This window comes from Kitasatospora misakiensis (assembly GCF_042656005.1).
GTDB lineage: Bacteria > Actinomycetota > Actinomycetes > Streptomycetales > Streptomycetaceae > Kitasatospora > Kitasatospora misakiensis.
Map to the genome: position 1 here is coordinate 68,335 of NZ_JBHSOF010000003.1, position 47,172 is coordinate 115,506.

A 47,172-nucleotide genomic window follows, 5' to 3' on the forward strand; every position below is an offset into this window, starting at 1 on the left:
GCGCGGGCGGCGAAGGTGTGGGGCATGGTCGAGGCGCTCTCGGGCGCGTACGAGATGCCGGCGTAGTCTCCGCACCCGGAGTGGACCCGGGGGTACCGGTCGTGGGACCGGCACCCCCGGAGTCGTTTCACTGACGATGCGTCAGAAGGTGAGCTTCCAGCTGTCGATGTAGCCGGTGTCCTGGCGTCCCGTGTCCTGGACCTTGAGCTTCCAGGTGCCGTTGGCCGGCACGGCGGAGGCGTTCACGGTGTACGTGGTCTGCACGTTGGCCGCGGAGTCGTTGCCGCTGGCGTCCTTCAGGCGGAAGGCGGTGCCGTTCGGCGCGACCAGGTCGATGACGAGGTCGCCGCGGTAGGTGTGCTTGATGTCCACGCCGACCTGGAGCGCGGACGGGGCGTTGCCGGTGCGGCCGGTGACGGCGAGGTCGGAGGTCACGGCCGAGCCGGCGTCCGGGATCTGCACATCGGCGGTGCTCTCGAAGACGGTGCCGGTGGGCGGGGTGGTGCTGCCGGCGGAGAGGGTCCAGATCGCGTACGCGATGGCGTCGCTCATCCGGTCCAGCGCGGTGTCGTTGATGTTGGCGGTGGTGTCGCAGGAGGAGTGGTAGCAGCGGTCGAACGGCTGGCCCGCCGTTCCGCCCCACTTCGCCGCCTGGGCACTGGTCTTGGTGTAGTCGGCGCCGCTGAACAGGCCGCCGACCCGGATGCCGGCGTTCTGGAACGGGGCGTGGTCGGAGCGGCCGTCGCCCTCGAAGTCCTGCTCGGTGGTGATGCCGAGGCCCGCGAAGTAGTCGCGGAACAGGGCGTCGAGCGCGCTGTCGTAGCGGTACGTGAAGTAGCCGGGGTTGGGCGAGCCGATCATGTCGAAGTTGAGGTAGGTGTCGATCTTCGAACGACCGGTGGCGCCAAGGCCGTTGACGTAGTTCTTGGAGCCGATCATGCCGTACTCCTCGGCGCCCCACCAGCCGAACCGCAGGTGCTTGGTGGGCTTGAGGCCGGCCCGGGACACGGCGAGCGCGGTCTCCAGGACGCCGGCGGAGCCGGAGCCGTTGTCGTTGATGCCCGGCCCGCCGGTGACGGAGTCCAGGTGGGCGCCGGCCATGACGACGTGCGAGGTGTCGCCGCCGGGCCAGTCGGCGATGAGGTTGTAGCCGGTCGAGCCGTTGTAGCTGAAGGTCAGCAGCGTCGTGGTGTAGCCCGCGGCGTCCAACTTGGCCTTCACGTAGTCGATCGAGGCCTTGTAGCCGGCCCGGCCGTGGGCGCGGTTGCCGCCGTTGGCGGTGGCTATCGACTGGAGTTGGGCGAGGTGCGCCTTGACGTTGGCCACCGGGATGTCGGGGGCGGCGGCGACCGGCGAGGGAGCCTGGACGGCGGGGGCCGCGGGGGCGGGCGCCGTCGGAGCCGCGGCGGCGGCCGGGGCGAGGAAGGCGGCCGCGAGGGTGACGGCGGCAGCGGCGGACAGGGCGGATCGGCGCAGGCGGGATCGCCGCGGGGCGCGCTCGGTCAATGGAGGCTCCGGTATCTGGTGGGGCAGAACGGAAGCGCGCCACTTCACGGACGACGTAAGGGTGCTGAGGGGGCGTGGGGCCGACCGCACCGTAAAGTTGACGCGACCATGATGATTGAGCGAACCTGCGATCCCGTCAAGAGGGAGGGGGGTCGGCGGGGGCGCGGCGGAGGCGCCGAGTGGGCCGACAGCTGACAGATTTCAAAATCTGTTATCTGTTATCTGATATCTGATATCTGTCATCTGTTAGTTGTCAGCAGTCGGCCGACGACTGCTCCGGAGTCCGGGGCAGGACCGCGCGGACGACCGCCCCGCCGTCGTGGTTGCCCGTCGTGAACCGGCCGCCCAGTTCCTCGGCCCGCTCGGCCATCGAGCGGAGCCCAAGCCCCGAACCGGCTCGCCGACGGTCACCGGCCCCGTCGCCCTCCCTCGGATCCACCGGGCCGGTCCGGTCCGCCGCGCCCGCCGCGCCCGAGGCGTCCGACACATCTGACGCGTCCGGCGGAAACCCGCGGCCGTCGTCCCAGACCTCGACCACCACCGCCTCCGGTCGCACCCGCAGCGTCAACCGGGCCTGGCCGGCCGCCGAGTGGCGCAGCACGTTGTGCAGCGCCTCGCCGCTGATCCGCAGCGCCGCCACCTCCACCGCGGCCGGCAGCGCGGGCGGCGGGTCCGGGTCGAGCACCAGCGCGATCCGCACCCGCGGCCCGTCCAACTCCGCGACCAGCCGCCGCAGCGCCACCGCGAGCCCCTCCCCCGCGAGTGCGGCGGGCGCCAGCCCTTCGGTGATCCGCCGCAGTTCGTCGATCGCCTGCCCGATCCCGGCCGACACCGCCCGCAGCGAGCGGGCCGCCGGGGAGCCCTCCGGGACGGCGGCCCGCGCGGTGTCGACGCCCAGCCGCAGCCCCGAGAGCGTGGGCCCAAGACCGTCGTGCAGGTCGTGCCGCAGCCGGCGGCGCTCCTCCTCGCGGGCGAGCACGATCTGCCGCCGCCCGCGCTGCAGTTCCTCGTACATCCGCAGCGAGGCGATCGCGGGCGCGGCCTGGTCGGCGAGGAAGCGGAGCACCTCGTGGTCCTGCGCGTCCAGTTCCGGCTGTCCGACGCGCGGGGGCGCGTAGAGGTCGCCGATCACCGCCCCCTCGTAACTGAGCGGGAACACCTGGCTGTTCTGCCCGATCGCGCCGACGGAGGCGAGTTCGTGCGGTCCGGTGCGGGTGTGCAGGACGACCCGGGCGCCGGGCAGGCCGAGGGCGGTGACCACGGTGTCGCACAGCAGCGGGGGCGCGTCGGCCGGGCTGACGGCGCGGCTCAGCCGTTCGGCGAGGGCCCGCACCACCTGGTAGGGGCGGGCCCTCTCACCGTAGTAGAAGCGGTCGACGGCCCGCACGACCCAGCGGGTGGTGGGTCCGAGCAGTCCGCCGATGGCCAGGGCGCCGGCCGCCAGCAGTTGCGCGCTCGCGCTGCTGGCCTCCGGCAGGGCGCGGCGCAGCAGCAGCGCGATGCCCAGGTAGCCGGCGATCAGCAGGGCGGTGAGGGCGAGGACGCTGAGCATCCGGCGGGTGGCCCGGTCGAGGTAGCGGGAGCGGTCGCGGGTGAACGCGTAGCCGACCGCGCCGAGCATCCAGAGCGCCGACCCGGCGAAGTAGGCGACCGCCGCGACGCTCTCCGAACTCCCCATCCGAAGCGCGATGTTGGTCGTGACCAGCCAGACGAGGTAGGGCACCAGGACGGCGGTGACGCTGCGGTGGGGCCGCGCGGAGCGGCGCCAGCGGACGGCGGCCACGATCAGGCTGGTGATGACGATGGCCCAGGCGACCCGGGTCGCGTGCCACTCGTCGAGCGGCAGCTTCTCCGGGGGGACGAGAACGTCGCCGAAGTACGGCAGGTGGCTGCCGAGGCGCACGGCGCAGGCGTGCAGGGCGCTCCAGACGGCGACGGCGACGACGAACGCGCGGCCCGGTCCGCCGGGCAGCCGTCCCTCGGGCAGCCAGAGCGGGAGGGCGAGGGAGACGAAGATGAACAGGGTGACGGAGGCGAGCAGCAGCGCGGCTCCGAGGGCCTGCACCGCCTCTCCGGCGTCGGCGGCGGCGCCCGCGAGGAGGGCGAAGCGGGAGAGGCAGCCGCCGAGGCCGGCGGCCAGCAGGCAGCGGCCGAGGCTGCGGCCGACCGGGGGCTCGGCGGTGGCCGGGACGGCGGGGCCAGCGGGGCCAGCGGTGGCGGACGCGGCGGCGGGAGGCGGGTCGTCGGAACCCGGTCCCGCGCGGTGGGCGAGGATGAGCAGCCCGGAGAGCGCGAAGGCGAAGCCGAGGAGGACGGTCTCGCCGTCGTGGAGGTAGAACGGGGTGGCCCAGGCGGCGTCCTGGTGGGTGACGGCGAGCAGCACCCAGCCGAGTCCGCTGAGCAGGGTCGCTCCGCAGGCCCAGGCGGCCGGGGTGAGACCGGTCCGCCCGGGTGCGACCGGGGGTCCCGGCAGGTTGGCCCGGGCCGGCGGGCGCACGGCCTCCGGGGGTGCGGTGACCTGCCGGGTCGTGGTGGTGGCCGGGGTCGCGGCCGGTTCGCTCATGTGGGCCTCCTCCCCCGCATCCTCCGTGTCCTGGCGTCCCGGAGGCGCGGGACGGCGGTCCGGTCCCGGCCCCGAATGTGCACCGGGATGCCCACCCGGGTGCGGCGCGACCGCGTCGTCGGGGCGCGGCCCCGGGCGGGTGCGGGTGTCCGGACCGGGGCGGATGCGGGTGGATACCCCGGCCGGGGCGGGTGCGGATGCGGGCGGGTGCCCGGGCGCGCGCGGGCGTCGGCGGGTCCGCGGGTCCGCGGGTCAGCTGTCGCCGAGGCCCATGTCCCTGGCCCGGGCCACGGCCTCCGCCCGGGTGGCGACGTGCAGCTTCTCGAAGATGTGGGTGACGTGGTTGCGCACCGTCTTCTCCGCGACCACCAGCTCGCGGGCGATCCTGCGGTTGTCCAGCCCACGGGCCACCAGGTCCAGGACCTCCGCCTCGCGGGCGGTGAGCGCCGGGAAGAGCTGTCCGGCCTCCCGCACCCGCGCACCGGCCAGCAGGGTGGTGATCCGCTCGGCCACGTCCGCGCCGAACACCGCGCCCCCGGCCGCCACCGTCCGGACCGCGTGCAGCACCTCCTCGCGGCCCGCGCCCTTCACCAGGTAGCCGCGGGCCCCCGCCTGGAGCGCGGCGAGCAGGCTGCCGTCGTCGTCCGCCATGGTGAGCATCAGCACCGGCGGGGCCGGCTGGTCGGCGGAGAGCCGGCGGGTGGCCTCCAGCCCGGAGCCGTCCGGCAACGAGAGGTCCATGACGACCATGTCGGGGCGGTGGCGGGCGACGGCCTCCGGTACGTCGCCCGCGCGCTCGGCCTCGGCGACCACGACGATGCCCTCGGCGCTGTCGAGGGCGGCCTTCAACCCCTCCCGGAACAGCGGGTGGTCGTCGACGATCAGGACCCGGACGGGCGCGGCCTCCGGCTCCTCGTCCGGCTGCGGTACGCGTGCCTGGGGGTCTTCGGCGGGCTGCTCTTCATCCACCTGGCCGACACTACCAGCGATGCCAAGGTGACCTTCCGTGACAGGTGCGGCGGGGACGAGACCGCTGCCCCATGCGCCCGGGACGGCGGGCGGCCGAAACTGGTGGCAGCACGCCCGGCCCGGCGACCGGCCGTCGGTGGACCCCATCCCCACCCGTCCCTAGGCGGTGCCATGATCACGGTGATCCCTCCTCGCCCCCTGCCGCGCACGCCGGCCGGGGCCCTGCCGCGCCGGACGCCCGCCCAACGCCGGCTCACCGCCGCCGCGGCGCTCACCGTGCTCTGCCTGGCGGTCGCCACCCTCTGGGTCTGCTACGTGCTGGTCCACCTCGGCGCGCCCGGCGTCGAGGGTCCCCGGGACCAGCTCGCCATCCTGCTCTACGCGCTGCCCACCGCCGGAGCGGGGATGCTGCTGCACGCCCACCGTCCGGGAAATCCACTCGGTTGGGTGATGCTCGTCTACGCGCTGACGTCGATGCTGCCGAGCGCCGCCGCCGCACCCGTCTGGGTGGAGGTCACCGACCCCGGGCTCGTGGGCACCGCGGCCGTGGTGCGCGCGGTGTGCGACACCGTCAGCCAGACGCTGTTCTACGTGCTGCCGCTCTGGCTGCCCGCCGCACGGCTCACCACCCGCCGATGGTGGTGGTACATCGGCGCCGTCACCCTCTGGGTGCTCCCGGACTGCATGTCCTTCCTGGACCGCGCGACCGTGTTCGGCCGCCCCAATCCCCTCGCCGACAGCGCGGTCGCGAACGCCTTCGGCTCCGTGTCCGACCACCTCGACCGCCTCTACGACCCGGTCAACTACCTGCTGATCGGCGTCGCGGCCACCGTGCTGCTGGTCCGGCTGCTCCGCCGCACCGCGCCCAAGCACCGCGCGCCCCGGCACCGCGCGCACCTCGCCGGGATGCTCGGCGCCTACCTGCTCTGGGCGGGGATGCAGGACTACTACACACGGCGGTTCTCCTACGAGTACTGGCTGAGCTATTCGCTGTTCACGGCGGCGGGCGCGGTGTGGGCGGTGGCGGTGGCGTTCCTGGTGGTGCGCGACGGCGGGTGGCGGCTCGACCGGGCGGCCCGGTCCGTCCTCACCGGACTGCTGCTCGCCACCGGGCTCACCGTGGCGTTCGTGGCCTGCGCGGCGGTGCTCTCGGGGTGGCTGGTGCCCGGTCGCGGCGCCGCCGCCCTCCTGCTGATCGCCCTGGTCTTCGGGCTGGGCACGGGTCTGCCACGGGCCGCCCGCTGGGCCGTGGGCCTGGTGGACCGGCTCTACTACGGCGAACGCGCCCAGCCCTATCAGGTACTGCGGACGCTGGCCGGACAGGTCCGGCAGGTCGTCGATCCGGAGCTGCTGCCGTCCGCGCTCTGCGGCACGGTCGCGAAGGAACTGCGGCTGCCGGGCGTGGCGCTGGCCGTCACCACCCGGGCCGGGCGCCGGCCCCTGGCCGCGGTGGGGCGGCTGGACGGACCGGTCCAGGACTTCCCGCTGGTCCACCACGGCACGGCGATCGGGGTGTTGACGGTCGGGCTGCGGCCGGGCGAGGTCCTCCTGGAACCGAGCGACGTCGACATCCTCCGCTCGCTGGCCGACCAGGCCTCGCCGGCCGTCGCCTCACTGCGGCTCCAGGAGGACCTCCGGGCCAGCCGGGAACAGATCGTCGCGGCGCGCGAGGAGGAGCGGCGGTGGCTGCGCCGGGACATCCACGACGGGCTCGGACCGGCGCTGGCCGGGCTCCGGCTGCGGGTCGACAACGCGGCCTCGACGGCCTCCGCGCTCCCGGCCTCCGCGCCCACCGGGGCGCCGGGAGGCGGTGGGCGGGTCGAGGCGCTCGCGCAGACCCTGCAGGGCATCTCCGGCGATCTGGCGATGACGATCAAGGAGGTGCGGCGGATCACCGACCGGCTCGGGCCCGCACCGCTCGGCGAGTTCGGTCTCACCCGGGCCGTTCAGCACCTGGCGGCCTCGTTCAGCGGCGACGGCCTCACCGTCAGCACCGCGCTGCAGCCCGACCCGCTGCCGGAGCTGCCCGCCGCCGTCGAGGTGGCCGCGTACCGGATCACCGCCGAGGCGCTGAACAACGTGCTCCGGCACGCCCGCGCCAACCACGCCCAGGTGGCGCTGCGGGTGGACGAGGCGAACCTGACGCTGACCGTCCAGGACGACGGGATCGGCCTCGGCGACCTCACACCCGCCGAGGTCCCGGACGGCGGCCCGGAGGGCACGGATTCGACGGACGGGGTCGGGCTGCGGTCGATGTCGGACCGGGCGGCCGAGATCGGCGGCCGCTGTACCGTGGGCCGTCTCCCGCAGACGAACGGGACACGGGTGCTGGCCGTCCTGCCCAGGCACCCCTCGCAGGAGCGGGGAGCGAGCGGCTGAGGAGCCGCGGGCTGACAACTGACAACTGACAGATTTCAGATAACAGCTGACAGATAACAGATTTCAGATTCTGTCATCTGTTATCTGTCAGTCGTCAGCTGTCACTTTGTCAGCCGGTCTGGTGGAGAACCGCCGCCCACCCGCACCGCCCGGGCCCCGATGCCGCCGGCGGCATCGGGGCCCGGATGAGGGGACGGGGGGATCGGGGAGGGTTCCTGGGGAGGGCGGGGGCCACGGAGGACGATCAGCCCTTGCAGTCCTTCTCCCCCGGCTTGCAGCGGCGCTCGTTGTTCGCGGTCTCGCTCGCGGGCGCCGCCTTGGCCACCGCGCCGACGACGGCGCTCCTGATGACCACGGTGGCTGCGGCGACGCCGGCGAGTACGGACGCGACGCCGAGCGTCTTCGATGTCGTGTTCGTTGCCATGGGTGGTGCTCCAGACTCTGTCTTCCGAGCGGTCCAGGCGATCGACCGCTCTGCCCTCCACTCTGGTCGGCGCAGCGCCCCGGGCGCATGGGCCCGCCGTCCCGTTCCGGTCCCAGAACGGGATGGCGAACGGGACGGCGAACGCGACGGCGGGCCATCGGTAGAGGTCAGGTTGGCTCAGGGCGGATCGGGCAGGACCAGCACCGGCTTCACGACCTCCCCCGCCTCCGCCGCCGCGACCGCCTCCTCGATCGCCGCGAACGGGAAGGTCCGCACCAGCCGGTCCACCGGCAGCCGTCCCGCGCGGAAGAGGTCCACCAGCGCCGGCAGGAACCGTCCCGGCACGCTCGCCCCCTGGTTCACCCCGACGATCCGGGGCGCCCGGGCGAGCAGTCCGGGGACGTCCAGGCCCACCTCGCTGCCCGCCGGCGGCGCGCCGACCACCCCGCACGTCCCCCCGACGGCCAGCGCCTCCACGGCCTGGCGCAGCGCGCGGACGCTGCCGCTGGTCTCCAGCGTGTGCTCCGCCCCGCGCCCGCCGGTGAGCGCGCGGACCGCCGCGACCGGGTCCTCGCTCCCCGCGTCGACGACGTCGGTGGCGCCGAGTTCCAGGGCCAGCGCGAGCCGGGCCGGGCGGAGGTCGACCGCGACGATCCGCGCGACGGGCGTCAACCGCGCCGCCAGGACGGCGGCCAGGCCGACCGCGCCGGCGCCGAACACGGCCAGCGTGTCGCCCGGCCGGGGCCGCAGCACGTTGAGGACCGCGCCCGCGCCGGTCTGCACGCCGCAGCCGAACGGGGCCAGCAGCTCGAACGGCACCGGCGGGCCGGGGACGGGCACGGCGTTGCGCTCGTCCGCCAACGCGTGGGCGGCGAACGAGGACTGTCCGAAGAAGTGCCCGTGCAGGGCGGTGTCGCGATGGCGGCCGGTCCCCCGCAGGGTGGCGCTGCCGTCCAGCCTTCGGCCGCCGAACAGGTTGAGGGCCGCCCAGTGGTCGCAGCGCACCGGGCGGCCGGCCAGGCAGGACGGGCAGGCGCCGCAGGAGTCGAAGGTCAGGACGACGGTGTCGCCGGGCCGTACCCGGGTGACGGCGCGGCCGACCGCCGTCACGGTGCCCGCGCCCTCGTGGCCGAGGACGGCAGGCAGCGGCGCGGGCGTGCGGCCGGCCCGGACGCTCAGGTCGGTGTGGCAGATCCCCACGGCCCTGATCCGGACCAGGACTTCGTCCTCGCGCGGTCCGTCCAGCCGCACGGTCTCCGGCCGGAACGGCCCGCCGGTCTCCCGCACCACGGCGGCGGTGGTCTCGATCATGTCGGACCGGCCCCGTGCCGCGACATGTCCGCGTCCCCATCGGCGCCGTTGCGGGCAGTCCACGGGCCGGAGGGCGCGAACAGCCGCTCGGCGGTGGCCCGTTCGTAGGGCATGCCGGCGGGCATCGCGAGCACCTCCAACTGGAGCCCCCAGGGCGTGCGGAAGTACACCCAGCGGTCGCCGTCGATCGGTCCGCCGTCGGCGATCGTCTGCGGTTCGCCCAGGACCTCGACGCCGGGCTGTCGGCGCAGGTAGGCGACGGCGAGGTCGACGTCGTCGACGGCGATCGCCAGATGGTGGCCGCCCCAGTCGCTGTTGGCGGGCGGCTCGCGGCGCTGGTCCGGGGCGGTGTACTGGAACAGTTCCAGGTTGCTGACCGGCCCGAGCCGCAGCATCGCGATATGGGCCACCGCCTCGCGGTGGACGCCGAGTTGGCGGGTCATCCAGGCCGCGTCCCCGGGCGGCGCGGCGACCGGCCCGAGGCGGTAGAGCAGTCGCGCGCCGAGGACGTTCGTGAAGAACGCCACCGCCTGGTCGAGGTCGGGGACGGTGTAGGCGACGTGGTGGACGGCGCGCGCACCGGGGATCCCGGGCCGGTCGGGGACACGGGGGACGGGGGAGGTGCGGGGGACGTCGGTCATCGTGCGCTCCTTCCGGAAGCCTCCGAGGCGTCGGGCGCCGCAGGGGCCACGGGGGCCACCGTCCACGCGTGGGCCTCGTGGGCGGCGTCGCGCTGGTTGGCGACGGCGCCCATCAGGCTGAGGCCGCCGTCGACGGTGAGCGACACCCCGGTGGTGTAGGCGGCGTCCGGCCCGGTGAGGTGGACGATCGCGGCGGCGACCTCCGCCGCCCGGCCGGGCCGGCCCACCGGGATGGCGGGCCGGGCGAGGCCGGTGAGGTCCCGGTCGTCGAGGACGCCGTTCATCCGGGTGGCCGTCTCGCCGGGGCTGACGGCGTTCACGGTGATGCCGTACGGCGCCAGCTCCAGGGCCATCACCTTGGTGAGTTCGCCCAGTCCGCCCTTGGCGGCGCAGTAGGCGGCGCCGCCCGGGATCGGGACGAACTCGTGGACGGATGTGACGTTGACGATCCGCCCACCGCGGCCCTGCGCCACCATCCGGCGGGCGGCCGCCTGGGCGCAGGCGAACGGCCCGGTGAGGTCCACCGCCAGGATCCGCTGCCAGTCGTCCAGGGTCTCGTCGAGAACCGGTGAACGCCGGTTGATTCCGGCGCAGTTGACCAGGATGTCGAGTCCGCCGAGCTGTTCGGCGGCCCCGTGCACGGCCCGCGCGGCGGCGGCCGGGTCGGACAGGTCGAGCGGCAGCAGCAGCGTCCGCCCGCCGGCCAGCGCGGCCGTCCGACGGGCGGCGGCGCGGTCGGTGCGGTAGCCCACGGCCACCGCGTGCCCGGCCCGGGCCAGGGCCACGGCGGTGGCCCTGCCGATGCCGGAACTGGCCCCGGTGACGATCGCCACCGAGGCCGACTGCCCTTCCCTGGCGGGCTGTTGGCGGTTCGAGGTCTCGGTCGTCACCCGGTCACCTCCGGGACGGTCGCCGGGCGGACTTGGTAGCCGGCCCGGGCGAGGCTCGGCGCCCCGAGGTAGCCGTAGAGGGCGGTGGTCGGACCGGCCGGACCGGTCCGGAAGCCGTGCCACTCACCGGCCGGGACGAACACCAGGTCACCGGCCAGGAGTCGGACCTCCGTGGTCGCCGTGAGATGGGTGCCACCGCCCGAGAGGACCAGGAAGAACTCGTCCGCGTACGGGTGCCGGTGCAGCTCGTGACCGCCGCCGGCGCCGAAGGTCGAGGCGGCGACGGTGAGCCGGCGGGCGCCGACCGTCTCGTCGGTCGCCAGCCAGCGCACCGCCATGTCGACCGACCCGGCGAGCGGCACGTCGGGCGGCGCGCCGACGGGGCCGCTGCCACGCGCGGCGGGCACGGTCGGGCCGTGGGTCGGCGGCGTGGCAGCGGCGGGACGGTCTTTAGCGTCGTCGCCGTGGGACCGGGCGGGCCACCTCGGCGGGGCGAGCGGGACGGGGTAGGGGCTCAGCGCGGACCGGTCACCGGGCACCGCCACGGGCCGTACGGTCAGCACGGCGGCGGGCGCACCGGGCAGCGCGGTGAGTCCGCAGGAGCTGCCGGGCGGGTGGTAGAGACCCTCGCCCGGACCGAGCACGCGCCCGGCCGAGCGGATGCCGCCGGAGAGCACCAGGGTCACCGATTCGCCTACCCGGGACGGGTGTTGTTCGACGCGTACGCCGGGCGGCAGGGTCTCGACGGTCAGCCCGCCGTGCGCGGACGGCAGGTGCTGGGGGTCGATCAGCCGGCGGAACGCGGGGGCCGTCCGGGGAACGGCGGCGGGTACGAGGATCACGCGAGGCCTCCTTCGGCGGTGGGGTTCGGAATGACAGGGGCCTGGGGGACGGAGGATCCCGGGGCCGGTGGGGCCGGAGGGGTTAGCGGAGCCGGTGGGCCGTCGGCCTGCCCGAAGTCGAGGAGGACCTTCGGTGGACCGCTGCGCCCTCCGGCCAGCATCCGGAACGCCTCCGGCGCGGCGGACGGCGGCAGGACGGCGGCGATCAGCGACTCGGCCGCCAGCACCCCGTCCCGGAACAGCCGGAGCGCGCGGTCGTAGTGGTCCAGGCCGTGCCGGACGCCGATCACCTCCAGCCCGCGCAGGGCGAGTTGGCCAGGGACGAAGTCCGGGCACGGGCGGCCGGCCACCCCGATCACGGCGAGCCGTCCGCCCGGTTCGAGCAGGTCGAGGCCGAGCGTGAAGGCCTCTGCCGCGCCTGCGGCCTCGACCGCGAGGGAGTACGCGGCGGACCGGGTGGCCCGCGCCTGTTCCGGGCTCAGCGCCCGCCGCGCGCCGCACCGCACGGCGAGCCGCCGCCCGGCCGGGTCGATGCCCACCGCGTCCACCGATGCGCCCATGCGGGCGGCGAGTTGGACGGCGAGCAGGCCGATCGTGCCGGTGCCGAGGACGACCACCCGGTCGCCGATCCGGCAGCGGGCCCGTTCGAGCCCCGCCACCACGGTGACCGCCGGCTCGGTCAACACCGCTGCGAGATCGGGTACTTGGTCGGGGATCCGGGACAACGAGCGCTCCGGCAGCACCACATACTGGGCGGCCGCGCCGGGCCGGCCGTAGAGACCGACCTCGGTGAGGCGTTCGCAGAGCGGGCGGCGGCCACGCCGGCACATCCGGCAGAGGCCGCAGTGGACCATGGTGTGGCCCACCACCCGGTCACCTGCGGTGAACTCGGTGACTGCGCCGCCGACTTCGACGACGGTGCCGCACCATTCGTGTCCCGGGACGAGCGGGTAGCCGGCCCGTCCGTCGCGCAGGTAGGCGGCGGTGCCGTGGAGCAGTTCCAGGTCGGTGCCGCAGAGGCCGACCAGGGACGTGCGCACGGTGACCTCGTCCGGCCCGGGCGGCGCAGGCCGGGGCACCCTGGCGAGGACGATCCGGTGCGGCGCCTCGAAGCGCAGCGCCGTCATCGTGTCGTGCGCGGTAGTCGTGTCGTGAGCCACCGTCGTGCCGCGCGGCGGCGTCCGGTCGGCCCCCGCCGGGGTGGCGGGGGCCTGGGCGACGGACTCGGCGGGGCCTGTCATGGCCGACTCCGCCGTTCGGCGCGCCGCCGGGCCAGGGACTGCCTGGTCGCGGCGGTGCGGCGCGGCGCGTCCAGGGCGAGGCAGAGCACCTCGGCACCGAGCGGACCGGCCTCCAGTCGCAGCGAACGGCCCCGGGTCGCCAGCAGCAGATCGCCGTCGACGGCCAAGTGGTCCGGCTCGTCGGCGGTTTGGCCGACGAGCAGCGAGCCGCGCACCACGAAGAGCACGGTCTCGCCGTCGGGTCGCCCCGGCAGCGCGTGGTGGGCGCCGGGGCTGAGCCGCAGGTGGTCGAAGGTCTCGCAGGCGCTGGCGAGCATGGAGCGGCGCGCCAGGCAACGCAGGCGGACGCGCTCGCCGTTCGGGCCGATGATGACGGCGGCCGAGGCCGAGGCGGTGGTGACGATCACTTCGGCTCGCCTCCCTTCGGGCTCGGAGGGGTGTCGGGGTGGTCCGGGTGCTCGGCGGCGCGGCGGTCGGCGGCCGGGCGCTCCTGGGTGGGGAGCTCGCGGGGCTGGCGGTCGGCGGGCGGGCCTTCGACGGTCGGGCGTTCCGACGCCGGATGGGCGATGGCGCCGCCCGGGTGGCCGGCCACGGCGAGGATCGCGTGGAAGTACTCAAGACCGGCGGTGCCGGCGGTGAGCACGGTGCGTGCGCCGAGCGGCAGGGTCAGGGCAGTGCCCTCGACCAGCGGGATTCCGGAGTCGGGGACCGTCGACGCCTCGGCCTCGGCCTCGGGCACCGTGGCGGTGCCCGAACCGGCCGTGATGTAGAGGGCGCGCTCGACGCCCTCCGCGACGACCTCGACGCTGCGGCCCGGATCGAGCCACTGCAGTCCGACGGCGCGGAGCGGTCCGGTCAGTACCCGGCTGGGGTCGACGGCGCCGCGTCGGCGGAGGTCGGTGATGACGGTGCCCGTCATGACGGGAACTCCTTCTGCTGTCCTGCGGTCCGTGTGGGCCGCTTCTGTTCTCCACGGTGTGCCGCCTGCCGTCCCGGTCGCACGGGAGCCCGGTCCTGTCCTGCTCCCGGCCGACGGGCGGGCCCTCGCCCTCCCGGGTCGGCGGGCCGCTCGGGCCGGTCCCGGTGACCGGCGGCCCAGGGCCCGGACGCCCGGTTCACGCCGGTTCCGGCGCCAGTGCCGGTGCCAGTGCCGGTGCCGTTTCCGGCGACGGTGCGGCCTCGGGCGCCGCGTCCCGGACGGAGGGGCGCGCGGTGGTCGCCGCCCGGCTGTGCGGGACGGCCGCCCGCCCGGCCAGCCCCTCCACGGCGGCCCGCAGCACGGCACGGTCCACCGGGGTCTGCAGCCGACCGCCGCTGCAGTACGGGCGGCCCAGGTCCGCGAGGAGCAGCAGACCGGGCCGGGCGGCGACGACGGCCGCCGCTACGAGCCTCTCGACGTCCACTCCGCGGGGCAGCGTGGTCGCCGAGCCGTTCAGGGCGAGCAGTTCGCGGTGGGCCCAGCCGGTGGCACGGTCGGCCAGGCCGAGCCGGGCCGCCACCTCGGCGGCGAGCAGCAGGCCCAGGGCGTCCGCGTCGCCCGGCGCGAGGGCCGGGCCGGCGACGGACCGCACGGCGGCGGCGAGGCTCCGGCCGTATCCGAGGGCGAGCGCGGGGCCGGTCTCGTCCGGGTCGAAGCAGACCAGGGCGGCGCGGGCGTCGGCGCACAGGGCGAGCAGTGCGGTGACGGTCCGCGCGTCGTGGCGCGCCTCGGCGGCGAGGAGGCGGGCGACCGTCCGGTAGTGGGCCGGACAGACGGCGAGGACGTGCCGGACGACGGCGACGAGGCCGGCCCGGGTCCGTGCGGCGGGGCCGGCGGCGAGTTGGTCGGCCCGGACCCAGACAAGAGCCGCGGCGGGTGCCGGACGGCGCAGGGCCAGGGCGGGACCGCAGGCCGCGGCGAGGTCGGTCGGCACCCGGACGTCGGCCGGAACGGCGCAGGCCCGCTCGCCTCCGACGGCGATGACTGTGGTGACGGCGGTGGCGGTGGAAGCGGGGGCGCCGGGCAGCGCGGGGGCGTTCGGGAGCGGCCCGTCACGCAGGTCGTGCAGGGTGGTGGGCGCCTGGGCGGCGGCGAGTGCGCGCACGCGGGCCAGGTGGTCGCCAGGCGCCGTTCCGTCGGTCACGAGCAGGAACCGCTCGGCCGCGAATTCGGCCAGCCGGACACGGAGTTCACCCCAGGACGGCTCGCCGCTGCGAACGGCGAGCGTGATGTGCGCGGCACCGATCTGGATCCGCCGGTCCAGTTGGACCGGCTGGGCGCTGCGACGCATGGGGAGCCTCCTCCGGGTCCGGATTCGAGCTCCACGTTGCGCCGCCCGCCGCCCCGGACGCCTGAGCCCCCGGGCCTGTCCACGCCCCGCCCCACCGCCCGGGACGCTCCGCGCGCGCCGGGCCGTCGACGATCACCGACTGACGAATGACAGCTGACAGAATCTGATATCTGAAATCTGTTATCTGTCAGTTGTCATCTGTCAGCCGTCAGGTGTCAGGTGTCAGCACGCGCGCGCTCGCCTCCGGCCGGCGCTCCGGGAGCGCCGCGCTCACCTGCCCGGGCAGGACGGTCAGGCAGAGCAGTTCCGCGCCGAGCGGTCCGCCGTGCAGGTGCACGGACTCGCCGCGCGGGGCGAGCAACAAGGTGCCGCGGTCGAGCAGGCGCAGCGGGTGAGCGGGGCAGTCGAGCAGCGCGACCGGGCCGCGCAGCACGTACCAGGCCGCCTCGGTGGACTCGCGCCCGGTGAGGTCGCAGCAGGCACCCGGGCCAAGTTGAACATGTTCAAACGCCTCGCACTCGCTGTGCAGCATGCCCCGGCGGGCCAGGCAGCGGGTGCGGACCCGTTGGGCGCCGGGGCCGAGCAGCAGCCGGGATCCGCCCGGACCGGCGACGATCATCGCCGCCCACCGCCCCGCACCGCGAGTTCCGCGTGCACGCACGCGAGCCCGCCCTGACCGGCGGTCAGGGTGACCGCAGTCCCGAGCGGCAGGGTGAGCGCCGTCCCGGGGCGCAGCGGCACCCGCACGTCCCCGATGGCCGCCCGGCCACCCCCGTCGACGACGAACACCGTGTGATCGACACCGTCCGCCATCATGAACTCCCGTTCTCCCGACGCGAGTTCGACGTGCCGCAGCACACGCAGCGGACCGCCGATCACGGCGGACGGGTCCAGCGGGCCGGCCCGCCGCAGATCGCGGACCACCGTGCTGCCGACCGCGCCGTCCGGCTCCCCATCCGCCGGGTCGGCGGGCAGTTCGATCACCAGCCACTCCAGCGGCCCGGACCCGGTGTTGCGCAGCCCGTGCCGGGTGCCGACCGCCGTCAGCACGGCGTCGCCCGCCCGGATCGGGTACCGGCGGCCGTCGAGGGTGACCTCCCCCTCCCCCGCCAGCAGCACGTACACCTCGCGGGTGCGGGTGTGCAGGTGTTCGCCGCTGACCCCGCCGGGCGGGATCCGCGCCCACTCGACGGCCTCCCAGTCCCCGGCCAGCCCGGCGCGGCGGGCCAGGCAGGCCCACTGGGTGACCCCGGCCGCGCCGTGCACCCCGTGGACGTCCGCCGGCGCGCCGGTGTCCGCGACCACGACCGCGCTACGCACGCTCCCCACTCCCCCGGACCTGCGTCCCCGCTCCCCATGCCGTCCCCACCGCGACCGACCCCGACCGATCCACCGCCGACCAGCCGCGCAACCACCCGGCCGCGTCGGCGAGTTCACGCCCGCTCAGGTCGTCCACGAAGACCCCCGAGCCGATCCCGGACGGCAGCGGCAGCCGTTGCCGCCCGTCGCGGTGGCGGACGGTGTCGGCGAGCGCCTCGGCGAGGGTGACCGGCTCCATCAGCGGGTGCCAGACCGGCAGTTCGAGCCGGCGCATCAGCCGCAGGACCCGTTCGGCCTGCTCCCCGTCGAGCAGGCCGCGCCGCCGGGCGACGACCGTGGTGAGCGCCATGTCGACGCAGACCGCCTCGCCGTGCAGGAGTTCGGGCAGGGCGCGCATCTCCACCGTCGGGCTGAACGAGTGCCCGTAGTCCATCAGGCGTTCCAGGCGGTGCTCCCAGAGGTTGGGCTGGAGTTCCTGGAGCATGCCGTGGACGGCGCGGCCGAGGACGGCGGCGCCCGCGCCGGGGCTCTGGAAGCGGGTGTCGAGCAGGTCCCGGCCGTGCCGCTCCAGCAGCACGAACAGCTCCGCGTCCTTGATCAGCGCGACCTTGAGGATCTCGGCGAGCCCGTTGCCGACGTGGCGGCGCTCCAGGGTGGCGAGGAAGGCCGGGTCGAGCAGGGTCTCGACGGCGGGGTGGTAGGTGCCGAGCCGGTTCTTGTGCCGGCCGTGGTTGACCCCGGTCTTGGCGCCGACGCCCGCGTCGACCAGGCCGATCAGGGTGGTCGGGACCCGCACGAACGGCGTCGAGCGGCGGTAGAGGCTGCAGGCGAGGCCGACGACGTCGGTGAGCACGCCGCCGCCGACCGCGAGCACCGGTTCGCCGCGCCGGGAGATCCCGAAGGAGTCCATCCGGTCGGCGACCTGGAACACCGCGTCCATGGTCTTCACCTGTTCATGGGCGAGCAGGACCAGCGTCTCGTACTCGACGCCCTGGGCGGTCAGGTAGCGGCGGAGGCGGTGGCCGTGCAGCTCGTGCACCCGGGCGTCGACCACGACGAGCCGGCGTCCGGGCGGGCCGCCGGCCCGGGCGAGCGCCGGATTGCCCGGGTCCAGGACACCGGGGGCGAAGCGGACCCGGTAGCTGACGGGGAGGGCGGTGGCCACCGTCCAACCGGTGGCCGGGGCCCCGTTGACCGGGTCGCCGTTCGCCTGGTCGCCGCCGACGGGGTCGCCGCCGCCCGGACCACCGGTGGCGTACAGGCCCGGGGCATGCCGGCGCAAGGAATGGGACTGCGGCTGGGGCTGCGGCTGGGGTTCGGGATGAGGACGGGGGATCGTCACGGGTCGGCTCTCCTTCAAGCGGACGGAGGTGGACGGCCCGGCGGGCGAGGGACAGGCCCGCCGGGTCGCTGTCCACCACGCTGATGCGCCCGTCGTCCCGGACGCACGGGCGGCCGGCCCCATCCGCGTCCCGCCCGCGCCCGGGACCGTCCCGACCACGGGCCACCGAACCCCCAGAGCCCTACGCACAGCCCGCCGCACCGGCCCCCGCACAGCCGCCCCGGCGACGTACGGTGGAACGGAGAGGCCGCAACCATGCACGCCACCGGTACCCACTTCACCGACCGCACCGACGCCGGACGCCGACTGGCCGACCGGCTCGGCCACCTGCGCGGCCCCGGCACCGTGGTGGTCGCACTGCCGCGCGGCGGCGTCCCGGTGGCCGCCGAGGTGGCGGTCGCACTCGGCGCGCCGCTGGACATCTGCGTGATCCGCAAGCTGGGCGTCCCCTACCAGCCGGAGCTCGGGATGGGGGCGATCGGGGAGGACGGCGTGCGGGTGATCAACAACCAGGTGCTGCGGCCCGCCGGGGTCACCCCGGAGCAGTTGGCCGCCGTGGAGGCCCACGAGCGGACGGAGTTGGAGCGCCGGGCCCGCCGCTACCGGGGCGGCCGGCCGCCGGTCGACCTGCGGGGGCGGACGGTGGTCGTGGTGGACGACGGCGTCGCCACCGGTTCGACCGCGCGGGCCGCCTGCCTGATCGTGCGGGCACGCGGCGCGCGGCGGGTGGTGCTCGCCGTTCCGGTGGCGCCGCGGGACTGGACGGAGCGGCTCGGCGATGTCGCCGACGAGCTGGTCTGCGTCGGCACGCCGTCACCGTTCTTCGCGATCGGCGAGTTCTACGCCGACTTCGCGCAGACCGAGGACGCCGAGGTCCTGCGCCACCTCGCCGCGGCCGCAGCCCACGCCGCCACCGCGTCCGCCACCACCCCCGCCTCCGACCGCGAGCTGACGCTCCCCGCCGCCGGCGTCCGCCTGACCGGCCGGCTGACCGTCCCCGGCGGCGCCCGCGGCCTCGTGGTGTTCGCGCACGGCAGCGGCAGCAGCCGCCACAGCCCGCGCAACCGCCACGTCGCCACCGGACTGAACGCCGCCGGCCTGGCCACCTTCCTGTTCGACCTGCTCACCGAGGACGAGGAACCGGACCGGCGGAACGTCTTCGACGTCGCCCTGCTCGGCGCCCGGCTGACCGACGTCGCCGGGGCCCTCCCCGCCGAGCAGTCCCGGGCGTCCGGGGCCCCGCCGCTGCCGCTGGCCCTGTTCGGCGCGAGCACCGGCGCCGCCGCCGCGCTGTGGACGGCCGCCCGGCTCGGCGACGGCGTGGCCGCCGTGGTCTCCCGGGGCGGGCGGCCGGACCTCGCCGGGGCGGCGGTGCTGGCCGCCGTGACCGCGCCGACGCTGCTGATCGTCGGCGGCCGGGACGACGTGGTGATCGACCTGAACCGGCAGGCGCGCGCGCAGCTGCGCTGCGAGAGTGAGCTGGCGGTGGTCCCGCGCGCCGGCCACCTCTTCGAGGAGCCCGGGACGCTGGACCGGGTCACCGAGCTGGCCCGGGACTGGTTCCGCGACCACCTCGGCCCTACCCCGGCCAGCGGCGATCCACCGTCCTGACCGGCGCACCGGCCCACCGGCGGTACCGACGACGCCGACGCCACACCCGCCCCTCCAGGACCGTTACGCAGAACTCGCGCAACACCCCCCACCGACCGAGCATTCTGCCCAGCCCGCTCAGCGATTTCCTGATCACCTTGTACACATTGAACAGTGAAAACCCGACCTGTTGCCCAACCACCCCGACTGGAGCAAGCTCAGCGCTCAGCCGCCCGCACGCACGTCCGCCCACCCCCAGCGGCGCGGCCGCCACCAGCGGATGCCACCAGCGGATGCCTCGACGCCGAGGCCTCAATGTGGAGGAACGACCGATGACCCCGCAGTCCCCCGCCCTTGAGCTGACCCCCGAGGAGCGCGAGGCCGGTCTCGACGCCGAGCAGCTGCGCCGCCTCGTCGGCCTCGTCGAGCACGACCCCGCCAGCGACCCGTTCCCGGTCACCGCGCAGGACGCGGTCGTGTTCGTGGTCGGCAACGCCACTCAGACGGCCCAGTTCTACCAGGTCGTCTTCGGCATGGAGCTGGTCGCCTACTCCGGCCCGGAGACCGGCCGCCGCGACCGCAAGGCCTATGTGCTGCGCTCCGGCTCCTGCCGCTTCGTGATCAAGGGCGGCGTCGCCCCGGACAGCCCGCTGCTGGACCACCACCGCCGCCACGGCGACGGCGTCGTCGACCTGGCGATGGAGGTGCCGGACGTCGACAAGTGCATCGAGCACGCCCGCGCCCAGGGTGCCACCATCCTGGAGGAGCCGAACGACGTCTCCGACGAGCACGGCACCGTCCGCCGGGCCGCGATCGCCACCTACGGCGAGACGCGCCACACCCTGGTCGACCGCTCCCGCTACACCGGGCCGTACCTGCCGGGCTACATCGTCGCCGAGAGCCGGGTGAAGCACCCGGAGGGTTCGCCGCGCCGGCTGTTCCAGGCCCTGGACCACGCGGTCGGCAACGTCGAGCTCGGCAAGATGGACGAGTGGGTCACCTTCTACAACAAGGTCATGGGCTTCGTGAACATGGCCGAGTTCGTGGGCGACGACATCGCCACCGACTACTCCGCGCTGATGTCCAAGGTGGTCGCCAGCGGCAACCACCGGGTGAAGTTCCCGCTCAACGAGCCGGCGATCGCCAAGAAGAAGTCGCAGATCGACGAGTACCTGGAGTTCTACACCGGCCCGGGCTGCCAGCACATGGCGCTGGCCACCAACGACATCCTCACCACCGTCGACGTGCTGCGGGCCCGCGGCGTCGAGTTCCTCAACACCCCCGACTCGTACTACGACGACCCCGAGCTGCGCGAGCGGATCGGCAAGGTCCGGGTGCCGATCGAGGAGCTGAAGAAGCGCGGCATCCTGGTCGACCGCGACGAGGACGGCTACCTGCTGCAGATCTTCACCAAGCCGATCGGCGACCGCCCCACCGTCTTCTACGAGTTCATCGAGCGGCATGGTTCGCTGGGCTTCGGGAAGGGCAACTTCAAGGCGCTCTTCGAGGCCATCGAGCGCGAGCAGGACGCCCGCGGCAACCTCTGAGAAGGCTGGAGCCGTACGAGAGGCTGGAGCCGTACAGAAGGTCTGGGCCTCGGAAAGGGCCCGGGAGGAGCAGGGACGATGGCGTACTACCGGCAGCTGGGCAGCATCCCGCCCAAGCGTCACACGCAGCACCGCACACCCGAAGGCGGGCTGTACTACGAGGAGTTGATGGGCGAGGAGGGGTTCTCCTCGGACTCCTCGCTGCTCTACCACCGGGGCATCCCCTCGGCCGTCGTGAACGCGGTGCCGTGGGAGCTGCCCGACCAGTCGACGGTGGCCAACCATCCCCTGCTCCCCCGCCACCTCAAGCTGCACGAGCTGTTCGCGGGCCAGGAGTGGAAGGCCGCGGACGTCGTCAGCAGCCGCCGGCTCGTCCTCGGCAACGGCGACGTGCGGATCTCCTACGTCGCCGCCGGGGCCCCGAGCGAGCTGTACCGCAACGGGCTCGGCGACGAGTGCGTGTACGTGGAGTCCGGCACCGGCACCCTGGAGACGGTGTTCGGCACACTGGAGGTCGGTCAGGGCGACTACGTGATCATCCCCCGGGCGACCACCCACCGCTGGGTGCCGACCGGCGACGAGCCGCTGCGCGCCTACTGCATCGAGGCGAACAGCCACATCACCCCGGTCAAGCGCTTCCTCTCCAAGTACGGGCAGCTGCTGGAGCACGCGCCGTACTGCGAGCGGGACCTGCGCGCCCCGGTCGGCCCGCTGCTGGTGGACGACGCCGGCGACGTCGACATCCTGGTCAAGCACCGCGGCCCGAACGGTGTTTCGGGCACCCGGTACACCGTGCCGCACCACCCGTTCGACGTGGTCGGCTGGGACGGCTGCCTGTACCCGTACGCGTTCAACGTCCGGGACTACGAGCCGATCACCGGGCGGATCCACCAACCGCCGCCGGCCCACCAGGTGTTCGAGGGCAACGGGTTCGTGATCTGCAACTTCGTACCCCGCAAGGTCGATTACCACCCGCTGTCGATCCCGGTGCCCTACTACCACTCCAACGTGGACAGCGACGAGGTCATGTTCTACTGCGGGGGCGACTACGCGGCGCGCAAGGGCTCGGGCATCGGCCAGGGTTCGATCTCGCTGCACCCGGGCGGCCACACCCACGGCCCGCAGCCGGGCGCGTACGAGCGGTCGATCGGCGCGGAGTTCTTCGACGAGCTCGCGGTGATGGTGGACACCTTCCGTCCGCTGGAGCTGGGCGAGGGCGGCCGGGCGAGCGAGGACTCCGACTACGCCTGGACGTGGTCCGGCCGGGGGCCGCAGTCGTGAGCACCACACCCGACTCCCCCGCCTCGACCCGGGTAACCGTCCCCGAGCTGTTCCGGGGCCTGTTCGACGACGCGGCGGTGTTCCCGCCCGGGAACCTGCCGGTCGCCGAAGCCGTGCCCGCACACCGCGCGCACCGGGCCGCCTGGTACGCCGACGCCGTCGGCCCCCTCCTCTGCGGAGCGGGCCGGCTGGCCGAGTTGGCGACCGCGGTGGAGGCGGCCACCGGACCTCGACTCCGGGTCGGGCTCGTGCTGCCGGGGGGCAGCACCGAACTCGGCCCGGCCCTGACCGCCGCCGCGCCGTTCGAGGTGGCCGGTGTCGAACTGGCCACCCGGGACGTCGGCGAGGCCGTCGCCGCGCTCGACCTGCTGCTGCCGCCGGACGTCCCCGCCGCCGTCGAGCTGCCGCGCGAACTGCTCCGCGGCGACGGCCTGGACGAGGTGCTGGACGCCCTGGTCGACAGCCCGTACCGGGCCAAGTTCCGCACCGGCGGCGTGGTCGCCGACGCCTTCCCGGACGAGGCGGAGCTGGCCGGCTTCCTCACCGGGTGCGCGCAGCGCGGTCTGCCGTACAAGTGCACCGCCGGGCTGCACCACGCCGTCCGGCACACCGACCCGGTGACCGGCTTCGAGCACCACGGCTTCCTGAACGTCCTGCTGGCGGCTGCGGAGACCGATCCGAAGGCGGCGGCCGAGGTGCTGGCCGAGCGTTCCGGCGCGGCGCTCGCCGAGGCCGTCCGAGCGCTGACGGATCGTCAGGTGACGGTGATCCGCAACTCGTTCACCGCGTTCGGCACCTGTAGCATCGCCGAACCCCTGGACGACCTGGCCGCCCTCGGCCTGCTGTAGCCCCGATCCGACGCCCGACCCGACGCCCGACCCGACGCCCGATCTGTCGCCCGACCCGACGCCCGATCCGAAGCCCCAGGAGGACCGTTGACCACCCCCCGCAGCTGGCTCGCCCCTGCGAACGACTCGCCGTTCGGCGTGCACAACCTGCCGTACGGCGTCTTCACGGCGGCCGACCGGCCGGGGCGACGGCGGATCGGCGTGCGGATCGGCGACTCCGTCCTCGACGCGGGCGCCGCCGCCCGGGCCGCCGGGGCGCCGTCCGTGCTGCTCGACGCGGACTCGCTCAACCCCCTGCTGGCGGCGGGCCGTCCGGTGTGGACCGAGGTCCGCGCCTCGCTCACCCGCTGGCTGACCGAGGAGTCCTACCGGGACGCGCTCGCGCCGCTGCTGCTGCCGCTCGCCGAGGTGGAGCTGCACCTGCCGTTCGAGGTGGCCGACTACGTCGACTTCTACGCCTCCGAGCACCACGCCACCAACCTGGGGAAGATGTTCCGCCCCGGCACGGAGCCGCTGACGCCCAACTGGAAGCACCTGCCGATCGGTTACCACGGCCGCTCCGGCACCGTGGTGGTCTCCGGCACCCCGGTGAGCCGTCCGCAGGGGCAGCGCAAGGCGCCGACCGACGCCGCGCCGTCCTTCGGGCCGACCCGCCGGCTGGACATCGAGGCCGAGGTCGGCTTCGTCGTCGGCACGCCCAGCACGATGGGCACGCCGGTCACCCTGGCCGGCTTCCGCGAGCACGTCTTCGGCGTCTGCCTGGTCAACGACTGGTCCGCGCGGGACATCCAGGCCTGGGAGTACGTGCCGCTCGGCCCGTTCCTGGGCAAGTCCTTCGCCACCTCCGTCTCGCCGTGGATCGTGCCGCTGGACGCCCTGGAGCACGCCCGGGTCGCCCCGCCGGCCCGCGACGTCGAGCCGCTCCCCTACCTGGACGACCGCTCGGGCGAGGAGCCGTGGGGCCTGGACCTCGCCCTGGAGGTCCGGCTGAACGGCCACCCGGTCTCCCGCCCGCCGTTCGCCTCGATGTACTGGACGGCCGCCCAGCAGCTCGCCCACATGACGGTCAACGGCGCCTCGCTGCGCACCGGCGACCTCTTCGCCTCCGGCACCGTCAGCGGACCGGAGCCGGAGACCCGCGGCGCCCTGATCGAGCTGACCTGGAACGGCGAGAACCCGCTCAAGCTCCCCGACGGCTCGACCCGCACCTTCCTGGAGGACGGCGACGAGGTCACCATCACCGCCACCGCCCCCGGCCCGGACGGCACCGTCATCGGCCTCGGCGAGGTCACCGGCCGCATCACCCCCTGACCCGCCGGGCCCCATCGGCGCTACAGGCACCACGGAGGGCGGCACCGGCGATGACCGGTGCCGCCCTCCGTGCTTGCGGAACGGCCCGGCCCCGAAGGTACGGTGGCGGGACGGATCTTGACCGCACGGGCCGGTCGACCGACGGACGGGAGTGGGGACGATGGGCGACGAGGTGCGGGTCCGGCGGGACGGCGGGGTGGGGCGGATCGTGCTCGACCGGCCGCGGGCGCTCAACTCGCTGACGCACGGCATGATCCTGGACGTCCGGGCGGCCCTGGACGCCTGGGCCGGGGACGACGCGGTGCGGGTCGTGGTGCTGACCGGTGCCGGGGAGCGCGGGCTGTGCGCGGGCGGCGACATCCGGGCGTTCCACGACGACGCCAAGACGGGCGGGGCCGGGACGCGGGCGTTCCTCCGCGACGAGTACCGGCTGAACGAGCTGATCTCGCGCTACCCGAAGCCGTACGTGGCGGTGATGGACGGCATCACCATGGGCGGCGGCGTCGGCGTCTCCGCCCACGGTTCGGTGCGGATCGTCACCGAGCGTTCGGTGGTGGCCCTGCCGGAGACCCGGATCGGCCTGGTGCCGGACGTCGGCGGCAGCCGGCTGCTGTCGCGTGCGCCGGGCGAGTTGGGCACCCACCTGGGGCTGACCGCGTCCTCGATGACCCCTGGCGACGCGCTGCTGTGCGGGTTCGCCGACCACTTCGTGCCCTCGGCGAGGCTGCCGGAGCTGCTGGCCGACCTCGACGGCCCGCCGGTGGCGGAGGTGGTCGCCCGGTACGCGGAGCCCGCCCCGGCCGCGCCGCTCGCCGAGCAGCGCGAGTGGATCGACGCCTGCTACGCGGCCGACAGCGTGGAGGAGATCGTGGCCCGGCTGCGGGCCAGTGGCGTCCCGGAGGCCAAGCAGGCCACCGAGGAGCTCGCCGAGCGCTCGCCGACGATGCTCAAGGTGACGCTGAGCGCGCTGCGCCGGGCCCGGGCGCACGGCTCGCTCGCGCAGAGCCTGGAGCAGGAGTACCGGGTCTCCTGCGCCGCGCTCGCCCATCACGACCTGGTCGAGGGCATCCGCGCCCAGGTGGTCGACAAGGACCGCGACCCGCGCTGGTCGCCGGCGACGCTCGCCGAGGTGGACGAGCGGACGGTGGCCGCCTTCTTCGAGCCGCCGGCCGACGGCGACCTGCGGATCGGGTGACCGGGTGGCCCGATCATCGGGTGACGACCGTCTCGCGGATCGAGACTGGCGCGAGGCGGGCCGGTTCGGAGATCGTTGGGTGGTCCTTTCGCGCCCCGAGCGGGGCCGAGCAGTGGAATGGGAGTCAACGGCGATGACCGAGACCGAGACCAAGACGTACGAGACGATCCTGGTCGAGCGCAAGGGCCGGGTCGGGCTGATCACGCTCAACCGGCCGAAGGCGCTCAACGCGCTCAACACCACGCTGATGAACGAGGTCGTGGCCGCTGCCACCGCGTTCGACCGGGACCCGGAGATCGGCTGTCTGGTGATCACCGGCTCGGAGAAGGCGTTCGCGGCGGGCGCGGACATCAAGGAGATGCAGGGCAACCGCTTCCCGGACGTCTACCTGGACGACTGGCTCGGCCCGTGGGACCGGCTCGGCGAGCTGCGCAAGCCGGTCGTCGCGGCGGTGGCCGGCTTCGCGCTGGGCGGCGGCTGCGAGCTGGCGATGCTCTGCGACATCCTCCTCGCGGCGGACACCGCGAAGTTCGGCCAGCCGGAGATCAAGCTCGGCGTGATCCCGGGCATCGGCGGCTCACAGCGGCTCACCCGCGCGGTCGGCAAGGCCAAGGCGATGGAGCTGTGCCTGACCGGCCGGATGATGGGCGCCGAGGAGGCCGAGCGGGCCGGCCTGGTGTCCCGCATCGTCCCGGCCGACCAGCTCCTCGCCGAGGCTCTCGCCACCGCCGAGAAGGTCGCCGAGATGTCCGCCCCGGCGAGCATCATGCTGAAGGAGGCGGTCAACCGCGCCTTCGAAACCACCCTCGCCGAGGGCGTCCGCTTCGAACGCCGCCTCTTCCACGCCGCCTTCGCCACCGCCGACCAGAAGGAAGGCATGACCGCCTTCGCCGAAAAGCGCCCGGCGGAGTTCAAGCACCGCTGACCCGGCTCGGGTGGGCCCTTTCGTCCCTCCGACGAAGGGGCCTCCGGCTCCTCAATCCCACCACCGGTAGACCCCGGACGATTTCGGTACGCCGCCCGTGCCGCCGGCACGGGCGCCGCTCAGCGGACATGGTTGATCGGCACCAGGACGGCGGAATCGACATGGAAGGCTGCCGCCACCGACACCCCGTACGCGGCCCAGATCGCCGAGCCAGCGGGTCGCCGACGGACGAAACGCCTGACAAAGCAGCCCTGGACGTCTGATGCTGGTGGTCGCGTCAACTCCGAGCACATGAATGCGCGAAGTGTGCGGAAGGATGAGTGCCATGGGTCTGGAGTTCCACGGAATCGATCCTGAGACCAACGAGGAAGGCTCACCCACCGTCTGGGTGGACGTGGATCGGCGTCGGCTGGTGTTCCAGGGCGACACCGTCACCGGGGCCGAGTCGGCCGTGCATCTGGAGATGCGTGATCAGTACAGCGTCACCGACGAGGCCGACCAGTTCGCCGCATGGAAGGCTGGGCACCGGTACTCCATGGACGACCGGGCCGAGTGGTGGCACCCGTTCCATGATTTCGTGGTGGAGACCATTGCCCGTGGCGTGACCATCCGGCGCGCCCGCATCGTGTCGGAGCCCGTCACCGAGTACATCCGCTACGAGCACTCCCACACCTTCACCAACATCGCGGCCGGTGAGCAGATCCGATGGCTTCCCCGGAGCCGGACGCTGGACCTCGCGCTGCCGGGGGCCGACTTCTGGTTGTTCGACAGCCGGATCGTGCGGTTCAACCTGTTCACCGGCGATGGCGAGTGGGCTGATCTCCGGAACGTGATGACGGAGGAGCCGGCGACCGTGGAGCTCTGCGCAAAGGCTTTCGAGGCGGTGTGGGAACGCGCGGTACCCCACGGCGACTTCAAGGTCTGAGTCACGCCCCGGCCAGTCAGTGGGACAACACATGCCATCGTCGCCTTCGTCAAGCGTTGCCGCGGTTCGGAAGGCTATCGCCGGCCGGCTGGTCGAGATCCGCAAGGACGCCGGTCTCAGCGGGGCCGAGCTGTCCGCCCTGTGTGATTGGCACCCGGCCAAGACCTCCCGTATCCAGTCAGGCAGGTCCGCCGCGTCGGAGGACGACATCAGGGTCTGGTGCACTGTCTGCGGGGCCAGCGACCGGATCCCCGACCTGATCGCGGCATCGCGGGCCGCCGACTCGATGTACCAGGAATGGAGGCGCCGGAACAGCTCCGGCTTGAGGCTCGCCCAAGAGAAGGTCATCGGTGACTACGAGCACACAAGGCTCTTCCGGATCTACGTCTCGAACGTGCTCCCCGGCTTCTTCCAAACCGCCGAGTACGCGACGGCGCTCATGCAGTCCATCACGGACTTCCAGGGCACTCCGAACGACGTCGCGGCGGCTGTACCGGCGCGTCTGGCGCGAGCACAGCTCATGTACACGGGGGCGCACAGGTTCGTGGTTCTGATCGAGGAGTGGGTGCTGCGCACCAGGATCGGAAGCCCCGAGGACATGGCCGCTCAGCTCCGCCACCTGATCACCTTGATGTCGCTGCCGTCCGTCGCCATCGGGATCATCCCCGCCGGATGCCCCCGCGCCGTCTGGCCGCTCGAAGCCTTCTACCTGTTCGACGATCAACGGGTGGTCGTGGAGACCCTGACGGCGAAAGTCACCGTGCTCCAGCCCAGAGAGATCACGGACTACATGCGGGCCTTCGCCGGACTGTCCGAAATGGCCGTGTACGGGGCGAAAGCCAGGGCGTTGGTCGCCGCAGCAATTGCCTCGATCGAGTGATGCTCCGCAATAAGGCGCAAGTTCATTGAGCCCACTGCGTGGGGGTTTCTACGGTCTATCACGTACCCGCCACCTCGGCTGGTCATGCAAGGCAGTGCGCCGACGAAGAGAGAGGGACGAACCATGACCGTTGCGCTGGAAGCGCCTGCGGAGACCGAGTTCCGTGACCCCCGCGCGCTCCTCAATGCGGTTCGGCCGTACGTCAAGGAGCTGACGTACAACGTGTTCGAGGGCCCCGGTAGCACCGGCGACCTGTACGACCGGGAGATCGCACTCCTGCTCCGTGACAACACCATGGTCCGCAACATGGCGGAGCGGATCCTGGACAACGCCATCGCGTACACGATCACCGCCATGGAACACCCGGAGGTGCACTTGGGTGTCGGCAAGGTCGTGGACATCGGGGTACACCAGCTCCTGCTGGACACGCCGGTGTACTTCGCCATCTGCGAGGCGTACAACGCCGGTCGGTACAAGCACCACGCCCCGCTGATCCAGCGGCGTGGCGACGGCATCGTCATCCGCACCGCCGAGTTCCTGCGCGGCAACGGGTTCGACGCCGACGAGGAGCTGTGGGCCATCGACGGGGCCGACTGTTCCCCGTGCGACTCCAAGGTCCCCGACAGTCACTGATCGGACAACCGGGTGCTCCTGCCCCGCGCCTCGGGGCAGGTGCACCCGCCTGTCGACTCATCTCCAAGGAAGTCCGTTGCCTGCACAGCACGACATCGAATCCGAGCGCGAACTCTGGGACACGTACGCGGCCGGAATCAAGGACGACGTGTTCGACGCCGGGCCCGTCTTCCGCTGGACCCAGTACGCCGACCACGGGCCCGGCCCCGAACTACTCGGGTCACCGGCCAGCGCGCTGGAGATCGGGTGCGGCACCGGCCGCGCGCTGGCCACGCTGGCCGAGCGGGGCGTGAAGACCACAGGCGTGGACCTCTCGCCCATCATGGTCGAGAAGGTCACCGAGCGCTGCGGGCCCTCCGGCGTCCAGATCCACTGCGCCGAGGTCCTGGACTACCTGCGCAGCACTGACGAGACATGGGACGCGGTCTACTCGGTGTTCGGAGCGGTCTGGTTCACGGACCCGCTGAAGCTGCTCCCCCTCATCGCCTCCCACCTGAACCCCGGCGGCATCCTGGCCTTCTCACAGCCCCCCGCCATCCCCGGCGCCTACGGTCCGCAGGGCATGTACAAGGGCGGATTCGCCGGGAGGGCGCTGTACACGTACCGCTACTCCTACACACCCCGCAGGTGGGTCGGCCTGCTCCTGCGGAGCGGATTCGAATCGGCGGACGCGGCGGTCCTCGACGCCCCGACCGAGGGGCACATCGGAACGCTGATCGTCACGGCCAGGACCCCGAGGGCCTGAGCACGGCCATCCGTCAGCCGTCAGCTGTTATCTGTGAGCGCCGTGTTGAGGCGGGCGAGGCCGCTGCGGGTGGTGGCTACCACTACGCGGTCGCCGGGTTCGAGGGGGCGGGTGCGGTCGGCGTAGTTCCAGTGGTGGAGGTGGGGGGTGCGGGCCAGGCGGACGGCTAGGACGCGGACGCCGCCGGGGTCTTCCAGGTCGTGGCGGGTGAGGCCGATCAGGCCGCTGCCCAGGTCGGCGGGGAGTTCGGCGATCAGGAGGACGTGGCGGAAGACCGAGAGGGTGCCGAGCACCTCGCGGCCCATCAGGGCGGCGGCGAAGGCCGGGGCGGCGAGGTAGGAGGTGGAGCGGGAGGCGACGTTGTCGAGGGTGGCGTAGACGTGGCTCGCGAAGGAGTCGTCGAAGAGGCGCAGCACCACGCGGACGTCGGGTCGGACGGCGCGGGCCTCCAGGGCCGCCTCCAGGTTGGTGGCGTCGTCGCCGCTGACGGCGACGACGGCGCGGCTGTGTTTGAGGCGGGCGCGGCGCAGTTGTTCGGCGAGGGGTCCGTCGTCGACGACGACGGGGACGCCGAGTGCGCGGACGGCGGAGATGCCGCGGGCCTGGGGGTCGCTCTCCAGGCCGACCACCGGGACGCCGAGGTCGTGCAGTTGGGCGACCACGCGGGTGCCGACGTTGCCGAGGCCGACCACGACGACGTGGTCGCGGGTGCCGGCGCCGGGGGTCCGGTGCTGGCCGCGGCGGCCGGAGGCCAGCACCTCGACCATGATGGCGGTGGCGACCGGGGCGAAGGTGATGCCGCAGAAGGTGATGACCACCTGGGCGACGCGCTGCCAGGTGCCGCCGGTGCCGTTGTCGCCCGTGCCGGGCTGGTCGGGCTGGGCGGCGCCGGCGAGGTCGAGCAGGGAGGTGTAGAACGTCCAGGCGAAGTCCCCGTTGAGGTACCAGAGCACGCCGAACGAGAACAGCACCGCGGCCAGGGCGGTGATCAGCACCACGCGGAGCCGGGCGCTGGTGAAGTAGCGCAGGGTGTCGAGGAGCCGCCAGCGCAGCCGTTGCCGCCAGGGGATCCGGACGGCGGGTTCGCTGCGCAGGGCCTGGAGGGCGGCGATGCCGTTGGCGCCGGCGGGAGCGGGTTCGGCGGGTTCAGCGGGTTCGGTGGCACGGCGGGCCTCGGCGCCGGAGCGGATCGGCCCGCCGTCGCCGAACTCGCCGGCCAGCCGGACGAAGGAGGCGGAGTCGCCCTCCTGTTCGGGCAGCAGGCGGATCCGGCCGAGGTCCTGGCGGTCGATCCGGTCGGCGACGACGCAGATCCGGTCGGCGGCGATGTCGTCGTCGTAGGCGATGTGCAGGAAGCGGTCGCCGACCTGGACGGAGTTGGGCCGGGACAGCGCGGCGTCGGCGAAGGCCGGGGCGGCGGTGGCGGAGCCGGACAGCGCGGTGCCGTTCCTGAGCAGCCGTTCGATGTTGGAGCCGAGCCGCTGGTTGAACATCCGCAGCACGATGCGGATGCCGGGATTGTGGCCCTGGGCGGAGAGCGCGGCGTGGATGTTCTCCTGGTCGCTGCCCTCGACGAGGGCGATGCCGCGCGCGGTCTCCACCCGGACGGCCCGCAGCGCCTCCTCGGTGACGCTGCTGTACTCGACGACGGCGGCGACGCCGTCCAGCTGCTCGATCCGGGGCGCGTGGTCGCGGGTGCGGTCCGGGACGAGGACGACGACCGGCACTTCGTAGTGTTCGACGAGTTCGAGCACGAGGCGGTGGGCGAGCGCGTTGCCGCCGCAGACGATGTAGTGCTGGCTGATCGGCTCGACCGGAGGGGTCCCCCACCCTTCAGAAGTCATATCGACAGATCTTATCGACGGCGGGTGAGGGTGAGGTGGCGTTCGGGCAACCCCGGGGGAAAACCCGTTCGATCGCCCGAACGGGTGCGCCCCGCGAGCGCGGTCCGGCGCGGGCGGTGATCGTGAGGAACGCCGTCCGCTGCCCGTACCCCAGGCTGCCCGCACCCCAGGAGGATGCCCCGTGGTCTCCCCGATCATCACTCCCGACGGTTCCCCGGTCCGAGGTCCGCTAGGGATGCTCGCCAGGGCCGCCTGGCAAGTGCTGCTGCTCGCCGGGCTGGTCTCGCTCGCGCTCGGGATCGTCGTGTTCGTCTGGCCGAAGCAGACGCTGATGGTGGTCGGCGTGCTGTTCGGCCTCTATCTGCTGGTCATCGGCATCGTCCAGCTGGTCGCCGCGTTCGGCACCCACGCCACCACCGCGATGCGGGTGCTGGCCTTCATCAGCGGGGCCATCTGCGTGCTGCTCGGCCTGCTGTGCTTCCGCAGCGCGGTGCAGTCGCTGCTGCTGCTGGCGATCTGGATCGGCATCGGCTGGCTGTTCCGCGGCATCACGCAGCTGGTCGCCGCGATCTCGGACGAGACGATGCCGGCCCGCGGCTGGCAGGCCTTCGCGGGTGCGGCGAACACCCTGGCCGGTGTGCTGCTGATGGTCTGGCCGGTCGGCTCGATCAAAGCGCTGACGGTCCTGGCCGGGTGCTGGCTGCTCTTCCTCGGGCTGATCGAGATCGTGACGGCCTTCCAGGTGCGCAGTTCGGCGAAGCAGATCCCGTCCGGCGTCTGACGCGGCGCGGTCCCCCGGCGGGGGCCGCCCGTCAGCGCCAGGCCGGGGCGTCCGTGCCCCAGTGCCCCGGCGGCCGCGACCAGTCCGCCGGGGCGCCCGCGTACCCGACGGGCGGCCGGGCGTACCGGAGCCGTCCGTAGTCCGGCGCGGCGGTCTCGGTGATCCACCGGGCGGGGTCGTACGGCTCGTCGTTCGGCAGGACGTGCGGGTCGGCGGTGGGGGCGATGCCCTGCATCAGCCAGGCGGCGGTGCCGGCGAGGGAGTAGCGCAGGTGGCGGGCCCCGGGGCGGCCGGTGCGCTGCTCGGTGAGGGCGCGCAGGACGCCGGCCGCGATCAGGTAACCGGTGCCGTGGTCGAGCGCCTGGGCGGGGAGGACGCCGGGGCGGCCGTCGGCACCGGACTCGATCGCGGCGATGCCGCACCCCGCCTGGACCAGGCTGTCGAAGCCGCGCCGCCCGGCCCAGGGGCCGGTCCAGCCCCAGGCGTTCAACTGGGCCACGATCAGGCCCGGGCGGCGGGCGATCAGGGCGTCGGGGGCGAGTCCGTACGCGTCCAGGGCGCCGGGGCGGTAGGCGGTGACGACGACGTCGGCGGTGGCGAGCAGGTCCTCGAAGACGGCCCGGTCGGTGGGTTCGGCGAGGTCGAGGCGGGTGGAGCGCTTGCCGAAACCGGTGTCGGCGTGGGCGTCCTCGGCCTCGGGGAGGCGGGGGGAGTCGATCCGCAGCACGTCGGCGCCGAGCAGGGCGAGGGTGCGGGTGGCGACCGGTCCGGCGATCACCCGGGTGAGGTCCAGCACGCGGAGCCCGGCGGCGGGCGGCTCGGCGGGCGGCTCGGTGGACAGCCGGGTGGGGTCCAGTGGGCGGGGTGCGGCCTCGTCGACGGTCCGGATCTCGACGAGCGGCAGGGCGAGGTCCCGGGCGGGCGCGACGGCGACCGCGAGCGCCCCCGCCGCGTACGCGCGCTCCTGGACGACCGCGGCCGGCCGTTCCCGGAGCACGGCGGCGAGCCGTTCGGGCCCGGTGTCGGCGGGCAGGTCGAGCGCGGTGAGCAGGCGGTCCCGGTGGTGGGCGTAGTTGGCGTGGGTGCGCAGCCAGCCGTCGGCGGTCTGCCAGAAGCCGGAGAGCGGCGCGAAGTTGACCGGGGCCCGGCCGTCGATCCGCAGGTGGCGTTCGCTGACGAAGGCCGTGGCGACCGCGCCCTGGTCGATCCGGACCTCGGGCACGGGGCCGCCGGAGCGCAGCGCGGCGAGTTCGGCGGCGGCCAGCGAGCAGGCGGCGACGGTGGCCCGGGCCAGCCGCCGCACGGGCAGCCGGGAGGGCAGCACCGCGTCGGGGCCGTGGAAGGAGACCCGCTCCAGCAGCGCGGCCGACCCGCCGAGCGCGTGCCAGGCGTCGGCGGTGGGTCCGTCGGCGGGGCCGGAGGCCGAAGTCGGGGCCGGGGCCGAGGCGGAGGCGGGCGGGTACGCGGGGAGCGAACGGTCGGTCATGTCCGCATTCTGCTCCGCGCCGTGGGTAGGCGCAGTGACGTCCGCCACCGCGGCCCCGCCCGGCACGGCGGCCACCATGACCTCGGGAGCGCCGCATGACCACACCTTCACCCGGCCGGCCCACCGCGATCCGGCGGCTGGATCTCGGCTACTTCGTCCGCCCCGCCGCGGAGGCCGGCGGCCCGGAGCCGCGGGTGGAGCCGGTACTGGCGTACCTGGTGCGCCGCCCGGAGGGGCTGCTGCTGTTCGACACCGGCCTCGGCGAGGGCGATCCGGAGGTGGACGCGTACTACCGGCCGGTCCGGCGCCCGCTGACGGCGGCCCTGGCGGCCGCGGGCGTGACGCCGGGTGACATCGACGCGGTCGTCACCTGCCATCTGCACTTCGACCACTGCGGCGGGAACCCGCTGCTGGCCGGGGTGCCGGTCTGGGTGCAGGCGGTGGAGCTGGCGGCGGCCCGGGCGGGCGACTACACGATCGACTCCCTGGTCGACTTCCCGGGCGCCCACTACCGGGAGCTGGACGGGGAGGCGGAGATCTGGCCGGGCGTGCGGGTGGTGCCGACGCCCGGGCACACCGCCGGACACCAGTCGCTGGTGGTGGGCGGGCCGGACGGCTCCACCGTGCTGGCCGGGCAGGCGTACGACGTCGCCTCCGCGTACAGCGCGGCGGTGCTGGCCCGGCGGGCGGCCCGGGAGGGGGTGGTCGGCGCTCCGCTGCCCGGGTTCCCGGCCTGGCTGGACCGGCTGGCGGAGTTCGCGCCGCGCCGGGTGCTGTTCGCGCACGACCACGCGGTCTGGGAGCCGTCCGAGCCCGCGTGAGCGGGTCGGAAAGTGCAGGGTCGGATCGTACGGGGTCGGAAGGCTCGGCGCCGGACGGCGCGGGGTCAGAAGGTGAACGGGAGCGCGCGGATCCGGTGGTCGAAGCTGGACGGTGCGAGGTCCGGCTCGCCGACCGACCGGGCCTCGGGGAGCCGGGTGAACAGCTCCCGGTACAGCACCTTCATCTCCTGCCGGGCGAGGTGCGCGCCGAGGCAGTAGTGCGGCCCGCCCCCGCCGAAGCCGAGGTGGGGATTGGGGGTGCGGGTGATGTCGAAGGCCTCGGGGTCGGTGAACACGCTCTCGTCGCGGTTGGCGGAGCCGTAGTAGAGCACCACCTTCTCGCCCGCCCGCAGCAGCGGGCCGTCCGGACCGCCGAGCCGGTGGTCGACGGCCAGGGTGCGGCGGAACTGGATGATCGGCGTGGAGTGTCGGACGATCTCGTCGACCGCGCCGCCGAGGTGCCGGTCGAGGTCGCCGAGGAGCAGGGCGCGCTGCTCGGGGTGGGCGGTGAGCAGGTGGAGGCCGTGCGCGAGGGCGTTGCGGGTGGTCTCCACGCCGGCGACGAGCAGCAGGGAGAAGAAGGCGCCGAGTTCCCGGCCGGTGAGGCGCCGTCCGTCGACGTCGGCGGTGACGAGCGCGGAGATCAGGTCGTCGGCGGGCCGGCGGCGGCGTTCGCGGCCGAGCTCGGCGACCATGCCCTGCATCCGGGCCAGGGCCAGCAGTCCGCGGCCGGGCATCCGGATGCGGGCGCGCAGCGGGCGGGCGACGCCGGTGTGCTCGGAGGCGTGGTTGACCTGGTCGAGGATGGCGCGGCGGGGCTCCTCCGGGATGCCCATCATGTCGCAGATCACCCGGAAGGGGAGTTCGGCGGCCACCGCGTTGACGAAGTCCCGGGGCCGTTCCCGCTCGACCCGGTCGACCAGTTCGGTGGCGACCCGGCGGATGTCCTCCTCCACCCGGGAGAGCAGGCGCGGGGTGAAGGCGCGGGAGACGATCCGGCGGAGCTGGGCGTGCCGGGGGTCGTCCAGGTTCACCATCGAGTCGCCGAACAGGAGGCGCACCCAGCGGGCGGGTTCGGGGGTGGTGACGCCCGGTCCGCTGAGGAACACGTCGGGGGTGCGGCTGGCCTCGACGACGTCGGCGTGCCGGACGAGGGCGTGGAAGCCCTGACCGGCCCGCCGACCAGGGGCGTTGCCGAAGCGGGCGGGGGCGGGGAGGCGGCGGAGCTCGGCGAAGGCGGCCGAGCGGGCCGGCGCGGGCAGCTGCCAGAAGGCCGGGTCGGCGAGGTCGACACCGCCGGGGAGGCGGGCGGCGGCTCCGTCGGCGGCGGCCCCGTCGGCCGTGATCGCGCCCGCCGTGGTCCCGTCCGCCGTGGTCGCGTCGGTCGTGCTCCGGTCCGCCGTGGTCGCGTCGGTCGTGCTCCGGTCCGCCGTGGTCGCGTCCGCCGTGGCCGCGCCGGCTTCGGATGCGGTGGTGCCCATCCCGGGTCTCCCGTCCCTGTCGATCCCGTGTGTGCGAGGTCACATTCAGTGCGTATCGGAAGGAAGCTGTCAAACCGATATGACGGCATGAATAGCATCTTCCGGGACCAGTCGGGCGCCGGTCGGTCCGTCACCCCCGCCCGCAGCGTCGGGATCCGGCCACCGCGCGACTCCCCTCCCGCACCACCGTTCCCACCCGCCCCGGACGGGGTCAGTGCCCGAACGGCCCGCCTCGCCAGGCCGCGTCGGGGGCGGTCGGACCCGCCGTCACAGGGGCGGAACCGGCCAATACCGGAGGGTGCGGTACTGGTCGGCGGAGGCGGGTGCGACGATGAGTGTCATCGTGATGACCGACCGGATCCGCTCGCTGCGCGCCGTGGTCTTCGCCGCGCTCTGCGTGGCGCTGGCCGCCACGGCGCACGTCGCCATGTCCGGTTCCGGGGTTTCGGCGCCCGTCCTGGCGGGCGCGTTCGGCCTCACCCTCGGCGTCACCTGGCTGCTGGCCGGGAGTCGGCGCGGGCTCGCGGTGATCAGCGTCTGGATGGTGGCCGCGCAGACGGCGCTGCACCTGACGTTCGAACAGGCGGGCACGCTGGTCGGCGGTGGCGGCGCGAGCCGCACGCCGCCGCCGGACTGGGCCTCGCTACTACTCTGCAATCCGGACGGGACGCCCGTCGGGGTGACGCCGGACGACCTGGCGCTGATGGCCGGACTGGATCCGGACGTCCCGCCGGCTGGCGCCCCGGTGGCCGCTCCCACGCACCACGTGCACGGCGCGGCGGTCGCCCAGACCCTCCCGTCCCCGTCCGGTCAGGGCGTCACGGGTCAGGGCGTCACCGGACAGGGCGTCACCGGACAGGGCGTCACCGGTCAGAGCGTCACAGGACAGAGCGTCACCGGGCACGGAATGAGCGGCCACGACATGGCCGCGCACGGCATGTCGACCGGCATGATCACCGCCCATGTGCTCGCCGCGCTGGCCTGTGCGCTGCTGCTGTGGCGCGGCGAGACGGCGCTGGCGCGACTGTTCGAACTGCTCGGCGCGCTGGGCGCGGTGCTGGCCGGGGCGCTGCTGGCGCCGATGCTCGCGCTGTTCGGCCGCCCCGCCGGGTACCGTCCGCCGGGCTCGCCAAGACCCGTCGGTCGCCGGACCCGGCTGCCGCGGCTGGTGCTGCTCTCGCACGCCCTCGTCCGGCGCGGGCCACCCTGTCCCGCGTTCGCCCGCTGACGCGCCCACCGCCCCTCCCGGACACCGCCGGTGTCCGCCTCGCGGTGGGCAGGTCGCCCCGCGCCGCAAGCCGCGCCGCCGGGTACCGCCGCCCGTCCCCGGACGACCTCCGACCGACCGCGCGCCACCGCGTCCCGCACCTTCCGCCGGGGCGGCCGTGGGCCGCCGCGGACGGCCGGTCGGTCCGGGAGCGGGGTGCCGCCGGTACCAACGGACGCCGCCCGTGCGGCCGGGCCCGGGCCCGTGCGCGCCGACCGTCCCGCCGCTCCGCCGGCCGGGGCTCCGGACGCGCGGACGCCCACCGACGCCGACGGTTCCGCCCGCTGCGGGACCGCCACCACCGTCTGCCCTCAGGACCCCTCCATGCCTGACTTCGACGGCGCACCGGCCTTGTCCGGCGCCACCGTCCTACCTCGTCCGCCCGCCGTCCCCCTGTCCGGGGCGGCCCTCGACCTCGCCGTCCGGCTCCGTGCCGAGGCGCGCGAGGAGCTTCGCCGTCCAGTCCGCCGACGGGTCGCCGCCGGCCCGGTCCGCGAGCAGCGGTCCGCGCAGCCGCTCCGCCCGCTCCAGCCAGTCCCGGCAGGTCGCGCAGCGCGCGACGTGCTTGTCCAGTCGACGGTCCGGCACACCGGCCGGCTCGCCGTCGAGGCGGGCGGACAGAGCGGTACGAAGTTGCTCACATCTCATATGACCATCGTCCCGTACCTCCGCCGAGGCGGGATCGTCCGGGTGGGAGGCCGCCATGGATGACGAGCAGCTGACCACCCTCGCCCTGGCCGCCCGCGAGGGGCGGTCCGCCGATGTCGAGGCGTTCGTCCGGGCCACCCAGCGGGACGTGTGGCGGTTCGTCGCCCACCTCACCGACGTGCAGTCCGCCGACGACCTCGCTCAGGAGACCTTCCTGCGCGCCCTGCGCAGCCTGCCCGGGTTCGCCGGCCGCTCCTCCGCGCGCACCTGGCTGCTGTCGATCGCCCGCCGGACCGTCATAGACCGCTACCGCACCGCCGCCGCCCGGCCGCGCTGCGCCGCGCTGCCGGACTGGCAGGAGGCCGCCGAGCGGCAGGGCACCGCACCCGCCGCGGGCTTCGAGGACGGCGTGGCACTCGGCGACCTGCTGGACCGGGTACCCGCGCAACGGCGCGAGGCCTTCGTGCTCACCCAGGTGGTCGGGCTGAGCTACGCCGAAGCCGCCGAGGTGGCCGGCTGCCCGGTCGGCACCGTCCGCTCCCGGGTGGCCCGGGCGCGCGAGGAACTGATCGCCCGCCTGCGGGCCGCGGAGGCCGGCGAGCCGCTGCCGGGCGCCTCCGCCGAACTGGCGGCCGCCTGCTGAGGCGGCCGGCCCGGTAGGCGGTAGTCGCCGGGGCCGGTGGGATCGGACGACTGACAGCTGACGGATGACAGATGACAGAATCTGTTATCCGTCAGCTGTTATCTGTTATCTGTCATCCGTCAGCTGTCAGTCGCCGATCCCCACCCCCACCCCCGGGCGAGCAAGATCGGCCACAGTGGTCATGTTCCGGCCAAGCCACAAAAATCCCCCACCTGTTCGGAACTGGAGCGCCGGTGCCTCCGACTGCTGTACCGGACGCCGCCGCCGAGGTGGTGTCCGGACAGTACGGGGGAACGGAGGGATGACCCATGGCAGCGCAGCAGTCGCCCGCCACCGGTACGCCGGGTGACAGCCCGGTCCGGGCGGAGGACCGGTGGAGCCTGGTCTTCGCCGCGGGCCTGATCTCCTTCGTCGCGATGCTCGACATGAACGTCGTCAACCTCGCGCTCACCGACATCGCGGACGCCCTCGACGTCTCCCCCACCACCGCCCAGTGGGCCGTACTCGGCTACCAGCTCCCGCTGGTGGCCCTGTTGCTGCCCGCCGGTCGCTGGCTGGACCAGGTCGGCCTGCGCGCCGCCCTGCTGCTGTCGGTCGGCTGCTTCGCGCTCTGCAGCGCGCTGGCCGCCGTCGCGCCCTGGGCGAGCTGGCTGATCGCCGCCCGCCTCGCCCAAGGGGCCTTCGGCGCCGTGCTGTTCGTGCTGATGCCGGTCCTCGCGGCCACCGCCGTCCGCCCCGAGCTGCGCGGCCGCGCGATGAGCGTGCCCGCCACCCTCGGCCCGCTCGGCGCCGTCACCGGCCCGGTCATCGGCGGCCTGCTGCTGGACCACGTCGGCTGGCGGGCGATCTTCCTCGTCAAGCTGCCGATCTGCCTCGCCGCCTGGCTGATCGCCCGCCGGGACGCCCCGCGCGGCGGCGGACGGCTGCGGCTGCCCGACCGCGGCTCGCTCGGCGACGCCGCGCTGATCGGCTCGGCGGTCGCCGCCGTGCTGCTCGGCCTCACCCTCGCCCCGGACGCGCCGCTCTGGCTGCTGCTCACGCTGCCCTCCGTGCCGCTGGTGCTGTTCTGGCTGCGCCGCCCCGGCGGGCGGCCGGTCGCCGGCGTGCTGCGTGCCTCCGGCACCGCCGCCGTGAACGGCTCGGTGCTGGCGCTCGCCGCCGGCTTCGCCGCCAACCACTACCTGCTCGCCCAGTACCTGCGCCGGGACGACGGCGAGAGCGCCACCAGTACCGCGCTCACCATGCTGGCGTTCCCGCTCGGCATGGTGGTGGCCGGCCGGTTCGGCGGTCGGCTCGCGGACCGCTGGGGCGCCCGTCCGACGGCGCTGACCGGCGCCGCCGTGACCGCCTTCGGCCTGCTGCTGCTCGTCCCGGTCGACACCGACTGGTCCCCGGCCGACATCGCCTGGCGGCTCGCGGTCGCCGGCGTCGGCATGGGCCTCAACGGCGGCCCGGTCCAGGCCCTGGTGATGACCTCCGCCCCGCCGGACCAACTCGCCACCGCGGGCTCGGCCGTCCAGCTGGCCCGCAGCCTCGGCTTCGCGCTCGGCCCCGCGCTGGGCACCGCGGCCACCCTGTACGGGGCCACCGAGGTCGCCGGCATCCGGGCCGGGCTCACCCTCGCCGGAATCGCCGCCGCCCTCGCCGTCGGCCTGCTGACCCTGCACCACCGCACCAACCGCACCAAGGACGCCGCCACCGGCGGCGCCAACGGCGGCGGGAGCACCACCGGAACCAACCGGACGATCCGCAGCCGCGTGTGACCGACCGTCACACATTCCCCTACGCACGGCAGATCCTTACCGGAGGAACATCCGCAATGACCGACACCGTCCACGACCCGACCGCGGCGGGCGAGACGCCGGACGGGGCCCGCTGCCCGTTCGGCTACGACGAACTCCCCGATCCGATACCGCTGTTCGGCCAGGAGTACAAGAGCGACCCCTACCCGCTGTACCGGCAGATGCGGGCCGCCGGCCCGGTCCACCGGGTGACCTTCCCGAGCGGCGTCGGCGCCTGGCTGGTCACCGGCTACAAGGCCGCGCACGCGGCGCTCAACGACCCGCGCCTCGGCAAGAACCACGCGCTCGGCAACGAGGACTGGCGCAAGCTCGCCTCGATCATGCCCGAGCCGCAGCACTCCCAGCTCCAGGTGCACCTGCTGCACCAGGACCCGCCGAAACACACCACGATGCGCAAGCTCGTCCTAGACGCCTTCGCACCGCGCCGGGTGGAGTCGCTGCGCCCGCGCCTCCAGGAGCTGGCCGACGCCCTGGTCGACGAACTGCCGTCGACCTCAACGGCCGGCGGCACCGACCTGGTCGACGGCTTCGCGGCCCACTACCCGTTCCGGGTGCTGGCCGAGGTGATCGGCCTGCCGCAGGAGCTCGCGGTGCGCTTCGACCGCGACTGGGGCAAGGTGGTGCAACCGGTCGGCCCGCAGGACCCGGGCCGACCGGCGTACGAGGGCCGACTGCACGGCCTGCAGGCCTACATCGCGGACGTGGTCGACCACAAGCGCGCCACCTACGACCCCGCCGGGCCCGATGTGGACCTGCTCGGCCGGCTCGTCGCCGCGTGCGACGCCGGCGAGTTGAGCCCCGAGGAGCTCGCCTCCATGGTGTTCCAGCTGCTGGTCGCCGGCCAGGAGCCGGTCACCAACCAGATCACCACCATGCTGATCACCCTGCTGCGCCACCCGGACCAGCTCGACCGGCTGCGCGCGAGCCTCGACCCGGACGCGCCGGTCGACGAGCCGGGCCTGCTCACCCGGGCGATCGAGGAACTCCTGCGCTACGACGGCGCGTTCGAGCTCACCACCTGGCGGTTCTTCGCCGAGGACAGCGACCTGCACGGTACCACCGTGCCGGCCGGCGACTCGGTGATCGTCTCGCTCGGCGCCGCCAACCGCGACGAGGAGCAGTTCCCGGACACCGACGCCCTGGACTTCGACCGCTCCCCCAACGCGCATCTGGCCTTCGGCCACGGCATCCACTTCTGCCCCGGCGCCTCGCTGGCCCGGGCCGAACTCCAGATCGCCATCGGCACCCTGCTCACCCGGCTGCCCGGGCTGCGCCCGTCCGCCTCCGACGGCGAGGAGATCGACTCGCTCGCCTGGGTGCCCGCCGTCCTCGCCCGCGGGGTGAACCGCCTGCCGGTCGCCTACGACCGGCGGCTCTGACCGCTCCCGAAGGCCCGCCCGAAGGCCCGCCCGAAGGCCCGCCTGAAGGCCCACCCGAAGGCCCACCCGGAGGCCCACCGACCCGTCTCCCTGTATCCACCACAGCGTCCCGGCGACCGCCGCCGGGGCGTGGCTCTGCCTGCCCGAAGCCCGTACACCGTTCCGTGGAGGACCACCATGCCGCCCGCCGGCACCGTCACCAGCAACTCCCAGGCCGACAGCTACGAGAGCACCGGCACCGCATACACCGCCCCCGACCAGCAGACCGTGGCCCGGCTCTCCGCCGAGATCCTCGACCTGCTGCTGCCGCACCGCCGCGCGTCCGATCCGGACGCCGACGCCGCCCCCGCCGACTTCCCGCTCCAGCTGGACCAGCTGGCGGACTTCATCAACGCCGGGGACCCGATCCTGTTCACCCTGCCCGGCTTCCCCTGCAAGTCGCCCAACCTCGCCAAGGTGCTCAGCCACCTGCCCGACGAGGGCGAGCGGCTGTCGCTCACCTTCCTCAACGGGCTCGCCGAGGAGATCGGCAAGCTCTACGAGCCCGGCGCCAAGATCCTGATCTGCTCGGACGGCCACATCTTCGGCGACCTCATCCATGTCCCCGACGACCACATCGACCAGTACTCCGACGAACTGGCCGCGATGATCGAGCGCGAGGGCCTGACCAACCTCGACACCTTCGACCTGCGGGCCGTCCTCGGCGACCTGCCCTTCGACGAGAAGCGCGCCCGGGTGCACGCCCAGTACGCGCCCACCAAGGAGGAGCTGCGCGAGCAGGTGCTGACCGACGAGGAGACCGCCAAGCTCTATCGCGGCATCACCCGTTTCCTCACCGAGGACACCTTCGGCTGGACCGGCACCAAGTCCGCCCTCCAGAAGGACTGCCGCCAGCGCGCCTACGGCGTCATCCAGCGCAGCCGCGCCTGGGGCGACCTGATCGCCGAGCAGCACCCTCGCTCGTTCCGGCTCTCCATCCACCCGCAGAAGATCGGCGTGCTGAAGTTCGGCATCCGGCTGCTGGAGCACTCGGACATGTGGATGACCCCGTGGCACTCCTCGGTGCTCCACCGCCCGGACGGCGAATGGGAGTTGGTGCGCAGCGAGGAGGCCGCGAAGGTCGGCCGGCTGGTCGAGCGCAACGGCCGCCCGAGCCACTACGAGACCTCCTGACGCTCGACGGAGGCCGATGCCGATGCTGATGCCGGGAATCCGGCCGGGGCGGGGGCCGCGGCCGGAACCGAACTCGCCGCCGTCGCGGGTCCCTTGACCGCGGCGATGGCCACGACCGGCACCGGGTCGGGCACGGTCACGGTCACGGCGGCAGCCGCCGGCACCGTCCCGGCCCGCTCCCTCACCGGTCGGCGCGCCGGACCCGGCACCCCCGGGTCCGGTGCGCCGGCCGGCGCGCGGTGGTCGAACGCGATCAACGGGTCGCCCGTGAGCGGGTGTTCGACCACCGCGGCCCGCACCCCGAACACCTCGGCGAGCAGTTCCGGGGTCAGCACCTCCCTCGGCTTCCCGGAGGCGACGAGCGTGCCCCGGTGCAGCACGTGCAGGCGGTCGCAGACCGAGGCGGCGGCGTTCAGGTCGTGCAGCGCGACCAGGGTGGTGCGGCGCTGCTCACGCAGCAGCGCGAGCAGCTCCACCTGGTGCCGGACGTCCAGGTGGTTGGTCGGCTCGTCCAGCACCAGGACGTCCGGCTGCTGCGCCAACGCCCGGGCCAGCAGCACGCGTTGACGCTCGCCCCCGGAGAGCTGGGCGAACCTGCGGTCCGGCGCCTCCGCCATGCCGACCCGGGTGAGCGCCTCGGCCACCAGCCGGTGGTCCTCGGCGTCATCCTTGGCGAACGCCCGCTTGTACGGGGTGCGACCCATCGCCACCACCTCGCGGACGGTCAACTCGAAGTCCCCGCCGCGCTCCTGGGGCAGCGCCCCGATGTGCCGGGCGGACTCCGCCGGGCTCAGCCCGGACAGCTCCCGGCTGGCCAGCAGCACCCGCCCGGCGCTCGGCCGAAGATGCCGGTAGACGGTGCGCAGCAGGCTGGACTTGCCACTGCCGTTGGGACCGACCAGGCCGGCGATCTCGCCCTCCTCGGCGACCAGGTGGACACCGGCCACCACGGTCCGCCCGGCGAGGGCGACGCTCAGGTCTTCGACGGCGATTCTCAATTCCGCTCCAGTCGTCGGTCCAGCAGGTAGAGCAGGGTGGGCGCGCCGAGCAGTGCGGTGACCACGCCGATCGGCACCTCCTGGCCGTCGAGCGCGGTGCGGGCGATCAGGTCGACGACGACCAGCAGCACCGCGCCGGTGAGGGCGGAGAGCGGCAGCAGCCGGCGGTGGTCGCCGCCGACCAGCAGCCGGCACACGTGCGGGACCATCAGGCCGACGAAGCCGATCGCCCCGGAGACGGCGACCAGGACGCCGGTGAGCACGCTGGTGACGGCGAAGATCTCGCGGCGCAGCCGGACCACGTCCACCCCGAGCCCGGCCGCCGTCTCGTCGCCCATCAGCATGGCGTTCAGGCCCCGGGCGCGGCCCTGGAGCAGCACCAGTCCGAGGGCCACGGCGGCGGCGGGGACGGCCAGTTGGCCCCAGGTGGCGCCGCTCAGGCTGCCCATCAGCCAGAACAGCACGCCGCGGGTCTGCTGTTCGTCACCGGTCTGGAGCACCAGGTAGCTGGTCAGACCGGTGAGGAACTGGCCGATGCCGATGCCGGCCAGCACCAGGCGCAGCGGGGAGAACCCGCCGCCGCGCCGGGCCAGCAGCCAGACCAGGGAGAACGCGGCGAGCGCGCCGAGGAAGGCCGCCACCGAGACGGTGAGCCCGGCGATCCCGCCGATGGTCAGCGACAGGCCCATGCCGGTCCCGAGGACGATCACGCCCACCGCCCCGAGCGAAGCCCCCGAGGAGATGCCGAGCAGGTACGGGTCGGCGAGCGGATTGCGGACCAGCGCCTGCACGGCGGTGCCGACCAGGCCGAGCCCGGCGCCGACCGCCGCCGCCAACAGGGCGCGGGGGACGCGCAGTTGCCAGACGATGAGGTCGCGGGTGCCGGCGGCCGGGTGCTGTCCGGTGAGCCGGCGGCCGACCACCGACCACACCTCGCCGGGCGGGATGTCCACCGAACCGAGCGAGACGGCGGCGGTCAGCGCGACGACCAGGGCCGCGGTGAGCACGGCGGCGAGCGGTCCGGCGCGCAGCGCCCGGACGCGTTGGCGCCGGGCGGGGCCGGGGTCGGGGCCTGTGCCGACGTCGACGTCGGCGACGTCGGCGGCGGTGGTGGCGCGGGCCACGGCCTACTGCCCGTTCTTGACGAGCGCCGGGTGGACGGTCGCGGCGATCTGCCGCACGGTGTCGGCGTTGCGGATCCCGGCGATCGTGGTGACCTCGGAGCCGATCCGCAGGAAGTGCCCCTCCTGCACGGCCTTCAGCCCCTGGGTCGCCGGGAAGCCCTTGAGGAACGCCTCGGCCTCGTCGAAGGCCTTGCGGTCGGCCTCCTCGCTGCCGCGGTTGCGGACGGCGAGCTGGATCCAGTCCGGGTTCTTCGCCACCACGTCCTCCCAGGAGACGGGCCGGAAGTCGGCGTCGCAGTCGGCGAACACGTTGCGCGCGCCGGCCAGGGTGATCACCGCGTTGGCGATCTGCTTGCCGCAGACGGCCATCGGTTGCTTTGTACCGGCGTCGAAGTCGAAGAGGAAGTACCCGGGACGCTGCGCCTCCGGAACGCCCGCGGTGGCGTTCCTGACCTCGGTGAGCTGCCGGTCCATCGCGCCGACCAGCTCCTCCGCGCGGGCCGCCGTCCCGGTGACCGCCCCCAGGCGGCGGACGTCCTCCGCCACCCCGGCCAGGTCGGTGCGCGGGCCCTGGGCGGCCTTCGGGCCACTGGCACAGGCGGTGGAGAGCAGCAGCACATGCTGCATGCCGACCGTCTTGAGCTCCTCCTCGCTCGGCCCGGCCCCCGCCGCGCCCATCATCGGCATCGGCCCGAAGGTGTCCACATAGAGGTCGGCGCCGGACCCGAGCAGCTTCTCCTTGGGGATCACGGTGTCGCCGAGCACCGGCACCTTGGCGCCCTGCTCGGCGACGGCGGCCGGCAGGCTGCCCTTGCCGGGCGGGAACCCGGTCCCGATGACCCGGTCGCCGGCCCCGAGCTGGAGCAGCATCTCCAGGCCGGACGCGTCGGTGGTGACGATCCGCTTCGGCGCCTGCTTGACCGTGGTCTCCTTGCCCGCGCAGTCGACGACCTTGACCGGGAAAGCACCGGCGGCGGACGCCTGTGCGCTCCCGCCGCCGTTCGTGCCGTCCCCGCTCCCGTCACCGCCGCTGGAACAGGCCGTGGCGAACAGGGCGACGGCGGCCGCGATACCGCAGAAGACGCGAGGGCGCATCAGTAACTCTCCTGGTCAATGGTCGTGCTCGGGCTCGTCCTGTGAACCCGGACCAGGTAGTCGGCCACTGTGCCCGGCCGGTTCCCGGAACTTTGCCCACCGGCCGCGCGGGGGTGGCTAGGGTGACGCGGTGAGTTTCGATTCCACCGGCGGGGCGGCGGGCGACGGTCCCGGGCCCCTTGCGGTCGACGATCTCGGGTTGGCGGTGCCGCTCGCCGGGGCGGGGACGGTACGGCGGGTGGTGTCGTTGGTGCCCTCGCTCACCGAGGCCGTCGCCGCCACCGAACCCGGGCTGCTGATCGGCGTCACGGACTGGTGCAGCCACCCCGCCGACCTGGCCGTCCCCCGGATCGGCGGCACCAAGAACCCGGACGTGGCCCGGATCGTCGGCCTCGCCCCGGACCTCGTGATCGCCAACGACGAGGAGAACCGCCGACCCGACCTCGACGGGCTGCGGGCGGCCGGCCTGCCGGTCTGGGTCACCGACATCCGCACCCTCGACCAGGCGTTCCGCTCACTGGACCGACTCCTCACCGTCGGCTGCGGCCTGACCCGCCCGGCCTGGCTGGACGCCGCCGAGGCCGCCTGGGCCGAGGTCCGCCCACTGCCCGGCCCCGCCCACCGGGCCGTCGTACCGATCTGGCGCCGGCCCTGGATGGTGCTGGGTCACGACACCTTCGCCGGCGACCTGCTGCGCCGCCTCGGCCTGCGCCTCCCGCACGCCGAGGACCCGGCCCGGCCGGAACGCTACCCCGCCGTCCCCCTCCCGCAGTTGCTCGCCGGCCGCCCCGACCTGGTGGTCCTGCCCGACGAGCCCTACCGGTTCACCGCCGACGACGGGCCGGAGGCCTTCCCGGGCATCCCGGCCGCCCTGGTGAGCGGGCGCCACCTCACCTGGTACGGGCCGTCGCTGGTGGAGGCACTGGCCGTCCTGACGGCGCAGCTGGCGCGGGCCCGACCCGGCGGGTCGGGGGGTCGGTGACGCGGGACGGCCCCGGGGCCACGGTATCGGATCGCTCGGCACCCTGCTGCCCCTGGGCGTCCACCTCCTC

General features: G+C 74.1%; 42 protein-coding genes and 1 pseudogene (1 of these 43 only partly in view). 21 read left to right on the top strand and 22 right to left on the bottom strand.

Going from position 1 to position 47,172, the window contains the following annotated elements; genetic code table 11:
* A protein-coding gene (locus tag ACFP3U_RS04190) for an acyl-CoA dehydrogenase family protein (protein ID WP_380223781.1) crosses the window boundary here: on the top strand, positions 1–66 show its 3' portion. The gene continues 1,686 nt to the left of window position 1, outside the view; the window shows 66 of its 1,752 coding nt (coding positions 1,687–1,752); the start codon falls outside the window, past its left edge; its stop codon occupies positions 64–66.
* Between the two features lie 75 nt (positions 67–141).
* Here the strand turns inward: ACFP3U_RS04190 and ACFP3U_RS04195 are convergent, their stop codons facing one another.
* The 3 genes from ACFP3U_RS04195 to ACFP3U_RS04205 form a co-directional block, all read right to left on the bottom strand.
* A complete protein-coding gene (locus tag ACFP3U_RS04195; protein WP_380223955.1) occupies positions 142–1,476 on the bottom strand; it encodes a M28 family metallopeptidase in 1,335 nt (444 codons plus the stop codon).
* A 283-nt stretch (positions 1,477–1,759) separates the two neighbouring features.
* Positions 1,760–4,069, bottom strand: a complete 2,310-nt coding sequence (locus tag ACFP3U_RS04200) for a sensor histidine kinase (protein ID WP_380223782.1) — start codon at positions 4,067–4,069, stop codon at positions 1,760–1,762.
* Between the two features lie 252 nt (positions 4,070–4,321).
* Positions 4,322–4,954, bottom strand: a complete 633-nt coding sequence (locus ACFP3U_RS04205; protein WP_380223956.1) for a response regulator — start codon at positions 4,952–4,954, stop codon at positions 4,322–4,324.
* Between the two features lie 255 nt (positions 4,955–5,209).
* Here ACFP3U_RS04205 and ACFP3U_RS04210 point away from each other — a divergent pair, with 255 nt between their 5' ends.
* Complete coding sequence (locus ACFP3U_RS04210) at positions 5,210–7,417, top strand: GAF domain-containing sensor histidine kinase (RefSeq protein WP_380223783.1); 2,208 nt, start codon at positions 5,210–5,212, stop codon at positions 7,415–7,417.
* A 244-nt stretch (positions 7,418–7,661) separates the two neighbouring features.
* On the opposite strand, the gene ACFP3U_RS04215 is transcribed toward ACFP3U_RS04210, so the two are convergent.
* The 12 genes from ACFP3U_RS04215 to ACFP3U_RS04270 all read right to left on the bottom strand — a co-directional run bounded on the left by ACFP3U_RS04215 (position 7,662) and on the right by ACFP3U_RS04270 (position 17,698).
* Positions 7,662–7,841: a hypothetical protein gene (locus ACFP3U_RS04215; protein WP_380223784.1), complete on the bottom strand. Its 180-nt coding sequence runs from the start codon at positions 7,839–7,841 to the stop codon at positions 7,662–7,664.
* A gap of 177 nt (positions 7,842–8,018) precedes the next feature.
* On the bottom strand, positions 8,019–9,152 hold the full coding sequence (locus ACFP3U_RS04220; RefSeq protein ID WP_380223785.1) for an NAD(P)-dependent alcohol dehydrogenase: 1,134 nt from the start codon (positions 9,150–9,152) through the stop codon (positions 8,019–8,021).
* Positions 9,149–9,793, bottom strand: coding sequence for a VOC family protein (locus ACFP3U_RS04225; RefSeq protein WP_380223786.1), 645 nt, complete (start codon positions 9,791–9,793; stop codon positions 9,149–9,151). The genes ACFP3U_RS04220 and ACFP3U_RS04225 overlap by 4 nt, the downstream gene beginning before the upstream one ends.
* Positions 9,790–10,683: an SDR family oxidoreductase gene (locus ACFP3U_RS04230; RefSeq protein WP_380223787.1), complete on the bottom strand. Its 894-nt coding sequence runs from the start codon at positions 10,681–10,683 to the stop codon at positions 9,790–9,792. Before ACFP3U_RS04230 ends, ACFP3U_RS04225 begins: the two co-directional genes overlap by 4 nt.
* A complete protein-coding gene (locus tag ACFP3U_RS04235) occupies positions 10,680–11,525 on the bottom strand; it encodes a cupin domain-containing protein (protein WP_380223788.1) in 846 nt (281 codons plus the stop codon). Before ACFP3U_RS04235 ends, ACFP3U_RS04230 begins: the two co-directional genes overlap by 4 nt.
* Entirely contained in the window at positions 11,522–12,766 is a 1,245-nt protein-coding gene (locus tag ACFP3U_RS04240; RefSeq protein ID WP_380223789.1) for a zinc-dependent alcohol dehydrogenase, read from the bottom strand. Before ACFP3U_RS04240 ends, ACFP3U_RS04235 begins: the two co-directional genes overlap by 4 nt.
* Positions 12,763–13,173 (bottom strand): pirin family protein, encoded by a 411-nt coding sequence (locus ACFP3U_RS04245; RefSeq protein WP_380223790.1) that lies wholly within the window; start codon positions 13,171–13,173, stop codon positions 12,763–12,765. Before ACFP3U_RS04245 ends, ACFP3U_RS04240 begins: the two co-directional genes overlap by 4 nt.
* A complete protein-coding gene (locus ACFP3U_RS04250) occupies positions 13,170–13,685 on the bottom strand; it encodes a hypothetical protein (RefSeq protein WP_380223791.1) in 516 nt (171 codons plus the stop codon). The genes ACFP3U_RS04245 and ACFP3U_RS04250 overlap by 4 nt, the downstream gene beginning before the upstream one ends.
* Positions 13,686–13,881: 196 nt before the next feature.
* On the bottom strand, positions 13,882–15,036 hold the full coding sequence (locus ACFP3U_RS04255; RefSeq protein ID WP_380223792.1) for a 3-dehydroquinate synthase family protein: 1,155 nt from the start codon (positions 15,034–15,036) through the stop codon (positions 13,882–13,884).
* 208 nt (positions 15,037–15,244) lie between these two features.
* The gene (locus tag ACFP3U_RS04260) at positions 15,245–15,655 is read right to left on the bottom strand and encodes a hypothetical protein (protein WP_380223793.1); all 411 of its coding nucleotides are present in this window, start codon (positions 15,653–15,655) and stop codon (positions 15,245–15,247) included.
* Entirely contained in the window at positions 15,652–16,356 is a 705-nt protein-coding gene (locus tag ACFP3U_RS04265; protein ID WP_380223794.1) for a cupin domain-containing protein, read from the bottom strand. Before ACFP3U_RS04265 ends, ACFP3U_RS04260 begins: the two co-directional genes overlap by 4 nt.
* Entirely contained in the window at positions 16,349–17,698 is a 1,350-nt protein-coding gene (locus tag ACFP3U_RS04270) for a sedoheptulose 7-phosphate cyclase (protein ID WP_380223795.1), read from the bottom strand. The genes ACFP3U_RS04265 and ACFP3U_RS04270 overlap by 8 nt, the downstream gene beginning before the upstream one ends.
* A 255-nt stretch (positions 17,699–17,953) precedes the next feature.
* Here ACFP3U_RS04270 and ACFP3U_RS04275 point away from each other — a divergent pair, with 255 nt between their 5' ends.
* The 11 genes from ACFP3U_RS04275 (at position 17,954) to ACFP3U_RS04325 (ending at position 29,578) form a co-directional block, all read left to right on the top strand.
* Positions 17,954–19,309, top strand: a complete 1,356-nt coding sequence (locus ACFP3U_RS04275; RefSeq protein ID WP_380223796.1) for an alpha/beta family hydrolase — start codon at positions 17,954–17,956, stop codon at positions 19,307–19,309.
* Between the two features lie 311 nt (positions 19,310–19,620).
* Positions 19,621–20,835 carry a 4-hydroxyphenylpyruvate dioxygenase gene (gene hppD, locus ACFP3U_RS04280; RefSeq protein WP_380223797.1) on the top strand — a complete coding sequence of 405 codons (1,215 nt, stop codon included), beginning with the start codon at positions 19,621–19,623 and terminating at the stop codon, positions 20,833–20,835.
* 78 nt (positions 20,836–20,913) lie between these two features.
* Positions 20,914–22,116 carry a homogentisate 1,2-dioxygenase gene (locus ACFP3U_RS04285; protein ID WP_380223798.1) on the top strand — a complete coding sequence of 401 codons (1,203 nt, stop codon included), beginning with the start codon at positions 20,914–20,916 and terminating at the stop codon, positions 22,114–22,116.
* Positions 22,113–22,964 (top strand): hypothetical protein, encoded by an 852-nt coding sequence (locus tag ACFP3U_RS04290; RefSeq protein WP_380223799.1) that lies wholly within the window; start codon positions 22,113–22,115, stop codon positions 22,962–22,964. Before ACFP3U_RS04285 ends, ACFP3U_RS04290 begins: the two co-directional genes overlap by 4 nt.
* Positions 22,965–23,051: 87 nt before the next feature.
* Entirely contained in the window at positions 23,052–24,275 is a 1,224-nt protein-coding gene (gene fahA, locus ACFP3U_RS04295; protein WP_380223801.1) for a fumarylacetoacetase, read from the top strand.
* Between the two features lie 160 nt (positions 24,276–24,435).
* On the top strand, positions 24,436–25,470 hold the full coding sequence (locus tag ACFP3U_RS04300; protein ID WP_380223802.1) for an enoyl-CoA hydratase/isomerase family protein: 1,035 nt from the start codon (positions 24,436–24,438) through the stop codon (positions 25,468–25,470).
* A 133-nt stretch (positions 25,471–25,603) separates the two neighbouring features.
* Positions 25,604–26,395 carry an enoyl-CoA hydratase gene (locus ACFP3U_RS04305; protein WP_380223803.1) on the top strand — a complete coding sequence of 264 codons (792 nt, stop codon included), beginning with the start codon at positions 25,604–25,606 and terminating at the stop codon, positions 26,393–26,395.
* Between the two features lie 325 nt (positions 26,396–26,720).
* On the top strand, positions 26,721–27,320 hold the full coding sequence (locus ACFP3U_RS04310; protein ID WP_380223804.1) for a DUF6879 family protein: 600 nt from the start codon (positions 26,721–26,723) through the stop codon (positions 27,318–27,320).
* A gap of 31 nt (positions 27,321–27,351) precedes the next feature.
* Positions 27,352–28,200 carry a helix-turn-helix domain-containing protein gene (locus ACFP3U_RS04315; protein WP_380223805.1) on the top strand — a complete coding sequence of 283 codons (849 nt, stop codon included), beginning with the start codon at positions 27,352–27,354 and terminating at the stop codon, positions 28,198–28,200.
* Positions 28,201–28,323: 123 nt separating this feature from the next.
* Positions 28,324–28,833 (top strand): hypothetical protein, encoded by a 510-nt coding sequence (locus tag ACFP3U_RS04320; protein WP_380223806.1) that lies wholly within the window; start codon positions 28,324–28,326, stop codon positions 28,831–28,833.
* Positions 28,834–28,909: 76 nt separating this feature from the next.
* Positions 28,910–29,578 (top strand): class I SAM-dependent methyltransferase, encoded by a 669-nt coding sequence (locus ACFP3U_RS04325; protein WP_380223808.1) that lies wholly within the window; start codon positions 28,910–28,912, stop codon positions 29,576–29,578.
* 20 nt (positions 29,579–29,598) lie between these two features.
* Here the strand turns inward: ACFP3U_RS04325 and ACFP3U_RS04330 are convergent, their stop codons facing one another.
* The gene (locus tag ACFP3U_RS04330) at positions 29,599–31,422 is read right to left on the bottom strand and encodes an NAD-binding protein (RefSeq protein ID WP_380223809.1); all 1,824 of its coding nucleotides are present in this window, start codon (positions 31,420–31,422) and stop codon (positions 29,599–29,601) included.
* 235 nt (positions 31,423–31,657) lie between these two features.
* Between ACFP3U_RS04330 and ACFP3U_RS04335 the strand changes: the two genes are divergently transcribed.
* Complete coding sequence (locus tag ACFP3U_RS04335) at positions 31,658–32,203, top strand: HdeD family acid-resistance protein (RefSeq protein ID WP_380223810.1); 546 nt, start codon at positions 31,658–31,660, stop codon at positions 32,201–32,203.
* A 31-nt stretch (positions 32,204–32,234) separates the two neighbouring features.
* Here the strand turns inward: ACFP3U_RS04335 and ACFP3U_RS04340 are convergent, their stop codons facing one another.
* Complete coding sequence (locus tag ACFP3U_RS04340; protein WP_380223811.1) at positions 32,235–33,689, bottom strand: CoA transferase; 1,455 nt, start codon at positions 33,687–33,689, stop codon at positions 32,235–32,237.
* A gap of 95 nt (positions 33,690–33,784) precedes the next feature.
* Here ACFP3U_RS04340 and ACFP3U_RS04345 point away from each other — a divergent pair, with 95 nt between their 5' ends.
* On the top strand, positions 33,785–34,510 hold the full coding sequence (locus ACFP3U_RS04345) for an N-acyl homoserine lactonase family protein (protein ID WP_380223813.1): 726 nt from the start codon (positions 33,785–33,787) through the stop codon (positions 34,508–34,510).
* Positions 34,511–34,575: 65 nt separating this feature from the next.
* Here the strand turns inward: ACFP3U_RS04345 and ACFP3U_RS04350 are convergent, their stop codons facing one another.
* On the bottom strand, positions 34,576–35,856 hold the full coding sequence (locus ACFP3U_RS04350; protein WP_380223957.1) for a cytochrome P450: 1,281 nt from the start codon (positions 35,854–35,856) through the stop codon (positions 34,576–34,578).
* A gap of 466 nt (positions 35,857–36,322) precedes the next feature.
* On the opposite strand from ACFP3U_RS04350, the gene ACFP3U_RS04355 reads away from it, so the two are divergent.
* The gene (locus ACFP3U_RS04355) at positions 36,323–37,219 is read left to right on the top strand and encodes a hypothetical protein (protein ID WP_380223815.1); all 897 of its coding nucleotides are present in this window, start codon (positions 36,323–36,325) and stop codon (positions 37,217–37,219) included.
* Between the two features lie 408 nt (positions 37,220–37,627).
* Here ACFP3U_RS04355 and ACFP3U_RS04360 read toward each other — a convergent pair whose 3' ends face one another.
* Complete coding sequence (locus ACFP3U_RS04360) at positions 37,628–37,906, bottom strand: zf-HC2 domain-containing protein (RefSeq protein WP_380223816.1); 279 nt, start codon at positions 37,904–37,906, stop codon at positions 37,628–37,630.
* A 55-nt stretch (positions 37,907–37,961) separates the two neighbouring features.
* Here ACFP3U_RS04360 and ACFP3U_RS04365 point away from each other — a divergent pair, with 55 nt between their 5' ends.
* The 4 genes from ACFP3U_RS04365 to ACFP3U_RS04380 all read left to right on the top strand — a co-directional run bounded on the left by ACFP3U_RS04365 (position 37,962) and on the right by ACFP3U_RS04380 (position 42,903).
* Positions 37,962–38,549 (top strand): sigma-70 family RNA polymerase sigma factor, encoded by a 588-nt coding sequence (locus ACFP3U_RS04365; RefSeq protein ID WP_380223817.1) that lies wholly within the window; start codon positions 37,962–37,964, stop codon positions 38,547–38,549.
* A gap of 308 nt (positions 38,550–38,857) precedes the next feature.
* Positions 38,858–40,312: an MFS transporter gene (locus tag ACFP3U_RS04370; RefSeq protein WP_380223818.1), complete on the top strand. Its 1,455-nt coding sequence runs from the start codon at positions 38,858–38,860 to the stop codon at positions 40,310–40,312.
* 56 nt (positions 40,313–40,368) lie between these two features.
* Entirely contained in the window at positions 40,369–41,730 is a 1,362-nt protein-coding gene (locus ACFP3U_RS04375) for a cytochrome P450 family protein (RefSeq protein WP_380223819.1), read from the top strand.
* A gap of 177 nt (positions 41,731–41,907) precedes the next feature.
* Entirely contained in the window at positions 41,908–42,903 is a 996-nt protein-coding gene (locus ACFP3U_RS04380) for an L-tyrosine/L-tryptophan isonitrile synthase family protein (RefSeq protein WP_380223821.1), read from the top strand.
* 215 nt (positions 42,904–43,118) lie between these two features.
* On the opposite strand, the pseudogene ACFP3U_RS04385 reads toward ACFP3U_RS04380, so the two are convergent.
* From ACFP3U_RS04385 to ACFP3U_RS04395, 3 genes and pseudogenes are all read right to left on the bottom strand, one after another.
* A pseudogene (locus tag ACFP3U_RS04385) lies at positions 43,119–43,901 on the bottom strand (ABC transporter ATP-binding protein); the annotation flags it as partial.
* Positions 43,898–44,932, bottom strand: a complete 1,035-nt coding sequence (locus ACFP3U_RS04390) for a FecCD family ABC transporter permease (protein ID WP_380223958.1) — start codon at positions 44,930–44,932, stop codon at positions 43,898–43,900. The pseudogene ACFP3U_RS04385 and the gene ACFP3U_RS04390, both read right to left, overlap by 4 nt.
* A 96-nt stretch (positions 44,933–45,028) precedes the next feature.
* Complete coding sequence (locus tag ACFP3U_RS04395) at positions 45,029–46,120, bottom strand: ABC transporter substrate-binding protein (RefSeq protein ID WP_380223822.1); 1,092 nt, start codon at positions 46,118–46,120, stop codon at positions 45,029–45,031.
* A 205-nt stretch (positions 46,121–46,325) separates the two neighbouring features.
* On the opposite strand from ACFP3U_RS04395, the gene ACFP3U_RS04400 reads away from it, so the two are divergent.
* The gene (locus ACFP3U_RS04400) at positions 46,326–47,102 is read left to right on the top strand and encodes a helical backbone metal receptor (RefSeq protein ID WP_380223959.1); all 777 of its coding nucleotides are present in this window, start codon (positions 46,326–46,328) and stop codon (positions 47,100–47,102) included.
* Positions 47,103–47,172 lie beyond the last annotated feature (70 nt).

Coding starts and splice junctions, on each gene's coding strand:
- ACFP3U_RS04255 (WP_380223792.1), bottom strand. CDS start 15,036: ATGCGTCGCAGCGCCCAGCCGGTCCAACTGGACCGGCGGATCCAGATC.
- ACFP3U_RS04365 (WP_380223817.1), top strand. CDS start 37,962: ATGGATGACGAGCAGCTGACCACCCTCGCCCTGGCCGCCCGCGAGGGG.
- ACFP3U_RS04285 (WP_380223798.1), top strand. CDS start 20,914: ATGGCGTACTACCGGCAGCTGGGCAGCATCCCGCCCAAGCGTCACACG.
- ACFP3U_RS04380 (WP_380223821.1), top strand. CDS start 41,908: ATGCCGCCCGCCGGCACCGTCACCAGCAACTCCCAGGCCGACAGCTAC.
- ACFP3U_RS04220 (WP_380223785.1), bottom strand. CDS start 9,152: ATGATCGAGACCACCGCCGCCGTGGTGCGGGAGACCGGCGGGCCGTTC.
- ACFP3U_RS04200 (WP_380223782.1), bottom strand. CDS start 4,069: ATGAGCGAACCGGCCGCGACCCCGGCCACCACCACGACCCGGCAGGTC.
- ACFP3U_RS04310 (WP_380223804.1), top strand. CDS start 26,721: ATGGGTCTGGAGTTCCACGGAATCGATCCTGAGACCAACGAGGAAGGC.
- ACFP3U_RS04240 (WP_380223789.1), bottom strand. CDS start 12,766: ATGACAGGCCCCGCCGAGTCCGTCGCCCAGGCCCCCGCCACCCCGGCG.
- ACFP3U_RS04395 (WP_380223822.1), bottom strand. CDS start 46,120: ATGCGCCCTCGCGTCTTCTGCGGTATCGCGGCCGCCGTCGCCCTGTTC.
- ACFP3U_RS04330 (WP_380223809.1), bottom strand. CDS start 31,422: ATGACTTCTGAAGGGTGGGGGACCCCTCCGGTCGAGCCGATCAGCCAG.
- ACFP3U_RS04355 (WP_380223815.1), top strand. CDS start 36,323: ATGAGTGTCATCGTGATGACCGACCGGATCCGCTCGCTGCGCGCCGTG.
- ACFP3U_RS04315 (WP_380223805.1), top strand. CDS start 27,352: ATGCCATCGTCGCCTTCGTCAAGCGTTGCCGCGGTTCGGAAGGCTATC.
- ACFP3U_RS04345 (WP_380223813.1), top strand. CDS start 33,785: ATGACCACACCTTCACCCGGCCGGCCCACCGCGATCCGGCGGCTGGAT.
- ACFP3U_RS04215 (WP_380223784.1), bottom strand. CDS start 7,841: ATGGCAACGAACACGACATCGAAGACGCTCGGCGTCGCGTCCGTACTC.
- ACFP3U_RS04370 (WP_380223818.1), top strand. CDS start 38,858: ATGGCAGCGCAGCAGTCGCCCGCCACCGGTACGCCGGGTGACAGCCCG.
- ACFP3U_RS04375 (WP_380223819.1), top strand. CDS start 40,369: ATGACCGACACCGTCCACGACCCGACCGCGGCGGGCGAGACGCCGGAC.
- ACFP3U_RS04225 (WP_380223786.1), bottom strand. CDS start 9,793: ATGACCGACGTCCCCCGCACCTCCCCCGTCCCCCGTGTCCCCGACCGG.
- ACFP3U_RS04210 (WP_380223783.1), top strand. CDS start 5,210: ATGATCACGGTGATCCCTCCTCGCCCCCTGCCGCGCACGCCGGCCGGG.
- ACFP3U_RS04320 (WP_380223806.1), top strand. CDS start 28,324: ATGACCGTTGCGCTGGAAGCGCCTGCGGAGACCGAGTTCCGTGACCCC.
- ACFP3U_RS04275 (WP_380223796.1), top strand. CDS start 17,954: ATGCACGCCACCGGTACCCACTTCACCGACCGCACCGACGCCGGACGC.
- hppD (WP_380223797.1), top strand. CDS start 19,621: ATGACCCCGCAGTCCCCCGCCCTTGAGCTGACCCCCGAGGAGCGCGAG.
- ACFP3U_RS04260 (WP_380223793.1), bottom strand. CDS start 15,655: ATGATCGTCGCCGGTCCGGGCGGATCCCGGCTGCTGCTCGGCCCCGGC.
- ACFP3U_RS04340 (WP_380223811.1), bottom strand. CDS start 33,689: ATGACCGACCGTTCGCTCCCCGCGTACCCGCCCGCCTCCGCCTCGGCC.
- ACFP3U_RS04300 (WP_380223802.1), top strand. CDS start 24,436: ATGGGCGACGAGGTGCGGGTCCGGCGGGACGGCGGGGTGGGGCGGATC.
- ACFP3U_RS04250 (WP_380223791.1), bottom strand. CDS start 13,685: ATGACGGGCACCGTCATCACCGACCTCCGCCGACGCGGCGCCGTCGAC.
- ACFP3U_RS04360 (WP_380223816.1), bottom strand. CDS start 37,906: ATGAGATGTGAGCAACTTCGTACCGCTCTGTCCGCCCGCCTCGACGGC.
- ACFP3U_RS04335 (WP_380223810.1), top strand. CDS start 31,658: ATGCTCGCCAGGGCCGCCTGGCAAGTGCTGCTGCTCGCCGGGCTGGTC.
- ACFP3U_RS04305 (WP_380223803.1), top strand. CDS start 25,604: ATGACCGAGACCGAGACCAAGACGTACGAGACGATCCTGGTCGAGCGC.